Source organism: Mesorhizobium sp. CA14 (genome assembly GCF_020165195.1).
Lineage (GTDB): Bacteria > Pseudomonadota > Alphaproteobacteria > Rhizobiales > Rhizobiaceae > Mesorhizobium.
Window position 1 is genome coordinate 114,422 of the sequence record NZ_JAIUHR010000003.1, and the last position, 57,671, is coordinate 172,092.

General features: G+C 64.0%; 49 protein-coding genes (1 of these 49 cut by a window edge). 21 read left to right on the forward strand and 28 right to left on the reverse strand.

All coding sequences use genetic code 11. The features are described from left to right. Positions 1–105: 105 nt before the first annotated feature. Complete coding sequence (locus tag LB565_RS04855) at positions 106–543, forward strand: MarR family winged helix-turn-helix transcriptional regulator (protein ID WP_140641236.1); 438 nt, start codon at positions 106–108, stop codon at positions 541–543. Here LB565_RS04855 and LB565_RS04860 read toward each other — a convergent pair. Continuing rightward, the gene (locus LB565_RS04860; protein WP_224582039.1) at positions 534–1,268 is read right to left on the reverse strand and encodes a polysaccharide deacetylase family protein; all 735 of its coding nucleotides are present in this window, start codon (positions 1,266–1,268) and stop codon (positions 534–536) included. The genes LB565_RS04855 and LB565_RS04860 overlap by 10 nt on opposite strands. A 63-nt stretch (positions 1,269–1,331) precedes the next feature. Beyond that, positions 1,332–3,401, reverse strand: a complete 2,070-nt coding sequence (locus LB565_RS04865; protein ID WP_224582040.1) for a putative bifunctional diguanylate cyclase/phosphodiesterase — start codon at positions 3,399–3,401, stop codon at positions 1,332–1,334. A 292-nt stretch (positions 3,402–3,693) separates the two neighbouring features. On the opposite strand from LB565_RS04865, the gene LB565_RS04870 reads away from it, so the two are divergent. Both LB565_RS04870 and tdh read left to right on the forward strand, forming a co-directional pair. After that, a complete protein-coding gene (locus LB565_RS04870; RefSeq protein WP_224582041.1) occupies positions 3,694–4,881 on the forward strand; it encodes a glycine C-acetyltransferase in 1,188 nt (395 codons plus the stop codon). A 52-nt stretch (positions 4,882–4,933) separates the two neighbouring features. Continuing rightward, the gene (tdh, locus tag LB565_RS04875) at positions 4,934–5,968 is read left to right on the forward strand and encodes an L-threonine 3-dehydrogenase (RefSeq protein WP_224582042.1); all 1,035 of its coding nucleotides are present in this window, start codon (positions 4,934–4,936) and stop codon (positions 5,966–5,968) included. Between the two features lie 207 nt (positions 5,969–6,175). On the opposite strand, the gene LB565_RS04880 is transcribed toward tdh, so the two are convergent. Then, positions 6,176–6,619, reverse strand: coding sequence for a MarR family winged helix-turn-helix transcriptional regulator (locus tag LB565_RS04880; RefSeq protein ID WP_224582043.1), 444 nt, complete (start codon positions 6,617–6,619; stop codon positions 6,176–6,178). 131 nt (positions 6,620–6,750) lie between these two features. Between LB565_RS04880 and hmgA the strand changes: the two genes are divergently transcribed. Genes hmgA through LB565_RS04900 form a run of 4 tightly spaced genes read left to right on the forward strand, consistent with a single transcriptional unit; the run spans position 6,751 to position 10,530 of the window. Continuing rightward, on the forward strand, positions 6,751–8,064 hold the full coding sequence (hmgA, locus tag LB565_RS04885) for a homogentisate 1,2-dioxygenase (RefSeq protein ID WP_224582044.1): 1,314 nt from the start codon (positions 6,751–6,753) through the stop codon (positions 8,062–8,064). Between the two features lie 10 nt (positions 8,065–8,074). After that, positions 8,075–8,962 carry an MBL fold metallo-hydrolase gene (locus LB565_RS04890; protein WP_224582045.1) on the forward strand — a complete coding sequence of 296 codons (888 nt, stop codon included), beginning with the start codon at positions 8,075–8,077 and terminating at the stop codon, positions 8,960–8,962. Beyond that, positions 8,959–9,972: a fumarylacetoacetate hydrolase family protein gene (locus tag LB565_RS04895; RefSeq protein WP_224582046.1), complete on the forward strand. Its 1,014-nt coding sequence runs from the start codon at positions 8,959–8,961 to the stop codon at positions 9,970–9,972. The genes LB565_RS04890 and LB565_RS04895 overlap by 4 nt, the downstream gene beginning before the upstream one ends. Positions 9,973–9,987: 15 nt before the next feature. Continuing rightward, the gene (locus LB565_RS04900; RefSeq protein WP_224582047.1) at positions 9,988–10,530 is read left to right on the forward strand and encodes a DinB family protein; all 543 of its coding nucleotides are present in this window, start codon (positions 9,988–9,990) and stop codon (positions 10,528–10,530) included. Here the strand turns inward: LB565_RS04900 and LB565_RS29995 are convergent. Together LB565_RS29995 and hppD are read right to left on the reverse strand one after the other, a co-directional pair. Next, entirely contained in the window at positions 10,527–10,748 is a 222-nt protein-coding gene (locus tag LB565_RS29995) for a type II toxin-antitoxin system prevent-host-death family antitoxin (RefSeq protein ID WP_224582276.1), read from the reverse strand. The two genes, LB565_RS04900 and LB565_RS29995, sit on opposite strands and share 4 nt — an antisense overlap. A gap of 30 nt (positions 10,749–10,778) precedes the next feature. Beyond that, the gene (hppD, locus tag LB565_RS04910; RefSeq protein ID WP_224582048.1) at positions 10,779–11,894 is read right to left on the reverse strand and encodes a 4-hydroxyphenylpyruvate dioxygenase; all 1,116 of its coding nucleotides are present in this window, start codon (positions 11,892–11,894) and stop codon (positions 10,779–10,781) included. Positions 11,895–12,032: 138 nt separating this feature from the next. On the opposite strand from hppD, the gene LB565_RS04915 reads away from it, so the two are divergent. Further along, on the forward strand, positions 12,033–12,500 hold the full coding sequence (locus LB565_RS04915) for an Lrp/AsnC family transcriptional regulator (RefSeq protein ID WP_224582049.1): 468 nt from the start codon (positions 12,033–12,035) through the stop codon (positions 12,498–12,500). 69 nt (positions 12,501–12,569) lie between these two features. On the opposite strand, the gene LB565_RS04920 is transcribed toward LB565_RS04915, so the two are convergent. The 4 genes from LB565_RS04920 to aztA all read right to left on the reverse strand — a co-directional run bounded on the left by LB565_RS04920 (position 12,570) and on the right by aztA (position 15,725). After that, the gene (locus LB565_RS04920) at positions 12,570–12,908 is read right to left on the reverse strand and encodes a TIGR01244 family sulfur transferase (RefSeq protein ID WP_224582050.1); all 339 of its coding nucleotides are present in this window, start codon (positions 12,906–12,908) and stop codon (positions 12,570–12,572) included. 147 nt (positions 12,909–13,055) lie between these two features. After that, complete coding sequence (gene aztC / locus LB565_RS04925; RefSeq protein WP_224582051.1) at positions 13,056–13,997, reverse strand: zinc ABC transporter substrate-binding protein AztC; 942 nt, start codon at positions 13,995–13,997, stop codon at positions 13,056–13,058. Positions 13,998–14,028: 31 nt separating this feature from the next. Next, entirely contained in the window at positions 14,029–14,901 is an 873-nt protein-coding gene (gene aztB, locus LB565_RS04930) for a zinc ABC transporter permease AztB (protein ID WP_224582277.1), read from the reverse strand. Beyond that, a complete protein-coding gene (gene aztA / locus LB565_RS04935; protein ID WP_224582052.1) occupies positions 14,901–15,725 on the reverse strand; it encodes a zinc ABC transporter ATP-binding protein AztA in 825 nt (274 codons plus the stop codon). Before aztA ends, aztB begins: the two co-directional genes overlap by 1 nt. A 221-nt stretch (positions 15,726–15,946) precedes the next feature. On the opposite strand from aztA, the gene LB565_RS04940 reads away from it, so the two are divergent. Continuing rightward, positions 15,947–16,291 carry a RidA family protein gene (locus LB565_RS04940; protein ID WP_140697768.1) on the forward strand — a complete coding sequence of 115 codons (345 nt, stop codon included), beginning with the start codon at positions 15,947–15,949 and terminating at the stop codon, positions 16,289–16,291. Between the two features lie 139 nt (positions 16,292–16,430). On the opposite strand, the gene hutC is transcribed toward LB565_RS04940, so the two are convergent. Beyond that, entirely contained in the window at positions 16,431–17,177 is a 747-nt protein-coding gene (hutC, locus tag LB565_RS04945; protein ID WP_224582053.1) for a histidine utilization repressor, read from the reverse strand. Positions 17,178–17,190: 13 nt separating this feature from the next. Beyond that, positions 17,191–18,546 carry a formimidoylglutamate deiminase gene (locus tag LB565_RS04950; RefSeq protein WP_224582054.1) on the reverse strand — a complete coding sequence of 452 codons (1,356 nt, stop codon included), beginning with the start codon at positions 18,544–18,546 and terminating at the stop codon, positions 17,191–17,193. A gap of 97 nt (positions 18,547–18,643) precedes the next feature. On the opposite strand from LB565_RS04950, the gene hutI reads away from it, so the two are divergent. From hutI to LB565_RS04990, 8 genes are all read left to right on the forward strand, one after another. Then, on the forward strand, positions 18,644–19,873 hold the full coding sequence (gene hutI / locus LB565_RS04955; RefSeq protein WP_224582055.1) for an imidazolonepropionase: 1,230 nt from the start codon (positions 18,644–18,646) through the stop codon (positions 19,871–19,873). Continuing rightward, on the forward strand, positions 19,870–21,405 hold the full coding sequence (hutH, locus tag LB565_RS04960) for a histidine ammonia-lyase (protein WP_224582056.1): 1,536 nt from the start codon (positions 19,870–19,872) through the stop codon (positions 21,403–21,405). The genes hutI and hutH overlap by 4 nt, the downstream gene beginning before the upstream one ends. A 220-nt stretch (positions 21,406–21,625) precedes the next feature. Next, positions 21,626–22,441, forward strand: coding sequence for an N-formylglutamate deformylase (hutG, locus tag LB565_RS04965; protein ID WP_224582057.1), 816 nt, complete (start codon positions 21,626–21,628; stop codon positions 22,439–22,441). A gap of 31 nt (positions 22,442–22,472) precedes the next feature. Beyond that, a complete protein-coding gene (gene hutU, locus LB565_RS04970; protein ID WP_224582058.1) occupies positions 22,473–24,146 on the forward strand; it encodes a urocanate hydratase in 1,674 nt (557 codons plus the stop codon). 115 nt (positions 24,147–24,261) lie between these two features. Continuing rightward, positions 24,262–24,849, forward strand: a complete 588-nt coding sequence (locus tag LB565_RS04975; protein WP_224582059.1) for a HutD family protein — start codon at positions 24,262–24,264, stop codon at positions 24,847–24,849. 270 nt (positions 24,850–25,119) lie between these two features. Further along, on the forward strand, positions 25,120–33,699 hold the full coding sequence (locus LB565_RS04980) for a GH36-type glycosyl hydrolase domain-containing protein (protein ID WP_224582060.1): 8,580 nt from the start codon (positions 25,120–25,122) through the stop codon (positions 33,697–33,699). A gap of 375 nt (positions 33,700–34,074) precedes the next feature. Next, the gene (locus LB565_RS04985; protein ID WP_224582061.1) at positions 34,075–35,844 is read left to right on the forward strand and encodes a glucan ABC transporter ATP-binding protein/ permease; all 1,770 of its coding nucleotides are present in this window, start codon (positions 34,075–34,077) and stop codon (positions 35,842–35,844) included. A gap of 70 nt (positions 35,845–35,914) precedes the next feature. Further along, entirely contained in the window at positions 35,915–36,673 is a 759-nt protein-coding gene (locus tag LB565_RS04990; protein WP_224582062.1) for a heme ABC transporter permease, read from the forward strand. A gap of 237 nt (positions 36,674–36,910) precedes the next feature. Here the strand turns inward: LB565_RS04990 and LB565_RS04995 are convergent, their stop codons facing one another. Further along, complete coding sequence (locus LB565_RS04995; RefSeq protein WP_224582063.1) at positions 36,911–37,969, reverse strand: D-TA family PLP-dependent enzyme; 1,059 nt, start codon at positions 37,967–37,969, stop codon at positions 36,911–36,913. A gap of 204 nt (positions 37,970–38,173) precedes the next feature. Here LB565_RS04995 and LB565_RS05000 point away from each other — a divergent pair, with 204 nt between their 5' ends. After that, positions 38,174–38,860, forward strand: coding sequence for a D-lyxose/D-mannose family sugar isomerase (locus tag LB565_RS05000; protein ID WP_224582064.1), 687 nt, complete (start codon positions 38,174–38,176; stop codon positions 38,858–38,860). A gap of 14 nt (positions 38,861–38,874) precedes the next feature. Here the strand turns inward: LB565_RS05000 and LB565_RS05005 are convergent, their stop codons facing one another. From LB565_RS05005 to LB565_RS05030, 6 genes are read right to left on the reverse strand one after another with little or no spacing between them, the layout of a single operon-like run. After that, a complete protein-coding gene (locus tag LB565_RS05005) occupies positions 38,875–39,753 on the reverse strand; it encodes an RDD family protein (RefSeq protein WP_224582065.1) in 879 nt (292 codons plus the stop codon). Further along, positions 39,740–40,756 carry a stage II sporulation protein M gene (locus LB565_RS05010; RefSeq protein ID WP_224582066.1) on the reverse strand — a complete coding sequence of 339 codons (1,017 nt, stop codon included), beginning with the start codon at positions 40,754–40,756 and terminating at the stop codon, positions 39,740–39,742. The genes LB565_RS05005 and LB565_RS05010 overlap by 14 nt, the downstream gene beginning before the upstream one ends. Then, positions 40,753–42,057: a DUF58 domain-containing protein gene (locus LB565_RS05015; protein WP_224582067.1), complete on the reverse strand. Its 1,305-nt coding sequence runs from the start codon at positions 42,055–42,057 to the stop codon at positions 40,753–40,755. The genes LB565_RS05010 and LB565_RS05015 overlap by 4 nt, the downstream gene beginning before the upstream one ends. Continuing rightward, positions 42,054–43,010: an AAA family ATPase gene (locus LB565_RS05020; RefSeq protein ID WP_224582068.1), complete on the reverse strand. Its 957-nt coding sequence runs from the start codon at positions 43,008–43,010 to the stop codon at positions 42,054–42,056. Before LB565_RS05020 ends, LB565_RS05015 begins: the two co-directional genes overlap by 4 nt. Continuing rightward, the gene (locus LB565_RS05025; protein WP_224582069.1) at positions 42,997–44,211 is read right to left on the reverse strand and encodes a DUF4350 domain-containing protein; all 1,215 of its coding nucleotides are present in this window, start codon (positions 44,209–44,211) and stop codon (positions 42,997–42,999) included. The genes LB565_RS05020 and LB565_RS05025 overlap by 14 nt, the downstream gene beginning before the upstream one ends. After that, positions 44,208–44,834, reverse strand: coding sequence for a DUF4129 domain-containing protein (locus LB565_RS05030; protein WP_224582070.1), 627 nt, complete (start codon positions 44,832–44,834; stop codon positions 44,208–44,210). The genes LB565_RS05025 and LB565_RS05030 overlap by 4 nt, the downstream gene beginning before the upstream one ends. Positions 44,835–44,977: 143 nt before the next feature. Here LB565_RS05030 and LB565_RS05035 point away from each other — a divergent pair, with 143 nt between their 5' ends. Beyond that, entirely contained in the window at positions 44,978–45,841 is an 864-nt protein-coding gene (locus LB565_RS05035; RefSeq protein WP_224582071.1) for a hypothetical protein, read from the forward strand. Between the two features lie 171 nt (positions 45,842–46,012). Here LB565_RS05035 and LB565_RS05040 read toward each other — a convergent pair whose 3' ends face one another. The 6 genes from LB565_RS05040 to LB565_RS05065 form a co-directional block, all read right to left on the reverse strand. Further along, on the reverse strand, positions 46,013–47,653 hold the full coding sequence (locus LB565_RS05040; RefSeq protein WP_224582072.1) for an ABC transporter substrate-binding protein: 1,641 nt from the start codon (positions 47,651–47,653) through the stop codon (positions 46,013–46,015). A 366-nt stretch (positions 47,654–48,019) separates the two neighbouring features. Next, positions 48,020–48,988, reverse strand: coding sequence for an alpha/beta hydrolase (locus tag LB565_RS05045; protein WP_224582073.1), 969 nt, complete (start codon positions 48,986–48,988; stop codon positions 48,020–48,022). Between the two features lie 5 nt (positions 48,989–48,993). Next, a complete protein-coding gene (locus LB565_RS05050) occupies positions 48,994–49,671 on the reverse strand; it encodes an isochorismatase family protein (RefSeq protein WP_224582074.1) in 678 nt (225 codons plus the stop codon). Between the two features lie 27 nt (positions 49,672–49,698). Next, on the reverse strand, positions 49,699–50,997 hold the full coding sequence (locus LB565_RS05055) for a M24 family metallopeptidase (RefSeq protein WP_224582075.1): 1,299 nt from the start codon (positions 50,995–50,997) through the stop codon (positions 49,699–49,701). A 155-nt stretch (positions 50,998–51,152) separates the two neighbouring features. Continuing rightward, on the reverse strand, positions 51,153–52,130 hold the full coding sequence (locus tag LB565_RS05060) for a GlxA family transcriptional regulator (RefSeq protein WP_224582076.1): 978 nt from the start codon (positions 52,128–52,130) through the stop codon (positions 51,153–51,155). After that, the gene (locus LB565_RS05065; RefSeq protein WP_224582077.1) at positions 52,127–52,555 is read right to left on the reverse strand and encodes an NUDIX hydrolase; all 429 of its coding nucleotides are present in this window, start codon (positions 52,553–52,555) and stop codon (positions 52,127–52,129) included. The genes LB565_RS05060 and LB565_RS05065 overlap by 4 nt, the downstream gene beginning before the upstream one ends. 90 nt (positions 52,556–52,645) lie before the next feature. On the opposite strand from LB565_RS05065, the gene LB565_RS05070 reads away from it, so the two are divergent. Further along, complete coding sequence (locus LB565_RS05070; protein WP_224582078.1) at positions 52,646–53,155, forward strand: GAF domain-containing protein; 510 nt, start codon at positions 52,646–52,648, stop codon at positions 53,153–53,155. A 23-nt stretch (positions 53,156–53,178) separates the two neighbouring features. Here LB565_RS05070 and LB565_RS05075 read toward each other — a convergent pair whose 3' ends face one another. Continuing rightward, entirely contained in the window at positions 53,179–54,198 is a 1,020-nt protein-coding gene (locus LB565_RS05075; RefSeq protein WP_263488384.1) for a YeiH family protein, read from the reverse strand. 1,046 nt (positions 54,199–55,244) lie between these two features. Further along, entirely contained in the window at positions 55,245–55,571 is a 327-nt protein-coding gene (locus LB565_RS05080) for a hypothetical protein (protein ID WP_224582080.1), read from the reverse strand. A gap of 161 nt (positions 55,572–55,732) precedes the next feature. On the opposite strand from LB565_RS05080, the gene LB565_RS05085 reads away from it, so the two are divergent. Next, positions 55,733–55,906 (forward strand): hypothetical protein, encoded by a 174-nt coding sequence (locus LB565_RS05085; RefSeq protein ID WP_181164972.1) that lies wholly within the window; start codon positions 55,733–55,735, stop codon positions 55,904–55,906. Between the two features lie 131 nt (positions 55,907–56,037). Here the strand turns inward: LB565_RS05085 and LB565_RS05090 are convergent, their stop codons facing one another. Beyond that, positions 56,038–56,271, reverse strand: a complete 234-nt coding sequence (locus LB565_RS05090; protein WP_140633997.1) for a hypothetical protein — start codon at positions 56,269–56,271, stop codon at positions 56,038–56,040. 808 nt (positions 56,272–57,079) lie between these two features. Beyond that, on the reverse strand, positions 57,080–57,671 hold the 3' portion of the coding sequence (locus LB565_RS05095) for a LysR substrate-binding domain-containing protein (RefSeq protein WP_224582081.1). It continues 296 nt past the right edge of the window; the window shows 592 of its 888 coding nt (coding positions 297–888); the start codon falls outside the window, past its right edge; the stop codon is at positions 57,080–57,082.

The window sequence follows — 57,671 nt, forward strand, 5'->3', positions numbered from 1 at the left end:
CAGCATGTCGACGCCATCAATAAGACAAAGTTAGATATCTAATGGTTAGATGTCAATCATGAAGCCAGGTTTCATGTTCCAATCGCTTTGCTCTACTGTCAGGTCATGACACCGTTTGACCGCCCGCCCGTCGGCATGAATCTCGCCCGCACCTCGAAAGTGGTGGCGCAGGCTTTCGATGCCGCCATGGTCGAGGCCGGCGGCACGCTGCCGGTCTGGGTGACCCTGCTCTCGGTCAAGTCCAAGGAACTGGCGAACCAACGCGAGCTTGCCGGGATGATCGGCATCCAGGGCGCGACGCTTACCCATCACCTCAACGGCATGGAGGCGCAAGGCTTGCTGACACGCCGCCGCGATCCGGAAAACCGCAGGGTCCACCAGGTGGCGCTGACCGAGGCCGGCGAAGCGCTGTTCGAAAAATTGCGCCTCGCGGCGGTCGCCTTCGACAAGCGTCTGCGGGCTGGTATCCCCGATGACAAGCTCGCCGAATTCACGGAGGTGCTTGCGGCACTTAGGCGGAACGCCGAGCCGCCTCAGTCGTAACCCGCTATCGCGCCGAAGGCGTAGTGGCGCAGCCTGAGCGCCGCGATCAACGCCGTCAGTTTCGCTTTGCCGTCGAAGGCGTCCTGGAACATTTCGTCATGCATGAGCAGAATCAGCTTGTTCGGCTTGGCGAAATGGCCGTAGCCGAACAGATGGTCGATCTCGCTGACCAGATGATCGACGCTCTGCACCGGCTTGCCGCTGTCTTCATGCACCCATTCGTGGTCCCACCCATAGAGCCAGAAACCGGAGGCCGCGACGAATTCGTAGTCCGGATCCTCGCGGCCGGCCTCGGCCAATCCGAGTGAATTGTCGTCCTTCGAGTAATTGGGCAGCCGGAACACGTCGCGCCCCGGCAGCCGCGCGCGCACGGCCGGCTTCAGGCCAAGCACGGCATTGGCCCTCAGCATATCGGCGACCACGCCTTCTGTGTCGCCGTAGAAATGCCGGTAGTGATTGTAGGCATGGCTGTAGCTGTGGTTGCCGATGGTCACCAGCGGCATCGATTTCGCGCGCTGCAACAGCGCCCGGTTGATGGCGTTGGCCTCGGCATGCATGCCGACCATGAACAGCGTCGCCGGCACCTGTTCGGCCTGCAGCACGTCGAGAATGTTGCTGGTGCCGTTCAGCGGACCGTCGTCGAAAGTGAGATAAATGGTGCGATCGGCGGCCATAACCGGCGACACAACCAACAACAGCAGCGGCAGGATAAGACGAAGCGGCATCCGCGAGATCCGGTTGCGATCACATAGGCCGCCATGCCCATACGGGCATGTCAGGTTTGTCCGCTATGCCAAGTTGCCCTGCAGTACTTTCAGCTTAGCCTTCTTCGGGCTGCGCGCCGTCAACCATTCGCGTGCCTTGTCCTGCGGCATCGGGAAGGCGATGGAATAGCCCTGCACCTGGTCGCAGCCGATCGCCATCAGCGAGTCGAGCTCCGCCTCGGTTTCGGCGCCCTCGGCTACGATCGAGATGCCGAGCCCGCGGGCAAGCTCGGTGATGGCGCGCACGATCTTGGAGTTGTCGCCATTCTCGTTGATGTTCTGGACGAAGCGGCGGTCGATCTTCAGCCGGTCGATCTCGTTCGGGTTGACGTGGCTGAGCGAGGCATAGCCGGTGCCGAAATCGTCGAGCTCGAGATGCACGCCCGCGGCGCGGATGTGGCGCAGCTTCGCGGCGATCCCGGTCTTCTCGTCATCGAGGATGACGGATTCGACGATCTCCAGCGCCAGCTTCTGAGGCGGCAGTCCGGCGCGCTCCAGCGTGCCGAACAGGAAGCTGTCGAAATCGGGCTCGCGCAGTTCCGTGCCCGAGACGTTGACGGCGATGCGCCCGAAATCGATGCCGGCGCGGTCCCATTCGGCGGCTTCCTCGATCGCCTTGGCGATGACGATGCGGCCGACATCCGGCATGAAGCCGCATTTTTCGGCGACGGGGATGAATTCGCCGGGCGAGATCATGCCGCGCGTCGCATGCTTCCAGCGCACCAGCGCCTCGATGCCGCTGATCTTGCCGCTGGTCAGCGACACTTGCGGCTGGAAATAGACCTCGAAGCTCTTGTTGGCGATCGCCGTGCGGATGTCCTGTTCGAGCTGCTTGCGGTAATCGAGCTCGCGCCGCAGTTCCTCGGAGAAGAAGGAGAAATTGCCGCCGCCGAGCTTCTTGGCCGAATAGAGCGCCAGGTCGGCATGGACGAGCAGGTCCTGCGCGTTGTCGGCGTCGACCGGATAGACCGCGATGCCGGCGCTGGCGCCGGGCATGATGGTCGTGCCCTGGAAGGTGATAGGCTCGTTGATCTCGTCGAGGATGCGCTTGGCCAGCGCATGGATGTCCTCGGTCGTGCCGGCGCCGTTGAGGATCATGACGAACTCGTCGCCGCCGAGCCGCGCGCACAGATCCGAGGCGCGGCAGGAATCGCGCATGCGCTGGGCGGTCACCACCAGCACGTAGTCGCCTGCCGCATGCCCCAGAGTATCGTTGATCTGCTTGAAACGGTCGAGATCGAGCTGGATCACTGCCAGGCGCTCGCGGCGGCGGTGCGCTCCCTTGATCAGCGTGTCGAAATGGTCGGTGAGGAAGGTGCGGTTGTGCAGCCCCGTCAGACCGTCATGCACAGCTATGAAAGCCATCGAGTTGCGCGCGTCGACCAGCTCGCGCGTCTTGCGCAGGATGGCGTTGGACATCGGCCGGAAGATGAACAGCGCTACCAGCACGATGACGCCGAGCGTGGCGAAAAACAGCGTGCGGTGCAAGTCGAGGATGTTGCTGGATTTTTCGTCGGCGAAGGCGCTGATGCGCTGGCCGAGGGCGGCATAGCCGGACATAGTGGCGTTGGCGACGGAAGCGTCGAGGCCGACGCGGTCGCCGCCGCCCTTATACCCATCGGTTTGCATCCCGAGCTGCGACGCGAAGGACGAGACCAGCCTGTCGCCATTGGCAACGAGGCCGACCGAGAAGTAGTCGAGGTGGAAAGGCTTGCTGAACAGCACATATTCAATCGACTTAGGGTCGTTGCGCGCCGGCGAGAGCGGATCGGCGCCGGTCTCCCTGAGCAGCCGATCGTAATTGGTCTCGAACTCGCCCGTCGCCTGCTTGAGCGCAGTGACCAGCGCCGGCTGCTTGTCGCGCGAGGCAGCGCCCGTGGCGCTGGCCAGGAAGACGATGCGCTGCGACAACGCCTTCTGGGTCGAGACGATGTCGAGCAGCGCCTCATTGTGCTGCTGCTGCGCCATCAACTGCTGCAGAAGGATGAAGGAGGCGATCACCATGGCGGCAATGATCGTCAGCGCCAGCCAGTAGCCGGTCTTGATGAGCAGGATCAGCTTGCGCGAAACACTCTGCACGGGCTGCTGCGACATAACTTGCTGACCCTCCGGTCGACCGATTTCCTGCCAAGGATTTCGTGGCGGGAAAACGATTACCTTGAGAGGGTTAACAGGCCGGCAAGGGTGATCGCGGTGGCGCGGCAAAACTCGCAAGATGGTTATCACGTCCTTTCCCGCACACCCCATTTTTGATCGCATCACCATCGTACCGTCGCAAAGGATTGCGCTCGAGCTTTCGCGACGCCACCGAAGCGGTCGCTTTTGCGATGGATTTTTTGCAGCCATAGCGCGACAGTTCCGGCCTCGAACCGAACAGGGCCGGACCATGAGCAAAGCATTCCTTTCCCACATCGACAGCGAGCTCCAGGGCTTGAAATCGGCCGGGCTCTACAAGTCCGAGCGGGTCATTTCCTCCATGCAGTCCGCCGAGATCGAGGTCGGCGGCGAGAGGGTGCTGAATTTCTGCGCCAACAACTATCTTGGTCTCGCCGACAGCCCGGATCTGCGCGACGCGGCAAAGCACGCGCTCGACCGCTACGGCTACGGCATGGCCTCGGTGCGCTTCATCTGCGGCACGCAGGAGGAGCACAAGGAACTCGAGGCGACGATCTCCTCCTTCCTCGGCATGGAGGACACCATCCTCTATTCTTCCTGCTTCGACGCCAATGGCGGCCTGTTCGAGACGCTGCTTGGCGAGCAGGACGCCATCATCTCCGATGCGCTCAACCACGCCTCGATCATCGATGGCGTCAGGCTTTCCAAGGCCAAGCGTTTCCGCTACGCCAACAACGACATGGCCGATCTCGAAGCCCGCCTGAAGGAGGCGAAGGACTGCCGCTTCCGGCTGATTGCCACCGACGGCGTGTTCTCGATGGACGGCATCATCGCCAATCTCAAGGGCGTCTGCGACCTTGCCGAGAAATACGATGCCATGGTCATGGTCGACGACAGCCATGCGGTCGGCTTCGTCGGCAGGAACGGCCGCGGCTCGGCCGAGCATTGCGGCGTCGAGGGCAGGGTGGACATCATCACCGGCACGCTCGGCAAGGCGCTGGGCGGTGCCTCCGGCGGCTACACATCGGGCAAGAGAGAGGTCGTTGACTGGCTGCGCCAACGCTCGCGGCCCTATCTGTTCTCCAACACGCTGATGCCGGCGATCGCCGGCGCCTCGATCAAGGTATTCGACCTGATCCGTCATGGCGACGCGCTGCGCGAGCGCCTATATGCCAATGCGGACCGGTTCCGCTCCAAGATGGGCAAGCTGGGCTTCACGCTGGCCGGCGCCGATCATCCGATCATCCCGGTGATGCTGGGCGACGCGGCGCTGGCGCAGGAGATGGCGCAGCGCATGCTGAAGCGCGGCATTTATGTCATAGGCTTCTCCTTCCCGGTGGTGCCGAAGGGCCAGGCTCGCATCCGCTCGCAGATGTCTGCCGGCCATTCCAGCGCCGATGTCGACAGGGCGGTCGCGGCTTTCGGCGCGATCGGCAAGGAACTGGGCGTGATTTCCTGACCGGCCGATATCGAAAAGCGATTCCGGATCAAGAGATTCGAAGGACAAAAGAATGTCGAACATGATGAAGGCGCTGGTGAAGGCCAAGGCCGAGCCTGGCATCTGGATGGAACAGGTGCCGGTGCCGGAGATCGGTCCCAACGACGTGCTGATCGAGGTCAAGAAGACCGCGATCTGCGGCACCGACGTCCATATCTACAATTGGGACCAGTGGGCGCAGAAGACGGTGCCCGTGCCGATGGTGACAGGCCATGAATTCGTCGGCACCGTTGCGGATTTCGGCGCGGCCGTCACCGAGTACAAGGTCGGCCAGCGCGTCTCGGGTGAGGGTCACATCGTCTGCGGCCACTGCCGCAACTGCCGCGCGGGCAGGGGGCATCTCTGCCGCAACACACTCGGCGTCGGCGTCAATCGCCCCGGCGCCTTCGGCGAGTATGTGGCCATCCCGCAGCACAATGTCGTGCCGATCCCCGACGACGTGCCCGACGAGATCGCAGCCATCTTCGATCCATTGGGCAATGCCGTGCACACGGCCTTGTCCTTTGATCTCGTCGGCGAGGACGTGCTGGTCACCGGCGCCGGCCCGATCGGCATCATGGGCGCGCTCGTGGCGCAATGCGTCGGCGCGCGAAAGGTCGTCATCACCGATATCAACCCGGTGCGGTTGGATCTGGCGCGAAAACTCGGTGTCCAGCATGTCGTCGACGCCTCGAAGGAAAAGCTGCGCGACGTCATGCCGTCGATCGGCATGACCGAAGGTTTCGACGTCGGGTTGGAGATGTCGGGCGCCGCCCCCGCCTTCCGCGACATGATCGACACCATGAACAATGGCGGCAAGATCGCCATCCTCGGCATCGCGCCGACCGGCTTCGAGATCGACTGGAACAAGGTCATCTTCAAGATGCTGCATCTGAAGGGCATCTATGGTCGCGAGATGTTCGAGACCTGGTACAAGATGATCGCCCTGGTGCAAGGCCCGCTGGATGTCTCGGGGCTGATCACGCACCGGATCGGGATCGACGATTTCCAGGTGGGGTTCGACGCGATGAGGAGCGGCAGTTCGGGCAAGGTGGTGATGAACTGGTGAGGCCTCTGGAGAGATGTCGAGTTCCTTCGCCCCCCTCTCTGTCCTGCCGGACATCTCCCCCTCAAGGGGGGAGATCAGCCGTCACGCCGGCCCTCGCCAATAACCAGCGTCGCAGAAAAGGCGCCGTCGCTGAAGCTGCTAATCTCCCCCCAAGAGGGGGAGATGTCCGGCAGGACAGAGGGGGGCGCTGGCCCGCCAGCCTCTCATCTACTTTCTCTCCAAAGCCCCTTCCAGCGCTGCCACTCCCCTGACGATCGCCACGCGCTCCTCGTCGCTCAGCCTCGCCAGCAGCTCCCCCTCAAACGCCTTCGCCAGCGGCACCATCTCGCGATAAGTCGCGAGCCCCGTCTTGGTCAGCGCCAGATGCTCGACACGCCGATCATTCTCATCCGGCGTGCGTGTCAGCCAGCGTCGCCGTTCCAACTCCGCCACTGCCCGCGACACCTTCGTCTTGTGCATGGCCGATTGTTCGCCGAGTTCCGTCGCCGTCATCGTTCCGCGTTCACCCAGCCCGGAGAGCGTGCGCCATTCCGGCCGCGTTAGGCCGTGGCGTTCCTTGTAGATGCGCGAGAACTCGCGGCTGACGGTGTCGGCAAGCCGGTAGAGCCGGTAGGGCAGGAACCTTTCCAGCTCGAGAATATCCGGTTCCATGAAGCGCTCCCGGTATGCATCGTGGCCGTTGATAGTTACATTTTCGATGGTTACAAATGAAACCAGTTTGGTCAACATCGCCGGCAGGCCGCGTCTCGGGACGCCTGCAAGCCGGGATCAGGGAGGATCGGATGGGCTTTTCCTACATGCCGGGCTTCGGCAACGATTTCGAAACCGAGACGCTGCCTGGTTCGCTGCCGCAGGGCCGCAACTCGCCGCAGCGGCCGGCCTACGGCCTCTATGCCGAGCAGCTTTCGGGCTCGCCCTTCACCGCGCCGCGCGGTACCAACGAGCGCTCCTGGCTCTACCGCATCCGTCCGAGCGTAAAGCACACCGGCCGCTTCAAGGGCGCCAGCTACCCTTGGTGGAAGACAGGCCCCAATATCGGTGACCACGAGCTGGCGCTCGGCCAATACCGCTGGAACCCGACGCCGATGCCGACCGAGCCGACCGATTTCATTTCCGGCATGCGTACTTTCACCACGGCCGGCGATGCGGTCGGCCAGTCCGGCATGGCCGCGCATGTCTATGTCGCCAACCGATCGATGGTGGACGACCATTTCTTCAACGCCGACGGCGAATTGCTGGTCGTGCCGCAGGTGGGCGCGCTGCGCTTCGTCACCGAAATGGGCGTGATCGAGCTTCGCCCCGGCGAGATTGCGGTGCTGCCGCGCGGCCTGGTCTTCAAGGTCGAGCTCGCCGACAAGGAGGCGCGCGGCTATGTCTGCGAGAATTACGGCGCCAAGTTCACCATGCCCGACCGCGGCCCGATCGGCGCCAATTGCCTGGCCAATCCGCGCGACTTCAAGACACCCTGCGCCTGGTTCGAGGAGAAAGAGACGCCCTGCCGCCTGATCGTCAAATGGTGCGGCACCTTCCATGTCACCGAACTCGGTCATTCACCGCTCGATGTCGTCGCCTGGCACGGCAACTACGCGCCTTACAAATATGATCTGGCGACGTTTTCCCCGGTCGGCGCCATCTTGTTCGACCACCCGGACCCGTCGATCTTTACCGTGCTGACGGCGCCGAGCGGCGAGGAGGGCACGGCCAATGTCGATTTCGTCATCTTCCCGCCGCGCTGGCTGGTGGCAGAAAACACGTTTCGGCCGCCTTGGTACCACCGCAACATCATGAGCGAGTTCATGGGGCTGATCCATGGCCAGTACGACGCCAAGGAAGAGGGTTTTGTTCCTGGCGGCATCAGCCTGCACAATCAGATGCTGGCGCATGGACCGGACGCGTCCGGCTTCGAGAAGGCGACGCGCGCCGACCTGAAGCCGGTCAAGCTCGACAACACCCTGGCCTTCATGTTCGAGACGCGCTTTCCGCAGATGCTGACCCGCTACGCCGCCGAGCTCGGCACCTTGCAGGAGAACTATATCGACTGCTGGGCCGACCTGAAGAAGCGCTTCAACGGGACCCCGGAAGGCGATTGGTCTTGAGGCACGCCCGATGAATGACCGGCTGGTGCTTCTGGGCTCCAAGGGCGGCCCGGCGTTGCGGCCGGGCGGTCCATGGCCGACCTCCTCACTGCTGGAACTCGGTGGACGAACCATTGTTGTCGATTGCGGGCTTGGCGTCACGCGCGGCCTGGTCGATGCCGGCATAAGCCTGAAGGCGCTCGACCTCATCTTCATCACGCATCTCCATTCTGACCATGTGCTGGAACTCGGGCCGCTGATCCACACCGCCTGGACCGCTGGTCTGGCGACGCCGGTAACCATTTACGGCCCGCCCGGCACCAACCACTGCTGGCAGCATTTCTGCCAGGCGATGGAGTTCGACATCGAGATCCGCATTGCCGACGAAGGCAGGCCGGATATTCGCGACTTCGTCTCGGTCGAGGAGTTCCGCGAAGGGCTGGTCCTGCAGGACGGCGGCCTGACGGTGACGGCGTTGCGTGTCGACCATCCGCCTGTGACCGACTGTTTCGCGCTGCGTTTCGAGCAGGGCGGCAAGAGCGTGGTGTTTTCCGCCGACACCGCCTTCTTTCCGCCACTGGCTGAGTTTGCCAAAGCTGCCGACATCCTTGTCCATGAGGCCATGCTGGAGGAAGGCGTGGAGCGACTGGTCGCCAGGACTGGCAACGGCGCGCGGCTGCGCGAGCATCTCCTAGCCAGCCACAGCTTTGCCGGGGAAGCAGGCCGCATCGCCAGCGATGCCGGGGCGAAGCGGCTTGTGCTCAACCATCTCATTCCAGCCGACGATCCGGCGATCGGCGAAGCCGACTGGATCGACGCCGTCAGGAAAACTTGGTCCGGCGACTTGACGATTGCCCGCGACGGCCTTGTTGTACCGCTAAGCGGCGAACACGCCGCGTCAGGAGAGGAAACCGCATGAAGCTTGCCACACTGAAGAACGGGACGCGCGACGGGAAGCTGGTCGTGGTCTCGCGTGATCTGACGCGGTTCACGGATGCCTCCTTCCTGGTGCCGACGCTGCAGGCCGCGCTCGACGACTGGCGGCGCATCGCGCCGCATCTGGCGGCCATGGCGGAATCGCTGGAGGCCAACGCGGTGCCTTCGGCGCGCTTTCATGAGCACGACGCGCATTCGCCGCTGCCGCGCGCCTATCAATGGGCGGACGGCTCGGCCTATGTGAACCATGTCGAGCTGGTGCGGAAGGCACGCGGCGCCGAGATGCCGGCGAGCTTCTGGTCCGATCCGCTGATCTACCAGGGCGGCTCGGACTCCTTCATTGCGCCGCGCGACCCGATCCGCATGGCGGACGAAACCTTCGGCATCGACATGGAGGCCGAGGTCGCGGTCGTCGTCGACGATGTGCCGATGGGCGCCAGTCTGGAACAAGCGAAGGAGGCAATCCGCCTCGTCATGCTGGTCAACGACGTCACACTGCGCGCCGTCACCGGGCCGGAACTGGCAAAAGGGTTTGGCTTCTTCCAATCGAAACCCTCTTCGGCCTTCTCGCCGGTCGCGGTCACGCCCGACGAACTGGGCGATGCTTGGGACGGCGGCAAGGTCAATCTCGCGCTGTTGGTCGACGTCAACGGCAAGCCGTTTGGCCGCGCCAATGCCGGCCTCGACATGACCTTCGATTTCCCGGCGCTGATCGTGCATGCCGCCAAGACGCGACCGCTCGCCGCCGGCACCATCATTGGCTCGGGCACCGTCTCCAACAAGCTCGATGGCGGGCCGGGCAAGCCCGTCTCGGCGGGCGGCGCCGGGTATTCCTGCATCGCCGAGCTGCGTATGATCGAGACCATCGAGTCAGGCGAGCCGAAGACGCCTTTCCTGCGTTTCGGCGACACGGTGCGCATCGAGATGAAGGACAGAACCGGCCATTCGATCTTCGGCGCCATCGAGCAGAAGGTCGAGAAATACGAGAGGTGAGGGGGCGTTGAGGCGGTGACCATGCTGGAGCATCTGCGCCGCATGGCGCGCAACAATCTCTGGTCGAACGACCGGCTCTACCGCGCGGTGCTTGCGCTTCAGCCCGGCGAGTTCGAGGCCGGCCGCACCAGCTTTTTTCCGTCGATCAGGGAGACTCTCAACCACATCCTCGCGGTCGACCTTCTCTATCTCGACTTCCTGACGGATGGAGGCCGTGGTGCCGCAGCGTACGATGACTACGTGCCGTTCGACGATGCGGCGAGCCTGGCTGAGGCACAAGCCGATTTCGACCGCCGGCTGACTGCCTTTTGCGATGGACTCTCCGAAGCCGATCTCGACCGCCGCGTCATCACCGACCGGCGCGAGTACGGCATGATTCCCGAGCGCATCGGCGATATCCTCGCCCATCTTTTCCTGCATGATACCCACCATCGTGGCCAGGTGCACGCCATGCTTTCCGGCACCTCCGTTCCGCCACCGCAACTGGATGAGTTCCTGCTCGACTACGACCTGAAGCTCAGAAAGGATGAAGTCGAGCGGCTGGGGCTGCAGCCTTAAGCACTCGACCTATCCAACTCGGTTGAAACCGCACCGTCGCCGGGCGAAATGCCGTGCTTCGCCGGAGGCGGCAAAAGACGCGCTACAGCTTTCCCGCGCCGGGTGATCACGATCTCCTCGCCAGCGTTGGCGCGCCTGACAGTTCCGACAGTTTGGCCCCGGCTTCGGTTATAGAGACGTTCACGGCTCCACCCCTTGGGACCGGGGCTTAGATCAATGCCGGTCGAGCCGCAAACGAGCTTTCGGCCCTATGCCGCCTTGCCGTCGAGCTTGATCACGCCGCGCTTGATCTGATCCTGCTCGATCGATTCGAAGAGCGCGCGGAAATTGCCTTCGCCAAAACCTTCGTCGCCCTTGCGCTGGATGAACTCGAAGAAGATTGGTCCGATCACCGTCTTCGAAAAAATCTGCAGCAGGATCTTGGTCATGCCGCCGTCGACCACGCCTTCGCCGTCGATGAGGATGCCGTGCTTCTTCATGCGCTCGATCGGCTCGTCATGGCCGTGCACGCGCTCATGCGACATCTCGTAATAGGTGTCGGGCGGGCCGGGCATGAATTTCAGCCCGTTGGCGACGAGCTTGTCGGTCGCCTCGTAAATGGCGTCGGTGCCGACCGCGATGTGCTGGATGCCCTCGCCATTATACTTCTTGAGGTATTCGGCGATCTGGCTGGTCTCGTCCTTGGACTCGTTCAGTGGAATGCGGATCTTGCCACAGGGCGAGGTGATGGCGCGGCTGACAAGGCCGGTGATCTTGCCGTCGATGTCGAAGAAATGGATCTGCTTGAAGCCGAACAGATCGCGGTAGAAATCCCACCATTTGTCCATGTTGCCGCGATAGACATTGTGGGTGAGATGGTCGAGATAGTAGAAGCCGACGCCCTCGGGCTTGGGGTCGCGCTCGCCCAGCCATTCGAACTCGGCGTCATAGGCCGAGCCCTTCTCGCCATAGGCTTCGATGAAATACAGCAGCGAGCCGCCGATGCCGACGATGGCCGGCACGTCGAGCGCCTTGTCGGTGCCCTCATAGGGCGTGGCACCCTTTGAGACGGCATGGTCGAAGGCATGTTGGGCATCGACCACCCGCCATGCCATCGAGGCAGCGCAGGGGCCGTGCTTTTCGACGAACTTCATCGCATGCGAGCCGGGCTCGGCATTGACGACATAATTGATGTCGCCCTGGCGCCAGACGGTGATGTCCTTGCTGCGATGCTTGGCCACCGCGACATAGCCCATGCGGGTGAACAAATCGGCGAGCTTTTCGGGCTCTGAATGCGCGAACTCGACGAATTCGAAGCCGTCGGTGCCGGCGGGGTTTTGCTTGCTGATCCTGGCGGGCGGGGCGTCGTGCGGGAAGGGGCCCATGGCAGTCCTCCGAAAGCTGTTGCGGCCAAGCTTGGCCATCTTTCGCCATAATAGCGCGGAGCAGCCGCACGGTGCTTGCATTCAACCGCCTGAAATGGTCATGATGTGCGCAAATTGTGCAGGAATGGAGGATTGCTCGTGGATGATACGCGTCTCGATCAATTTGACCGCAAGATAATGGCGCTTCTGCAGGATGATGCACGCTATACCAACAATGACCTTTCGGAGCGCGTGAACCTCTCGCCCTCGCAATGCTCGCGCCGCCGCCAGCGGCTGGAGGATGATGGCTACATCAAAGGATACCGCGCCGTGCTCGACCGCGATCGTCTGGGCTTTTCGCTGGTCAACGTCATCTCGGTGACTTTAGCCACCCACAACCGCGACAATGCCCGCCGCTTCGGCGAGCTGGTGGCCCGCCTGCCCGAAGTGCAGGAGGCGCACGCGCTGACCGGCGAGATGGATTACATCCTGAAGGTGGTGACACCCGACCTCAAGTCACTGTCCGAGTTCGTCAACGGCGTGCTCCTGCCGCACGAATCCGTGCAGCATGTGAAGACCGCGATCGTGCTGGAGACGCTCAAGGAAACCGCCGCGCTGCCGATCTAATTTACGATGAAGGGACGGAGGGGGCGCGGAGAATCGCCGGCCTGCCAGACTGACTGGCTTTCTAATCCGTCACCCCCGCTGCTGCTGGATCAGCCCATAAAGATTGGTGCAGCGCGCGCCTGAGCGGCAATAGGCGAAGACCGGGCCTTCCAACTCATCCAGCGCGGCGGCCTGATCCTCGACATTGTCCAGGGTGATCTGGCCGCTGATGACCGGGATGTAGCGGAAGCCGAGGCCGGCCGCCTCGGCCGCGGCCTGAACGCTCCCGGCCGAAGGCTGGCCGGGCTGTTCGTCGTCCGGCCGGTTGCAGATCACGCTTTTGAAGCCGGCGTCCTTGATGGCGGCGATATCCTCAGGTTGGATCTGGCCGGAGACCGAATAGTCGTCGCTGATCTGGCGGTATTCCATGGTGTCGTCCTCGCGATCTCTTTGACGGCAGTCTTGCCACTCCGGGAGAGGGGCGGCAATCCGCATTGAAGGAATTCCCTGCCAAATAGCGACGGCCGATCGAAAAATCCAACCGGGCCGATCCTGGTCCGGTTGGATGTTGGCCGCTCAGCTGCCGAGGATCGCGCCTTTGATCTGCGTGATGTTGTTGTGCATCATGTCGATATAGGTCGAGGCGGGGCCATCGGGCTGAGACAGCGCGTCCGAATAGAGCGTGCCGCCAACCTTGATGCCGGTCTCGCCGGCGATCTGCTCGATCAGCCGCGGATTGGTGATGTTTTCCACGAAGATCGCCGCCGCCTTGTCCTGCTTCACTTGGCTAACCAGCTTGGCGACATCGGCCGCCGACGGTTCGGAATCGGTCGAGATGCCCTGCGGCGCGAGGAAGGTCAGGCCGTATTCGTGCTCGAAATAGCCGAAGGCGTCATGCGAGGTGATGACGACGCGCTTGGCTTCGGGGATCGACTGGATCGCCGCCTTCACTTCGCCCTCCAGCGCATCGAGCTTGGTTGTGTAGGCGGCGGCGTTGGCCTTGTAGCTGTCGCAGCCCTCGCTGTCGGCCGTGCAGAACGCCTCGGCGATGTTCTTCACATAGATCTTGGCGTTGGCGATCGACTGGAAGGCGTGCGGATCGGTGACGGTCTTGCCGCCGCCTGTGCCAGCGCCTTCGGCGGCATCCGCTTCGGCGAATTCCGGCTTGAAGTCGATCGGCGTCACACCTTTGGTCAGCGTCACGATCGCAGCCTTGGTGGCGCTGGCATCGACCAGGCGCTGCAGGAAACCTTCGAAATGCAGGCCGTTGACCAGCACCACATCGGCTTTGGCCATCGCCACCGCGTCCGCCGGGCTCGGTTCATAGACATGCGCGTCGCCGTCCGGTCCGACAATGGTGGTGATGTTGACCCGGTCGCCGCCGACATTTTTCGCAAAGTCGGCAATGACGGTGAAGCTCGCCACCACTTTCAACGGCGCCGCGAACGCGGAGGAGGTTGCCAAAGCGCTTAATGTTATAACGCTCAACGCCAGCACGGCACGGATGGATTTCAGCATTAGGTCGGTCTCCTTGCTTTGGGAATTGGGATCAGGCGGTGCGGTGGCGGTGATGCACGATGCGTGCGCGCAGCACGCCGCGCGTGCCGAACAGGATCGAGCAGAAATAGACGACGCCGGCCGAAAGGATGATTGCCGGGCCGGAGGGCAGCGAGGCGTGGTAGGACAGAAGCAGTCCGGCAATGCAGGAGGCAAAGCCGATAAGCACGGCGAGCGCGCACATCGGTTCGACGCGCACCGTCCAGAAGCGGGCGGCGGCGGCAGGCAGCATCATCAGCCCGACCGAGAGCAGCGTGCCCAGCGCCTGGAAACCGCCGACCAGGTTGAGCACGACAAGGCCTAAGAAGATGAAATGCACCGGGCTGCCCATGCGGCTCACCGAGCGCAGGAACAGCGGGTCGAGGCACTCGGCGACAAGCGCGCGCCAGAAGATGGCGAGACAGGCGAGCGTCACTATCACGATGCCGCCGATCAGGATCAGCGCCTCATTGTTGAGCGCCAGCACCGTGCCGAACAGCACATGCATGAGATCGACGCTGGAGCCGCGGATCGACACCATCAGCACGCCGACGGCAAGCGAGATGAGATAGAAGGCCGCCATCGACGCGTCCTCGCGCTGGATGGTGAAGCGAGAGACGGCGCCAGCGCCGAGCGCGACGATGATGCCGGCGATCAGCCCGCCGACGGTCATAGGCAGGATTTCGAGCCCATAGAGCAGGAAGCCGGCGGCGGCGCCCGGCAGGATGGCATGCGCCATCGCGTCGCCGGACAGGCTCATGCGCCTGAGCATCAGGAAGACGCCGACCGGGCAGGCGCCGAGCGACAGCATCAGCGAGCCGAACAGCGCCCGTTGCATGAAGGCGAAATCGGCAAAGGGCGCGATGAACAGGCCGTAGAGATCCATCACGCCGCCCTCGGTCCGGAGCCATGCTGACGGTCATGGTGGTGATCATGCGCGTGATCGGGGTGCGCGTGATCATGGCCATGGTCGTGATCGTCCGGCTCGCACCACGGCGCGTTTTCTTCCCACGCCTCGTGGAAGCGCCTTGCCTTGAGCAGATTTTCCGGCCGCAGCGTTTCCTTGGTGTCGCCCCAGGCGACGGGCTGGCGGGCAAGCAGCAGCGTCTCCGGGAAATTCTGCCGCACCAGGTCGAGGTCGTGAATCACGACCATGATCGTGCGCTCCTCGCCATGCCAGCGATTTATCAACTGGATGAGATCGCCCACCGTCTTGGAGTCGACCGCGTTGAACGGCTCGTCGAGCAGGATGAGGTCGGCGTCCTGCAACAGCACGCGGGCAAACAGCGTGCGCTGCAATTGTCCACCGGACAGCGTGTCGATCGGCCGCTTCTCGAAGCCGCCGAGCCCGACCGCCATCAGCGCCTTGCTGACGGATTCTCGGTCCTCTTTGGTGTAGCGCCCGAGCATGCCGCGCTTTGGCCATAGGCCGAGCGAGACCAGATCGACGACGCGCGCCGGAAAGGAGCGGTCGAGCTCCGACTGCTGGGGCAGATAGGCCGTGCGGACGCCCGGCATGCGGACCACCGCGCCTTCCATAGGCTTCAGAACGCCGACAATGCCCTTCATCAGCGTCGACTTGCCCGAGCCGTTGGCGCCCACCACGGCGGTCAGCGAGCCTTTGCGGACGATGCCGTTGAGATGATGGATCGCCGGATGGCTGCCGTAGCCAAGCGTCAGGTCGCGGAAGGTCAGGCAGGCATTGGTCATCAGACAGTCGGTCCGCGAAATCGAGTGGGTCGTCGATATGTGATGTTATTACATTAGTCAATATGGCGATCCGGCGGAATTGTGTCATGCCGGTCAACTCGCCGTGTAGGCGGATGGGCAGAGATCAGACATTTGGCTCAATTGGTTTCGTGGCCGCCGGCCTTGCTCCAGGCCGGCACGGACTCTAAAGAGCAGCGACTCCCACAACGAAGGAACCTCCAATGAGCATTCGTCGCATCGATGTCGGCCCGCGCATGAGCCAGATCGTCATCCACGGCAACACCGTCTATCTGGCCGGCCAGGTCGGCGAGCCCGGCGGCAACGTCGCTTCGCAGACCCGCGACATCCTTAAGACCATCGACGAATTGCTGGCCAAGGCCGGCACCGACAAGACCAAGATCGTCCAGGCGATCATCTGGCTGGCCGACATGGGCACCTTCGCCGAAATGAATTCGGAATGGGACAAGTGGGTGCCGCAAGGCCACACCCCGGCGCGCGCCACCGGCGAAGCCAAGCTCGCCGCTCCGGAATATCTGGTCGAGATTATTGTCACGGCGGCAATCTGAGGCGGCACTCCCCCCTCATCCGGCCGCTTCGCGGCCACCTTCTCCCCGGTGGGGAGAAGAGATTTGCGCCGGCGCTGACCGTTTCCTCTCCCCTTGGGGAGAGGTCAGCCGAGCAGAGCGGAGGCTGGGTGAGGGGGAGTCACCCCTGCGAAGGCGTGAATCGCGCCACCAGCGTATGGCTCTCCGCCGGATAGACAAACCGTACATGGGTCACCGGATACTCGGCGCTCCAGGTGCGGCGTTCGACCACCAGGCAGGGCGCGCCCGCGTCGATGTCGAGCGCATCGGCGATTGCTTCGTCCGCGGCCATGGCGCGGATGCGGTGCTCGGCCTCGCTCCACGGCACGCGGCCGATCAGCCAAGGGCCCGGCGCGATCTCGAGAAATTCCTCCTCGGCAGCCTCGGCAACTGCTGAAAGATTGATCAGGCGCTGCTCTAGCGCGAACGGCCGTTCGCCGGCAAAATGCAGGCCCTCCAGCGCGAGCACCGGACCTGATTGGGAAAGCCCGAGCAGCGCGCGGTCCTCGGCGCCGCTGCGCCGTTTGAGGCGCTCGAGCCGCTCATAGCGATAGGGCAGGCCGAGCGCCTCGACCTCGATCCTGATGTCGTGCAGCTCCAGCACCGCCGCCTGCGACTGCGGCTGGCGCACGAAACTGCCGGAGCGGCGGCGGCGTTCGATCAGTCCGGCCTTGGCGAGCTGCGACAGCGCCTTGTTCACCGTCATGCGCGAGCAATTATATTGAGCCGTCAACTCGTGCTCGAAGGGGATGCGATGTCCAGGCACCCAGGCGCCCGACAGGATCTTTTCGCGGATATCCGACAGAATGCGTTGATGCAGCGAGAGGATCTCGCCGCCTTCGATGTCATCTATCTCGACAAGGCTCATCGGATGTTCCTGTTTAGCCCTGCGACAATGCGGTCATGACTTCGCGGAACCGCTTGGCAACCGCCTCGCGCTTGGCATGTCTGCCGCCGCTGACCTGCTTCTTGCCATGCACCCACACGCAATCGACCTTGCTGCCATTGGCAAAAATCCAGGCGTCGAGGACCGCGTCGCCCGCCTTGCCGGCAAGCGAAGGATGGCCGCCGTCGAGCGAGACGAGATCGGCAGGGCCGCCGGCGGCAATCCGCGACTGGCCGGCGCCGAGCGCCTGGCTGCCGCCGTCGAACGAGGCGTCGAACAGGGCGCGCCCCGTCGAGCCGCCGGCGCGGGCCAGCACGTTGCGCGCACGGTGGGCGAGGCGCTGCGAATATTCGAGCTGCCTCAGCTCGTCCGGCAGGCCGATCAGCACATTGGAATCGGAACCGACGCCGAAGCGTCCGCCATGCTCGATGAAGAGTGGGGCCGCGAAAGTGCCGTCGCCGAGATTGGCTTCGGTGATCGGACAGAGCCCGGCAACCGCGCCGCTCTTCGCCATCGCGACCGTCTCGGCCTCGGTCATATGCGTGGCGTGGATCAGGCACCAGCGTTTGTCCACGGACGCCTGGCTAAGCAGGAACTCCACCGGACGCTTGCCCGACCAGGCGACGCAGTCCTCGACCTCCTTCATCTGTTCGGCGACATGGATATGGATCGGTCCGTCCGGCGCCATCGCGGCGACCGCATTGAGTTCGTCCGGCGTTGCGGCGCGCAGGCTGTGCGGCGCGACGCCGACGACGGCCTGTTCCAGTGTGCGAACGCCCTCTTGGGCTTTCTCAAGCAGACGTCCGAAGCGCTCGACATCATTGATGAATCGCCGCTGGCCTTCGTTGGGAGCGGCGCCCCCGAAGGCGGAATGGGCATAGAAGACCGGCAGCAGTGTCAGGCCGATGCCCGCGTCTGCGGCGGCAGCCGCGATCCGCTCGGCCATTTCGGCGATATTGGCGTAAGGCTGTCCGTCGCGATCATGGTGGAGGTAGTGGAACTCTCCGACGCGCGAAAAGCCGGCCTCCAGCATTTCGACATAGAGCTGTGATGCGACTGCCTCGACCTGGTCCGGCGTCATCGACAGCGCGAAGCGGTACATCACCTCGCGCCAGCTCCAGAAACTGTCGGCCGAAGGGCCGCGCAATTCGGCCAAACCCGCCATGCCGCGCTGGAAGGCGTGGCTGTGCAAATTGGGCATGCCCGGCAGGACGATGACATGGCGTTCGTCGCCGGACCGAGCGGCAGCGCCGGTCTCGACCTTCGAGATGCGGCCATCCTCGAAGGCGATGCTGACATTGCTTTGCCAGCCCTCCGGCAGAAGCGCCTGTTCCGCAAAGATCGCCGTCACGTCCATCTCCGAATCTGAATGCCCATGCGACATTATCGCTTGCGTCGCGTCCCAATATGTATATACATAATCGCCATCCAAGCAAATGGAAAAGATGATGGGTGGAGCAAACGGGAAGAGCGGTCATCGGGTCTGGCGCAATGCGCGCCTGGCGACCATGGCCGAGGGCTCGGCCGGTCTCGGTATCGTCGAAAAAGGCGCGATCGCCGCGTGCGACGGGCTTATTCTCTATGCCGGCGCCGAGGCCGACATGCCGGCTTCGGTCGGGCAGGGCGCCGAGACGGCCGATTGCTCTGGACGCTGGATCACGCCAGGCCTGATCGACTGCCATACCCATCTTGTCTATGCCGGCAACCGCGCCAACGAGTTCGAGATGCGTCTGGCCGGCGCCACTTATGAAGAAGTGGCGCGCGCCGGCGGCGGCATCGTTTCCTCAGTCAAGTCGCTGCGCGCCGCAAGCGAGGACGAGCTTGTCGCTGAGACGCTGCCGCGGCTCGACGCGCTGATCGCCGAAGGCGTCACCACGGTCGAGATCAAGTCCGGCTACGGCCTCGATGCCGAGAATGAGAAAAAGTCGCTGCGCGCCGCCCGCCGTCTGGCCAGCGAACGCCCCGTCACGGTCCGCACGACATGCCTTGCCGCGCACGCGCTGCCGCCGGAAGCCAAGGCCGACAAGGACGCCTTCATCGATCTCGTCGCCGGCACGATCTTGCCGCAAGTCGCCGCCGAAAAACTCGCCGACGCAGTCGACGGCTTTTGCGAGGGCATCGCCTTCTCGCCGGGGCAAATGGCGCGCGTGTTCGACAAGGCGACGGCGCTCGGCCTGCCCGTAAAACTCCACGCCGACCAGCTTTCCAACCTGCATGGTGCGGAGCTTGCCGCCCGCTATGGCGCCTTGTCGGCCGACCATCTCGAATATACGGACGAGGAGGGAGCCGCCGCGATAGCCAAGGCCGGCACCGTGGCGACCATCCTGCCCGGCGCCTACTACTTCATCCGCGAGACGAAGAAGCCGCCGGTCGATCTCTTCCGCCGCCACGGCGTGAAGATGGCTGTCGCCACCGACTCCAATCCCGGCACTTCGCCGCTCACCTCACTGCTGCTCACCATGAACATGGCCGCGACGCTGTTTGGCATGACTGTCGACGAATGCCTCGCCGGCATCACCCGCGAAGCCGCGCGCGCGCTGGGCTTGCTCGAACAAACCGGCACGCTGGAAGCCGGCAAATCGGCCGATCTCGCCATCTGGGACATCGAGCGCCCGGCCGAACTCGTCTACCGCATGGGCTTCAACCCGCTCCATGCCCGCATCTGGAGAGGACAATGACCGAACTTACCCTGACGCCCGGCAACGCCACGCTTGCCGACTGGCGCGCCATCTATCGCGGCGCCGTGCCGAAGCTCGACGATGCCTGCCGGCCGAAGATCAAGGCCAGCGCCGAGGCGGTCGCCCGCATCCTCGCCAAGGGCGAGCCGGTCTATGGCATCAACACCGGCTTCGGTAAGCTCGCCAGTGTCCGCATCCCGGCAAACGACCTCGAAACGCTCCAGCGCAACATCGTGCTCTCGCATGCCGCCGGCGTCGGCGAGCCGATGCCGGTCGCCGTGGTGCGGCTGATGATGGCGCTGAAGCTCGCCAGCCTTGCTCAGGGCGCTTCCGGCGTGCGCGCCGAGACCATCGACCTGCTGCAAGGGATGCTCGCCAACGACGTCATTCCGGTTGTGCCGGCGCAAGGCTCGGTCGGCGCTTCCGGCGACCTCGCGCCGCTTTCGCATATGACCGCCGTCATGATCGGCGTTGGCGAATGCTTTACCCCGCATGGCCGGTTCCCGGCCAAGGTCGCCTTCGTCTCGCATGGGCTGGAGCCGGTGACATTAGGCGCCAAGGAGGGTCTCGCGCTGCTCAACGGCACGCAATTCTCGACCGCCTTCGCGCTGGCCGGCCTGTTCGAGGCCGAGGTGCTTTACCAGTCGGCTCTGGTCGCCGGCGCCTTGTCGACCGACGCCGCCAAGGGCTCCGACGCCCCCTTCGACCCGCGCATCCATCTGTTGCGCAAGCATCGCGGCCAGATCGAGACGGCGGACGCGCTGCGCAACCTGATGGCCGGCAGCGCCATTCGTGAATCGCACCGTGTCGGCGACGAGCGCGTGCAGGATCCATACTGCCTGCGCTGCCAGCCGCAGGTGATGGGCGCCGCCCTCGACGTGCTGCGCAAGGCCGCCGATACGCTCGAGACCGAAGCCAACGGTGTCACCGACAATCCGCTGATTTTCGCCGAGGACGACACCGCGCTTTCAGGCGGCAATTTCCACGCCGAGCCGGTGGCCTTCGCCGCGGACATGATCGCGCTTGCGGTTTGCGAGATCGGCTCGCTGTCGGAGCGTCGCATCGCCATGCTGGTGGACCCGGCGCTGTCCGGCATGCCGGCCTTCCTGACGCCGAAGCCCGGTCTGAACTCCGGTTTCATGATCCCGCAGGTGACGGCAGCGGCGCTCGTTTCCGAAAACAAGCAGAAGGCCTATCCGGCGAGCGTCGATTCCATTCCGACCTCGGCCAACCAGGAAGATCATGTCTCGATGGCGGCGCACGGCGCGCGCCGGCTGCTCGGCATGATCGAGAATGCGACCGCCGTCATCGGCATCGAATTGCTGGCCGCCGCGCAAGGCTGCGATTTTCACGCGCCGCTTGCGTCCAGCGAAGCACTGGAGGCGGTGCGCAGGCTGGTGCGAGCCGAAGTCCCGCATCTCGACAATGACCGCCATTTCCATCCCGACATGGAAAAGGCGATCGCCATGGTCCGCAGCGGCGCCGCGGTGAAGGCGGCGGGCGGCGTGAAGCTGCCGGGCATCGCGTCGTGAGGCTTCACGCTATGAGAGATCGAGTTCCTTCGCGCCCCCCTCTGGCCTGCCGGCCATCTCCCCCTCTAGGGGGGAGATCAGCAGCGTCTTTGGCGCCGCTCTTCCTTCAATGCAGGCGATTGGCGAAGGCCGGCGCGATAGCCAATCTCCCCCCAAGAGGGGGAGATGCCCGGCAGGGCAGAGGGGGGTGCCGTAGAGCTCCAGCTTGCGGAGGTCTCACATGAACCCGTCCTGGCTCACCGTCACCCAGGGCACAGCGCCGCTGCTGGTCTCGATCCCGCACACCGGCATCGACCTTGCCGGCCTCGACAGCCGCCTGGTCTCGACTTGGCTGGGGCAGCGCGATTGCGACTGGTGGATCGACAAGCTCTATAATTTCGCCGCCGACCTCGGCGCCACGGTCATCCACACCGCCATCTCGCGCACCGTTATCGACGTCAATCGCGACCCGTCTGGCGTCTCGCTCTATCCCGGGCAGGCGACGACAACCCTTTGCCCGACGGAAACTTTTGACGGCGACCCGCTATACCGCATCGGCGAGGAGCCGACGCCGGCTGAGATCGACCAGCGCCGCGAGACTTATTTCGAGCCTTATCACGCCGCCCTGCAGGCCGAGATCGACCGGCTGCGCGGCATGCATGACAAGATCGTGCTCTACGATTGCCATTCGATCCGTTCGGTGCTGCCGCGCCTGTTCGAAGGCACGCTGCCGGTCTTCAATCTTGGCACCAATGACGGCAAGAGCACGGATCCCTTGCTGCAGGAGAAAGTGGCCGCCATCCTCGCCGCGACCGGCGAGAGCTGGGTGGTCAACGGCCGCTTCCAGGGCGGCTGGATCACCCGCAGCTTCGGTCAGCCTCAAAACGGCGTCCACGCTCTCCAGATGGAGCTCTCCAACCGCGGCTACATGCGCGAGCCGGCCGCGAAGGGCTCGCCGGAAAATTGGCCGGTGCCTTACGATGCCACCTATGCGGCGCCGATCCGCGCCACGCTGAAAACAATCCTCGAAACCGCCATCGACTGGGCTGGGCGCTGACCCGCGCCGCCCGCCTTGCCTGAAAGGGACAATGATGACCGATCCTCGTCACAACATACGTGAAGTGCGCGCCCCGCGCGGCGACAAGCTCAACGCCCGTTACTGGACGACGGAAGCGCCGCTGCGCATGTTGATGAACAATCTCGACCCGGAGGTCGCCGAGAACCCGAACGAGCTCGTCGTCTATGGCGGCATCGGTAGGGCGGCGCGCACCTGGAACGATTTCGACCGCATCGTCGCTTCGCTGAAGACGCTGGGCGAGGACGAGACGTTGCTGGTGCAGTCGGGCAAGCCGGTCGGCGTCTTCAAGACCCATCCCAACGCGCCGCGCGTGCTCATCGCCAACTCCAACATCGTGCCGCATTGGGCAACCTGGGAGAAGTTCAACGAGCTCGATAGGAAGGGCCTGATGATGTACGGCCAGATGACGGCCGGCTCCTGGATCTATATCGGCACACAGGGCATCGTGCAGGGCACCTACGAGACCTTCGTCGAGGCCGGCCGCCAGCACTATAACGGCGACCTCAAGGGCAAGTGGATCCTGACCGGTGGCCTCGGCGGCATGGGTGGCGCCCAGCCCTTGGCAGCCGTCATGGCCGGCGCTTCCTGCCTCGCGGTCGAGTGCAATCCGGACTCGATCGATTTTCGCCTGCGCACCCGCTATCTCGACGAGAAGGCCGAGACGCTCGACGAAGCGATGGAGATGATTAATCGCTGGACCAAGGCCGGCGAAGCAAAATCGGTCGGACTGCTCGGCAACGCCGCCGAGATCGTGCCGGAGATGTTCAGGCGCGGCATCCGCCCCGACATCCTCACCGACCAGACCTCGGCGCATGACCCGATCAACGGCTATCTGCCCAAGGGCTGGACGATGGCCGAGTGGCGCGAGAAGCGCATCTCGGATCAGAAAGCCGTCGAAAAGGCCGCCCGGGCCTCGATGCGCGAGCATGTCGAGGCGATGGTGGCATTCTGGAACGCCGGCGTGCCGACGCTCGACTACGGCAACAACATCCGCCAGGTCGCCAAGGACGAGGGTTTTGAGAACGCCTTCGCCTTCCCGGGCTTCGTGCCGGCTTATATCCGGCCGCTGTTTTGCCGCGGCATCGGTCCGTTCCGCTGGGCCGCGCTCTCGGGCGATCCGGAAGATATCTACAAGACCGACGCCAAGGTGCGCGAGCTCACCCCCGGCAACACCCATCTGCACAATTGGCTCGACATGGCGCGCAAGCGCATCTCCTTCCAGGGCCTGCCGGCGCGCATCTGCTGGGTTGGCCTCGGCGACCGCCACCGGCTCGGTCTTGCCTTCAACGAGATGGTCGCCAAGGGCGAGCTCAAGGCACCGGTCGTCATCGGCCGCGACCATCTCGATTCCGGCTCTGTCGCCTCGCCGAACCGCGAGACCGAAGCAATGAAGGATGGCTCCGACGCCATTTCCGACTGGCCGTTGCTCAACGCGCTGCTCAACACCGCGTCCGGCGCCACCTGGGTGTCGCTGCACCATGGCGGCGGCGTCGGGATGGGTTTTTCCCAGCATGCCGGCATGGTGATCGTCGCCGACGGCACGCCCGAGGCGGCAAAGCGCTTGGAGCGTGTGCTGTGGAACGACCCGGCGACCGGCGTCATGCGCCATGCCGATGCCGGCTACGATATCGCCATCCAGTGCGCCAAGGAGCACCAGCTGAACCTGCCGGGCATCCTGGGCTGAGCATGATGCCGAAAAGTGTGAAGCGGTTTTCGGGCAACATCATGCTCCTAACCAAAAAGACAGAGCCGGATGATTTCAGGTCGAATCGACTTGAAATCGTCCGGGTCTGAGCCAAATGCGCATCCTTCGTGCCGCCGATTACCGCGCCATGCCGTGGAAGAATGGCGGCGGCACGACCACCGAAATCACCGTTTCGCCCGACGGCGCCGGGCTCGACGATTTCGACTGGCGCATCTCCATGGCCCGCGTCGAGACCAGCGGGCCGTTCTCAAGCTTCGCAGGCATAGACCGGACATTGTCGGTGCTGGAAGGCGAGGGGATTGTCCTCGACGTCGCCGGCCGGCCGCCGGTGCGGCTGACAACGGCTTCGGCGCCGCTCGCCTTTCCGGGCGACATACCCACCGGAGCGGCGCTGATCGGCGGTCCAATCACCGATCTCAACGTCATGACCCGCCGTGGCCGCATGGCCCATGAGGTCGAGCGCCGGTCTTTCAGCGTCGAGATTCGGATCGCGCCGCGCGCCGACACTACGCTCGTTCTTGCCGTCGGCGCCGGTGCCACGCTCTTCACGGACGATGCGCCGAGCCTTGGACCGCTCGACACGCTGATCCTCGACCGCGACAGTCCGGAATTGCGGCTTCAGCCCACGGGCCAGGGCCTGCTTTTCGTGGTCGGGCTCCACCGCCTCCCCGCCAACCATTAACGGCTGTTGCCAAACATGATCGCGGCTCGGGCGAATTATCGACCGGCCCCTTGCATGTATCACGAAAAAGCCCGAATCCTTGCCCTGATCCAACCAGGGGCGGAGAGCGAGGGGCGTTCGCCCACGAGCTGTCGAAAGGGCACGCCCCGGTTGTGGTGCGCAAAACAAACTTTCGGCCGATCAGTGATGCAACCAATTGCAATTGAACCGGTTTTAGGGCCATTGCCGTGGCGGTGACGCCGCATTGCGCCCCCGCTTACGGAATTTTCGATGAACATTCAGACCAATCCCAACAAGATCGAACAGACAAGCGCCGGCTTCCCGGCGGCGACGGACGCGCCGATACGCTCCAATTTCCTGCCAGAGGACCGGCTGCGCGCCTTGGGCGTCGCGCTCGCCAAGGGCGAGGTCAAGGAATTGTTCGGCCTCGCTCCGTTCGAATTCCAGGCCCGCATCCGCGACAGCGCCAAGAAGATTCTCGAAGTCTACCGCTCGACCAATGCCGCGCAAGCCAAGGGCGAGACCATCACGCCGGCCGCGCAATGGCTGCTCGACAACAATTACCTGGTCGAGGAGACCATCTTCCAGGTCAAGCGCGACCTGCCGCGCCGCTTCTACCGGCAGCTGCCGACGCTCACTCTCGGCGACGGCACGGTGCTGCCACGCGCCTTCGTCGTCGCCTGGAGCTATGTCGAGCATTCCGACAGCTCTGTCTCAGCCAGCATGTTCAAGGCTATCGTCGAGGGCTTCCAGTCGGTCGAGCCGATGAAGATCGGCGAGCTCTGGGCGCTGCCGTCGCTGCTGCGCTTCGTGCTGATCGAGAATCTGCGCCGCATCGCCGTGCGCGTCGAGCGCACTAGGCAGATGCGCCAGACCGCCAACGAGGTCGCCGACCGGGTTCTGGCGACCGACGACAATGCCGACCGCACCAGGATTCTGTCCAACTACAGCGCGCATGCGCAGGACACCACTTTCGCCACCCAACTGCTCTACCGCCTGCGCGACGGGTCGCAGAACGCCGGCCGCGCGCTGGAATGGCTGGAAGGCGAGCTCGAAAAGACCGGCTCCGATGCCGAGGAGATCATCATCTCCGAGCATCAGACGCTGTCCTCGGGCAATGTCACCACCGGCAACATCATCCGCGGTCTGCGCCTCATCAACGACGTCGACTGGACGGTCTGGTTCGAGGGCGTCAGCCGCATCGACACGCTGCTGCGTGAAAAGACCGATTTCGCCAACCTCGATTTCTTCTCGCGCGACCAGTACCGCACTGCGATCGAACAGCTGGCGCGCCGCTCGCATCTCTCCGAGTACCGCGTCGCCGAAAAGGCGATCGAGCTTGCCGGCCACACGCCCGGCCTCACCGATGCGTCCGGCGTGCCGGAAACAGCGGACCCGGCCGTGCACACCGATGTCGGCTTCTTCCTGGTCGGCCCGCGCCGGCAGGAGCTGGAAAAGGCGATTGACTACCGGCCGCCCTTCTATGTGACCTTCAAGCGAGGCTTTGCCAGCGCCGGCTGGCTGGGCATTGTCGTGCCGGTCTTCCTGTTGACGGTGCTGCTGCTGGTGCTGTCGGGCAAAGCGCTCGTCAATCTCGGCCTGTCGGTGGAATCGATCACGCTGATGCTGGCGCTGTTCGCCGTGCCCGCCAGCGAGGGCGCGCTGGCCTTCTTCAACACCGTGGTAGCGCTGTTCCTCAAGCCGACCCGGCTTGTCGGCTACGACTACAACAAACACGGCATACCGGCCGAGTCGCGCACGATGGTCGTGGTTCCGTCACTGATCGGCTCGCGCGACGATGTCGAGGAAAACATCCGCAACATCGAGGTGCATCACCTCGCCAACACGGCCGAGGAAATCCATTTCGCGCTGTTGTCCGACTGGCCGGACTCCAAGACCGAGATCGACGCCGCCGATATCGAGATCCTGCAATATGCCCGCGACGAGATCGCCAGGCTCAATGCGCGCTATCCGTCGGAAGGCTCGCCGCGCTTCTACCTCCTGCACCGCCGCCGGCTCTACAACCAGGCGCAGGGCTGCTGGATGGGCTGGGAGCGCAAGCGCGGCAAGCTGCATGAGCTGAACCTTCTTTTGCGCGGCGACAGCGACACCACCTTCCTGCCGCTCGACGTGCCGCTGCCGGAAAAGGTCGTCTATGTGATGACGCTCGACGCCGACACGCGCACCACGCGCGATGCGGTTTCAAGTCTGGTCGGCAAGCTCGCCCATCCGCTCAACCGTCCGCATTTCGATCCGGTCAAGCACGTCGTCACAGCCGGCTACACCATCCTGCAGCCGCGCATCACGGCTTCGCTCACCAGCGGCGACGATGCCTCCTTCTTCCAGCGCGTCTTCTCGGCCAATCGCGGCCTCGACCCCTATGTGTTCGCCGTCTCCGATGTCTATCAGGACGTCTTCGGCGACGGGTCCTTCACCGGCAAGGGCCTTTACCACGTCGACGCCTTCGAGGCGGCGCTGAAGAACCGCATCGACGAAAACACCATCCTAAGCCACGATCTGCTCGAAGGCGCGCTTGCGCGCGCCGCGCTGGTCACCGATGTCGAGCTGGTCGAGGATTATCCGACCCGCTACTCGGTCGACGCCTCGCGCCACCATCGCTGGGCGCGCGGTGACTGGCAGCTGCTCGGCCATATCTTCGATCCGCGCTCCGGCGTGCCTGCGCTGTCGCGCTGGAAGATGGTCGACAATCTGCGCCGCTCGGTCACCCCGATCTTCTGGGTCATGGCCTGCGTCGCCGGCTGGACGCTGCTGCCCTTCACCCAGGCGGCGCAGTGGCAGGCTCTTATGATCCTCAGCCTGTTCATGGCGCCGACCTTCGACATCGTGAACGGCATCCTGCCGAAGAGCGGCGACCAGACCCCGCGTGGCCACTTCTCCGCTTTGGCCCGCGACACCGTGTTCGGCACAGCACTCGTGGCGCTGAAGGTGCTTCTGATGGCGCATCTCGCCTGGATGATGGGCGATGCCATCATCCGAACCATCTACCGGCTATTCGTCAGCCGGCAAAATCTTCTGGAATGGCGCACCGCCTCGCAAGCCGCCAAGGGCGGCAACGATCTCGGCGCCTATTACGGCATGATGTACGGCGCGGTGATCATCGGCGTCGTCGGCCTCGCGATTCCCGTGCTGGCCGATTCCACCGGCGCCTTCGTCGCCTTCTTCTTCGCCATCTTCTGGATCGCTTCGCCCGCCGTCGCCTGCTGGATCAGCCGCTCGGCCGAGACCGAGGACAGGCTGCGCATCTCGAGCGCCGACATCCACGCGTTGCGCACCTTCGCGCGCCGCACCTGGCACTATTTCGAGACCTTCGTGACGGCCGAGCAGCATCACCTGCCGCCGGACAATTTCCAGGAGAGCCCGGCGCCGGTGGTGGCACCGCGCACCTCGCCGACCAATATCGGCGTCTATCTGCTTTCGGTGGTGTCGGCGCGCGATTTCGGCTGGATCAGCCTGTCGGACGCCATCACCCGCATCGACGCCACGATGACGACGATCGAGAACATGCCGCGCGATCGCGGTCATCTCTACAACTGGTACGATACGACGACACTGAAGCCGCTCTATCCGCTCTACATCTCCGCGGTCGACAGCGGCAATCTCGCCGGACATCTGGTCGCGGTGGCGGCGTCCTGCGCCGAATGGGCGGAAGCGCCGTCCGTGCATCTGCAGGGCGATTTCGAAGGCATCATCGACACCGTCACCATTCTCGACGAAAGCCTGGACGAGCTGCCGGACGATCGCCGGCAGTTGCGGCCGCTGCGCCAGCGCCTGGCCGATCGCCTCGACGGCATGCGCCGCGCCGTTGCGACCATCAAGGCGCAGCCTGAGATGGCATCGATCCGCACCATCAACCTTGCCGTGCTCGCGGGTGAGATCCGCAAGCTCGCCACCGCCATCCACACCGAGGCGGCCTCGCCGAAAAGCGATGTCATCGCCGACTGGGCGGCCAGGCTGGAGGCGACCTGCGAGGCGCATGTGCACGATTCGCACAATGACGAGAGCGCCGTCGCGGCTCTGCGCGCCAAGCTGCTGGCTCTGCGCGAACGCTGCCGCCGCTATGCCTTCGAGATGGATTTCTCCTTCCTGATGCGCCAGGAGCGCAAGCTGCTCTCGATCGGCTACCGCGTCGAGGACCGCCAGCTCGACGAGAGCTGCTATGACCTTCTCGCCTCCGAGGCGCGGCTCACCAGCCTGTTCGCCATCGCCAAGGGCGACCTGCCGACCGAACATTGGTTCCGTCTGGGACGGCCGATCGTCGAGATCGGCTTCCAGGGCGCGCTGATGTCCTGGTCGGGCTCGATGTTCGAGTATCTGATGCCGCCGCTGGTGATGAAGGAGCCGCAGGGCTCGATCCTCAACCAGACCAGCAAGCTCATCATCAAGCGACAGATCCAGTATGCGCGTTCCAAGAACGTGCCGTGGGGCATTTCGGAAGCGGCCTACAATGCCCGCGACCGCGAACTCACCTATCAATACACCAATTTCGGCGTGCCCGGCCTCGGCCTGAAGCGCGGTCTTGGCCAGAACACCGTGATTGCGCCTTATGCGACGATCCTGGCCGCGCAGTTCAGCCCGCGCGAGGCGGTGCAGAACCTGCAGCGGCTGCGCTCGATCGGCGCGCTTGGCCGTCACGGCTTCTACGACGCCGTCGATTTCACCCCGCAGCGCGTGCCCGAAGGCGCCGACCACGCCGTGGTGCAGAACTACATGGCGCACCATTCCGGCATGTCGATCGCAGCGGTCGCCGACGCCATTTTCGAGGGCCGGCTGCGCGAGCGTTTCCACAGCGATCCGGTGATCGAGTCGGCCGAGCTTCTCTTGCAGGAGAAGGCGCCCCGCGACATTCCGACCGCGACCGTCAGGACGGAAGCCGACGAGCGCTCCAAGGACGCGGCCGAGACGGAGAGCCCGGACAGCCGCATCATCCTCGACCCGATCAAGGCGCTGCGGGCGACGAACGTCATGTCCAATGGCCGCTATTCGGTCATGGTCACCGCGACCGGCTCCGGCTACAGCCGCTTCGGCGAACTTGCCGTGACCCGCTGGCAGCCGGATCCGAGCGAGGATCGCCTCGGCTCCTACATCTTCCTGCGCGACACCGCGACCGGCGACTGGTGGTCGGCCACGGCCGAGCCGAAGCGCGCCGAGGGCGAGCGCGTGCAGACGCTGTTTGCCGACGACAAGGCGAGCTTCACCAAATCGGTCGGCTCGCTGCGTTCCGAGGTCGAATGCATCGTCATTTCCGAGGGCAATGGCGAAGGCCGCCGCATCACTCTCTATAATGACGGCGCCACCGATCGGCATATCGAGGTGACGTCCTTCGCCGAGCTGGTGCTTGGCAACGAGGTCTCGGACAACGCCCATCCGGCGTTTTCCAAGATGTTCGTCGAAACCGAGATCGCGCAGAACAACGGCGCGATCTTCGCCACGCGGCGCAAGCGCGACAACAACGACCCCGACCTCACCATGGTGCATTTCGTCACCGATCCGTCGGGCCCGTCGCGCGACGCCGAGGCCGAGACCGACCGGCGCGCCTTCATCGGCCGCGGCCGCACCATCGCCGACGCCATCGCCTTCGACCCCGGCGTCAGGCTTTCCGGCAGCCAGGGCTTTACGCTCGACCCAGTGGCGGCGCTGCGCCGCCAGGTGCGCGTGCCGGCCAACAAGAAGATCTCGCTGACCTTCTGGACCGCCGTCGGCGCCCATCGCGGCGAGCTCGACGAGGCGATCGCCCGGCTAGACCACCAGGAAAGCTTCGCCCGCCAGGCCATGCTTGCCTGGACGCGCAGCCAGGTGCAGACACGCCATATGGGGCTCAGCCTCACCGACGCGGCCAATGTGCAGAAGCTGGCGCGCTACCTGATCTATCCCGATCCGTTCCTGCGCCTGCCGGCCGAATCCATCGCCTCGGGCCTCGGCCGCCAGTCGAGCCTGTGGCCGACCAGCATCTCGGGCGATTTCCCGATCTTCCTCGTGCGCATCGGCGACGTCGCCGATCTCGAGATCGTCGCCCAGGCGCTGCGCTTCCAGGAATATATGCGGGCGCGGGGCATGATGATCGACTTCGTCGTCGTCAACGAGCAGGCCTCGTCCTATGTGCAGGACCTGCAGCGCGCCGTGGAGACGCTGTGCGAGAACAGCCGCCTGCGCGGCCGCGAGCTCGGGCCTCGCCAGCACATCTTCGCCGTCCGTCGCGACCTGATGGACGAGCCGACCTACAAGACCTTGCTGTCGGTCGCGCGTGTCGTTCTGCATACCCGCAACGGCACGATCTTCGACCAACTGGAACGCGCCGAAACGGCGGCCCTCCAGGCTCGCGATGCCTTGCTGCAGGCGGAGGGCGGCTCGCCGCGCGAACCTGTTCCGCCGCTGCCCTTGCCGGTGCCGGCAAGTCGGGATGGAGGCGACATCGCCGCCGATGGCAGCGGTCTGCGCCTGTGGAACGGTTTTGGCGGCTTCGACGGCGACGGCCGCCACTATGTGACGCGGCTGACCGGGCGGCGATCGACGCCGCAGCCCTGGATCAATGTCATCTCCAACGCCTCCTTCGGCTTCCACGTCTCGGCGGAAGGCGCCGGTTTCACCTGGAGCCGCAACAGCCGCGACTACCAGCTGACGCCGTGGTCGAACGACCCGGTGTCGAACCGGCCGGGCGAAGGCTTCTATGTTTTCGACCAGTTGAGCGGCAAGGCCTTCTCGCCGATGGCCGCGATGGTGCGCGATCCGTCGATGACCTATGAGACCTGGCACGGCCAGGGCTTTTCCACTTTCCGCTCCAAGCGCGGTTCGCTCTCGATGGACCTGACGCAGGTGGTCGATCCGACCGATCCGGTGAAGATCACGCGGCTGCGCATCCAGAATGCCGGCCCGGCGCCGGCGCGGCTGCGCATTTACGCCTATGTCGAATGGGTGCTGGGCGGCCATCGCTCGCGCACGGCGGCGACCATCGTGCCGTCGCGCGACGCCGCCACCGGCGCCATGCTGGCGCAGAACCCCTATGGTCTGGATTTCGGCGAGCGGGTTGCCTTCCTGGCGGCCAGCCATCCTGTCCATTCGGTGACCGCCGACCGCAGCGAGTTCATCGGCAGGCACGGCACGACCGAATACCCGCAGGCCGTGCTTGGCGGGCTTGCGCTTTCGGGCCGTATCGAGGCCGGCGACGACCCTTGCGCGGTTGTCGCCAGCGATATCGACATTCCGGCCGGCGGCGACGTCACGCTGCTCTGGCTGCTTGGCGACGCGGCCACGCCCGCCGAGGCAAGCGCGCTGGTGCAGACCCATCGCGGCAAGGATTTCGATCAGCGCCTGGCCGACAACGAAAAGACCTGGCGCGGCTTTCTCGACACCATCCAGGTCGAGACGCCGGACGAGGCGATGAACGCCATGGTCAACCACTGGCTGCCTTACCAGAGCCTGGCCTGCCGCATCCGCGCCCGCTCGGCCTTCTACCAGGCGAGCGGGGCCTTCGGCTTCCGCGATCAGTTGCAGGACACGCTGTCCCTTCTGGCGCACGATCCGAAGCTGGCGCGCGACCAGATCCTGAACGCGGCACGCCGGCAATTCCCGGAAGGCGACGTGCAGCATTGGTGGCTGCCACGCACCGATGCCGGAGTGCGCACCATGATCTCGGATGACGTCGTCTGGCTGGCGCATGCGACGGCCCGCTACATCGAGGTGACCGGAGATACCGGCATCCTCAAGGAGCAGTTGCCCTTCATCGACGGCCAGCAGCTCGGCGAGGGCGAGCATGACGCTTTCTTCACGCCGGAGATCACCAAGAACACCGCGCCGCTCTATGACCATTGCGCGCGGGCGCTCGATCTCGCGATCAAGCGCAGTAGCCCTGCCGGTTTGCCGCTGATCCTCGGCGGCGACTGGAACGACGGCATGAACCGTGTCGGTGAGGGCGGCAAGGGCGAAAGCGTGTGGCTGGGCTGGTTCCTGTTGAAGACGCTCACCGACTTTGCGCCTGTCGCCAAGGGGCAGGGCGACACCAAGCGGGCGCAGGCCTGGACCAAGCATGCGGAGGCGCTGAAGCGGGCCCTGGAAAGCACCGCCTGGGACGGCCAATGGTACCGGCGCGGCAGCTTCGACGACGGCACGCCGCTCGGCTCGCACAATTCGGACGAGTGCAGGATCGACTCGATCGCCCAGTCCTGGAGCGTGCTGTCGGGCGAGGGCGATCCTGCCCGTTCGACGACGGCCATGGAACAGGCGACCAATATACTGGTCGATGACGAGCTCAAGATCGTCAAGCTGTTCACGCCGCCCTTCTCGAAGAGCGAGAAGGATCCCGGCTATATCAAGAGCTATCCGCCGGGCGTGCGCGAGAATGGCGGCCAATACACCCACGCCGCGACCTGGTTCGTCATCGCGCTGGCTGAAATGGGCCGCACCGACGAGGCTTATCGCTGCTTCTCGATGTTGAACCCGGTCAACCACGCCTCGGACGAGGCGGCGGCCGAGCACTATCGCGTCGAACCCTATGTCGTGGCCGCCGATATCTATGCCGGCGAAGGCAAGGGCGGCCGCGGCGGCTGGACCTGGTACACGGGCTCGGCCGGCTGGCTTTACCGCGCCGCGGTGGAGGGCATTCTCGGTATCGAGCGGCGCGGCAAGGAGATCACGTTTAGGCCGAAGCTGCCCGGACACTGGGACGGCTACGCCGCGACGCTCAAGATGTTTGACGGCGAGATCAAGCTTCGCGTCATCCGCGACAAAAAGACCAAGTCGATCTCGCTAGAAGTCGATGGTTCGAAGAAAAAATCGGCCTCTTTCGAGCCGAAAGCCGGCGACAAGACCGAGGTCCTCGTCAGGATACCTGCGTAAAATCAAAGGTTTGGCTCGTCGGCCGCGCATCCTTCGGGGTGCGCGGCCGATCGCTGTTTTTTACTTGGCGCGGCTTTCGGGTCCGACCGCTCGCCTTCCTTTAGGGCTGGCTAAGCAAGCGGCTTGTGATTAAAAATGTGGCAGCGCGAGGCAGGTGCCATTATTTTGCCGCAAGCCTGACATTTCACCTTTTATCTCAAACCGTTAGGTGATCACGTCAGATTTCGTACCGTCGTCATCTTTTGTTCGCTAAATGGGAACGGAAGCGATAGACGACGCATTGTTTCGCGACACGTTAACCGATACGTGTCAGAAAATGGTGCGGTGCACAATTCGGGCATTGAGCACAGACAAGAGTTTGGCGGAGTAGCTGAAGTGTCACTTCTGCAGATCTACTTTAGAGCGCTGGGTTATCTGGCGTCCGACAAGAAGCGCGTTGCGCTGATTTGCGGCGCCAACGTCGCGCTCGCGGCGATCGCGATCCTCGAGCCCATCCTGCTGGGCCGGGTGATCGGTGCGATCTCCGAAAAGGGCGCGGTGTTTTCGACGCTCGCCGTCTGGGCCGCTCTCGGTGCCTTCAACGTCGTCGCCTTCGTGCTGGTGGCGCGCGGCGCCGATCGCTTCGCCCATGCCCGCCGCTCCGAAGTGCTGTGCCAGTCCTTCGAGCGCGTCATCACCATGCCGCTTGCTTGGCACCATCAGCGCGGCACATCCAATTCCCTCCACACGCTGCTGCGCGCGGTCGAGACCCTGTTCAGCCTGTGGCTCGAATTCATGCGCGTGCATCTCTCGACGGCCATCGCGCTGGTGCTGCTGGTTCCGACCGCGCTGTCCATGGACATCCGCATGTCCGTCGTGCTGCTTGGCCTGGGCGTGCTCTACGTTGGCATCGGCCGCGTCGTCATGCGCCGCACCAAGTCGGGGCAGACTGCCGTCGAACGCCACTACCACACCGTGTTTGCCCACGTGACCGACAGCGTCAGCAACGTTGCCGTGCTGCAGAGCTACAATCGCATCGGCCACGAGACCGCGACGCTGAAGCGTTATGTGAAGGATCTGCTCGACGCGCAGAACCCGGTGCTCGACTGGTGGGCGATCGCCAATGCGCTGAACCGCCTGTCGTCGACCATCTCGATGATGATCGTGCTCTCGATCGGCGCTTATCTCGTCACCCGTGGCCAGCTCCGCGTCGGCGACGTCGTCGCCTTCACCGGCTTTGCCGGAATGCTGATCGCCCGTCTCGACCAGATGTCGGCCTTCACCACCCAGATTTCCGAGGCTCGCGCCAAGCTCGAGGAGTTCTATCGCCTCGAGGATTCGGCTGCCGAGACCGCCGAGCCGGACGGATTGCGCGAGTTGACCAACGTCACCGGCCACGTTCGCTTCGAGGATGTCAGCTTCGAGTTCGCCAATTCGGGCCACGGCATCGAGGACGTCTCCTTCGAGGTCCAGGCCGGCCAGACGGTCGCCATCGTCGGCCCGACCGGCGCCGGCAAGACGACGCTGATCAATCTATTGCAGCGCGTCTTCACGCCGGCCAGCGGCCGCATCCTTATCGACGGCATCGACACCCGCACGGTGACCCGCAAGTCGCTGCGCCATTCGATCGCCACCGTCTTCCAGGACGCCGGCCTGCTCAACCGCTCGATCGAGGACAACATCCGCGTCGGCCGCGCCGATGCGAGCAATGACGAAGTCCACGCCGCCGCCAATGCCGCGGCCGCCCAGGATTTTATCCTGGCCAAGAGCGGCGGCTACGACACCGTCGTTGGCGAGCGCGGCGGCCAGCTCTCGGGCGGCGAGCGCCAGCGTATCGCCATCGCCCGCGCCGTGCTCAAGGATGCGCCGATCCTGGTGCTCGACGAGGCGACCAGCGCGCTCGACGTCGAAACCGAGGATCGCGTCAAGGAGGCAATCGACGAGCTGCGCCGCAACCGCACGACCTTCATCATCGCCCACCGCCTGACCACGGTTCGCGACGCCGACCTCGTCGTCTTCATGGACAACGGCAAGGTAGTCGAGATGGGCGGTTTCACCGAGCTGTCGCTGCGCAACGGTCGCTTCGCCGCCCTGCTGCGCGCCGGCGGCCTGCTCAACGACGAAGAGGTCCGCCGCCTCAGCCGCGCGGTGAACGAAGCAGCGTAAGTTCTCTCCTTCTCCGACAAGGGGAGAAGGGGAATTGCCCCGAACACATTGCAGGTCTATTTAAGTCGGCATGAGCGATACCACCTCACGCCTTGCCGGCTGGACCGATCTCGCCAACCCGACGCGCTTCGTCGGGCTGGCCGACAAGGTCGTTCCGTGGCTTGCTGCAGTCGCAGCGATCCTGCTTGGCGCGGGCCTCTATTTGAGCTTCACCGCACCGGAGGATTTCCAGCAAGGCATCACGGTGCGCATCATGTATATCCACGTGCCTTTCGCCTGGCTCGCTATGATGTGCTACACGATCATGGCGATCTCGGCGCTGGGCACGCTGGTCTGGCGTCATCCGCTGGCCGATGTCGCCCTGAAAGCGGCGGCGCCGATCGGCGCCACCTTCACCGCGCTGGCGCTGATCACCGGCTCCATCTGGGGTAAGCCGATGTGGGGCACCTGGTGGGTGTGGGACGCGCGGCTGACCTCGGTCTTCGTGCTTTTCCTGATGTATCTCGGCATTATTGCGCTGACCCGCGCGCTGGACGACGCCGGTCGCGCCGCCTGGGCCGCCGCCATCATCACGCTGGTCGGCTTCATCAACATCCCGATCATCAAGTTCTCGGTCGACTGGTGGAACACGCTGCACCAGCCGGCCTCGGTCTTCCGCCTCGGCGGCCCGACCATCGATCCTTCGATGCTGTGGCCGCTGGCCGTGATGGCACTCGGCTTCACCGTGCTGTTCTTCGCCCTGCACCTGATGGCGATGCGCACGGAGATTTTCAGGCGGCGCGTGACCGCGATGCGCAGAGTTGCCGCGCGGCAGGCGGAGCGCACTTAACCTTCTCCCCTTGTGGGGGTGAGAAGCGGTCCGCATTTGCGGACGAAAAGCCAATTGCTTGGCTTTTCGAGCTTTGAACGCCCTGAGCCTGCGAAGGGCCGGGCGGTGCCGCCGAAGGCGACGGATGAGGGGTGTTCCAGGGAAAGCCAGCGTCTCACTCCGCTGGAACACCCCTCATCCGTCTCGGCGCTAACACGCCGATCCACCTTCTCCCACAAGGGGAGAAGGAAAGGCCGCTCACCCCATCCGTCCCCTTGCCGCCACCGGCAGCGTTTCCAGCACCTTGTCACCGTCGACCAGATGCACCTGGTCGAACAAATTCGTCACCACGCAGCAATGATCGGGAACGACGCGCACGCGTTCACCGATGCGCAGCTTGGCGCCGTCCGAAAGCGTGACGGTGCCGTGCTCCTCGCTCAAGCCCGTGACGCGGGCGCCCGGCACGCCGAGCAGCTCGCCGAACTCCGGCAGGCCGAGCGTATCGGAAGACAGCGCCTTGCTGCCGCTGTCGAGAATGGCGCGTGTCGCCGTCGGATGGCTGACCACGGTTGCCAGCACGGTCAGCGCGCAGTCGTCCAGCGTGCCGACGCCTTTGGCGACCTGGTAGCGATCGAGATAGATGTAGGTGCCAGGCCGGTATTCGGTGACGACGCTGTCTTCGCCGGAGCGCCACATATCCGGCGTGCCGCCACTGGAGATGCGTTCGCATTCGAGCCCTGCCGCGGCAAGCGAGCCGCGTGCGGTCTTCAGCCAGGCGTCGGCCTCGGCGGCGCGCCCCGCCGCCGGATAGGTCATCAACCCGCCGAAGGCGAGGCCCGTGGCCTGGTCGATCACTTTCGCCAGCGTCAGCGCTTCGTCGGCGCTCTGCACGCCGCAGCGACCCATGCCAGTGTCGCACTCGACCAGCACCCGCAGTGGATAGCTAGAATCGGTGAAAGTGGCGGCAAGGCCCTCCAAAGTGTCACGGCTGTCCGCCGTCACCGATAGCGTCACGCGCCTATGCAGCGCCTTCAGCCGCTCCAGCTTGGCGCGACCAAGGATGTTGTAAGGGAGAAAAATGTCGGTCAGCCCGGCATCGGCCATCACTTCGGCCTCGCCGATCTTCTGACAGGTAATGCCGACGGCGCCTGCCGCCACCTGCTTCTTCGCCCAGTAAGGCAGCTTGTGCGTCTTGATATGCGGGCGGAGCTTCAGCCCGTGAGCGTCCGCATGGGCCTGCGCTTTTTTGATGTTCGCCTCGGCGCGGGCGGCATCGATGAGGATCGCCGGTGTGTCGAGGTCGTCTATGCTTGCCATGAGATCACCGTCCGAACATGCCTTCCGAGCGGCGATCCGCTGTGGGACAAAGACATTGCGTTAAAACAAATCAGCTGGGTTTATGGCCCCGAACGCGGCCCATGTCACGGGGCCAGACCCGTCGGTTTGCGTCGACAGAGGACCTGCATTGGGCTATTCGGAAGGAAAGGTTTCAGCAGGCGGCGGCCGGAAGGAAGAGAACCCATGAAGCGCTCCAAGATCAACGACATCATCCGCGAAGCCGACGCCTTCATCCGCTCCTTCGGCTATATCATGCCGCCCTTCGCCTATTGGTCGCCGGAAGAGATGAAGGCGCGCAAGGCCGACTCCCCGGCCATCTTCACCTCGCGCCTCGGCTGGGACATCACAGACTACGGCCAGGAGAAGTTCGACGAGCTCGGTCTGTTCCTGTTCACCGTGCGCAATGGTCGTTACGAGGACATGAAGCTCGGCATGGGCATGCTCTATGCCGAGAAGATCATGATATCGCGCAAGGACCAGCTCTCGCCGATGCACCGCCACAACATAAAGGCCGAGGACATCATCAACCGCGGCGGCGGCAAGCTGGTGCTGGAACTGTTCATGCACGACCGCGACGGCGGCATCGACCCGAAGGCCGAAGTATCGGTGCCGGTCGACGGCACCATGACTAGATTGCCGGCGGGCGGGCTGCTGAAGCTCGATCCGGGCCAGAGCGTCACACTGCTGCCCGGCGTCTGGCACGCCTTCTGGGCTGAGGGCAAGGACGTGCTGATCGGCGAGGTCTCGACGGTCAATGACGACCTCACCGACAATGTCTTCCGCGATCCGATCGGCCGCTTCTCCAACATCGACGAGGACGTCGCCCCGCTGCACCTGCTGGTGTCGGATTATGAGAAGTGGGTGGGGTAGCGAGGGACGCTTCGCTACCGCGCGTACTTGTCCGCCTTCCTATTCCCGAGCAGCAGCTTGCGCTCCAGATGCGCCCGAAGCTCGCCGTAATAGGCGGTGAGAAAGGCCTTTGAATCGACCGGCTCGACCCGGGCGCCGATCTTGCGGGCGATGGTCTCCGCCACCGCCTTCAGCGCGGAATAATCGTCGCGGCGCAACACTTCCTCAAGCTTCTGCAGTTCGGCGATGCCATAGGCGTCGAGCTGCGCGGGGCTGAATTGGAAGCGGGCCGCGACCGGGTCCTTGCGCTGCGAAAGGTCTTCGACCAGTGCCACTTTCGGCGCCTCGACCACCCAGGTGCCGGCGAGCAGGTCGCCGATCCTCAGCCGGTCGCGGTTGAACAGCGGAAACAGCGAGAACAGCAACGCCCAGACCAGACCGAAGATGGTCGTCAGCGTGTCGGCGACATCGGCGCTGGCGCGCGCAGCCAGGATCGACAGAGGCAGGAATACTTCGATCTCGCGCATCAGGTTGCGCGCGATGACCTGGTCGAGCGTAAGGCCGGCGCCGCTGCGCGACGCGACCCTGACGCCAACCATGCGCTTGCCCGGTGTGGCTGCCCGCCGTCCCGCCTCGAAGGCGATGAAATAGACGTTGCGCAGGAAGAAGATGAAGATGATCCAGACGATGAACAGCGGTTCGGCATCGTGTATGCCAAGCCCGGCAAGGCCGAACAGCGCGACGATACTTACCACGACCGCCGCCACAATAATGATCACCACATCGAGCAGGAAGCCCGAAGCCCGGGTGCCGGCGTCGGCCAGCTTGACCCTGAGGTTGACACCTTCCGGCGTCACCAGCGGACGGATCAGTGCTGCCGGGTTCTTGACCTTCGCTGTCCTAGCGGTCGCCATGACGCACCATCCGGAACAGGTAGAAATAGCAGATCCACAAGGCCAGCATGCCGCCGCCGATCGAATAGCGGGCGAGGTCGCTGGTGATCGTCTGCCGGCCGATGCCTTCCAACAGTCCGGCAAAAAGCAGCATCACCGTGACGCCGATCATGGCGGTTGCCGCGACGCGTCCGGCCCGTGCTGCGGCAGCCATGCGGGTCAGCTCGCCGGGAAAGGCGATGCTGGTGCCGATGCGCATGCCGGCAGCTCCCGCGATGGCGATGGCGAACAGCTCCGTCGTGCCGTGGATCGAAAGCCAGCCGCCGAGCTCGAACCCTAGGCCCTTGGCGGCATAGATCTGGAAAATGGCGCCGAGCATGCAGCCATTCATCAGGATGATCAGCACGCTCGGCACGGCGAAGGCAAAGCCCAGCGCGAAGGCCAGGATCGAGACCTGTGTGTTGTGGGTGAAGAGATAGGCGGCGAACCCAGACAGGAAATGGTCGCCGCCGCCATAAAGCACGCTGCGCAGCGTCTCGGCCGACGAGTCCGGGTTGCGCCCGCCCGCCAGGCTCGGCGCGATGATGGCGTCGTACCAGCGCTTGTCGGCGGCGACCAGCCAATAGCCGGCGATCGCGCCGATCACCGTCAACCCGACCGATGTCCACACCTCGCGCCAAAGGTCGCGGATCGCAGCCGGCCAATCGTGCAGGAAGAAGTCGCCGATGCGCGTTCTCAAGCTCCGCCGCGCGCCATAGAGATAAAAATAGCCGCGCAGGCAGAGCGCCTCGAGATAGGCGATCAGCGCGCTGTCGAGCGAGGTCGCGCGCGCCACCGAGAGCGAGGACAGCGCCGAGCGGTAGAGGAGCGGCAGCGACAGCAGCTCGTCTTCCGAAAGCGCGCGCGGCGCGCGTTTTTCGACGCGCGCAAGCAGCGCCTCGAAGGCTTTCCAGTCGGCCTCCCGCTCCTGGCGGAAGCTTGCCAGCGACTGGCGAACCGCGTCGGTGCCGGCAGACAGCGTCATAGAAGGTTCTCCTCCTTGAGCTGGATATAGCGCTCGACCAGCGCCGGACCGAGCCGCTGGTGGTCGGCCTCGATGACATGCGCGCCAAGCAGCCTGAGGCGCCCGATCACAACCTGCCGCTGCCGCAGGAGGTCGCCGGCGGTGACCGAGCGGGCGATATCCTCGGGCGCCGCCGGCGCCATGTCGGCCAGCGTTTCAAGCTCCACATCCTTCATCAGCATGAACAGCACCAGATGCCGCTCGGTCAGCCGGCCCACGGTGCGCAGCATCAATTCGGCGCTGATCGGATCGACGAAATCGGTGAAGACGATGACCAGCGAGCGCCGGTCGAGCTTCGCCGACAGCGTGGTCAGCGCCAGGGTGAAGTTGGTCTCTTCGGTCGAATAGTCGATCTCGGCGGCGCGCTTCTGGATCATGGTGAAGCTCGGCGAGCCGCGCACCGCCCCGCTGGAGACGCGCGGCCTGGCATCGAAGGAAAACAGGCTGACGAGATCGCCGCCTTTTAGCGCGATAAAGGCCGACAGAAGCGCCGCCGTCACGGCGCGGTCGACCTTCGGCACGCCGTCGACCGGCTCGCACATCAGTCGGCCGCTATCGATGGCCAGAACGATGTTGTTGTTCTCCTCGATCCGGAACTCGCGCGCCAGCAGCTTGCCGTGCCGGGCGCTGCGCTTCCAGTCGATCATGCGCCGGCCCATGCCGGGCTGGTAATCCTTCAGCGACTCGAACTCGCGGCCCTGGCCGGCACGCTTCTGCGCATGGCCATCGGCAAGGGCCGAGCGCTGCAAGAGCGTGATCGCCTCGTCGCGTGCGCTGTTGACATTGGGCAGCACCGCAACCTTGCGGTCGACCGGCAATATGACCTGGTTCCACATCAGACCGAACGGGCCCTGCCAGCGCAGCCACAGCCGGTCGAAGCTGGCGATGCCGCGGCGGATCGCCTCGAATTCGAGATCGAGCGTGCCGCCATTGACCGGCAGCGCGCCGCCGGTGCCCGCTACTGGCTGCAGCCGCTGGTCATGCCCGACACGCGCCTGCAGGCGCCGTAGCTTTGCCCCGACACCGGTCGCGATGTGCAGCGTGAAGCGCCCGCCGATACCCACCTGCGGCGGCGCCGTCAGTGTGGCGTTGAGCGAGGCGCGGCCTCTGCCCGCGGCAGCGTCCACCGCCAGGAAGGCGAGAAGCACGCAGATCCACAACAGGCCGAGATACCAGACATGCGGCAAAGCGAGCGCGATCAGGAAGCCGGGGATTGCCCCCGCCGCCGCTGCCCAGACCGCTCGCCCGCTCGGATAGATCAACGCGGCGCTTCCGTATGATCGACGAGGTCGGAAACGATCTGCTCAACCAGCCGCCCGTCGATCTGCGCGGCCGGCGAAAGCACGACGCGGTGGCGCAGTGCCGGCACGGCCAAAGCCTTGACGTCGTCCGGGATGACATAGTTGCGGCCGTCGAGCGCCGCCCTGGCGCGCGCGGCTCTCGCCAGCATGGCGCCCGCGCGCGGGCTGGCCCCGACCTCGAGGTCGGGGCTTTCGCGCGTGCCGCGCACAAGGGCTGCGATATAGCCGACGACATCGTCGACCAGCGTGACATCGCCGACCGTGGCCAGCGCTGCTTCCAACGTCTTGCGGTCGGTCTGCGCCCTGATGCCGTATTGCTGGATATCATGCGAGGCCGAGCCGCCGCCGTGATGGACGATGATGGCGCACTCTTCCCTGAGGTCCGGATAGCTCACCCGATGCTTGAACAGGAAGCGGTCGAGCTGCGCTTCAGGCAGCGGATAGACGCCTTGATGCTCGATCGGGTTCTGCGTCGCCACCACCATGAAATTCCGACCCAGCGGATGCGTGGTGCCGTCGAAGGTGACGGCGTGTTCCTGCATGGCCTCCAGCAGGGCGGCCTGCGTCTTCGGCGGCGTGCGGTTGATTTCGTCGGCGAGAAGCAAGTCGCAGAAGATCGGGCCGCGCGTCAGCGTGAACTGCCCGGTCTGGAAATTATAGATGTTGGCGCCGACGATATCGCCGGGCATCAGGTCGGGCGTGAATTGGATACGGCCATAGGCGACGCCGAGCGCCTGGGCGAAGCAGCGCGCCGTCATCGTCTTGGCCGTGCCAGGCGGGCCTTCGAGCAGGATGTGCCCCCCGGTAAACAGCGCCGTCAGCATCAGGTCGACCGTGTCGCGCTGTCCGGTAATCGCTTTCGCGACTTCTTCCCTGATCGCGCTCGCCAGGGCCTTCACTTCATCGACGTTCACCGAGCCTCCTTGCCGTCCAGTCATGCAGCTTCTCCGCTGCTTCATGCATTCCGGCCAAACTGTTGGAATCGTTAACTGCCTTGAACCGCGCGGTGAAGCCGTGCGCTTCGCCCCCGTCGCGGGAATCGAGCCAGCGGTCGAGCGCCTCGCCCTGCAGCCCATGCGGCGCGCCAAGCAGCGCGGCGGCGCGCTGGCGCATCAGCGTTGCATAGCGGTCGCCGAGCCCCTGCAGCCGTCCGGCGCGCTTCAACAGCATCGCCGTGGTGTCGACCAGCGCCCGCTTGCCGAAGGCGATGGCGCGCCCTTCCGCGCGCGGCGGACCGAAGCGGCCGAGCCCGTGCAGGAAGGCGAGCGCGGCCGCCACCAGCACCGACAACGTCAAAGCCAGGAAGGGCGGTTCGATCAGCAGCTTGGCGAGATCGTAGTTACCGCCGCTGCCGTGCAGCGTCAGGTCGAACATGACGGCGCCCTTGGCGGGCTCCAGCATGGCGATCAGGTCGAGCGCGGCGGCCGCCCTCTGCTCGTCCTTCAGCGCGAAGTTGTTGATGAAATCGGGGTCGGTGAGGATGTAGAAGGGTTCGTTGTCGAGTTCGGTCAGGATAGCCCTGCCGTCGCCCGCCGCGATCAGCGGATGCTCGTCCGCCACCCATTGCAGCTCTTCCGGCGCGGGTACCATGCGGCCGGCGATATTGATCTGCGAAAGCGTGCTCTTTGCCTCGCCGAGCTTCGCCTTGGCGATGCGGCCGAGCCAGTCGTTGACGACGTTGTTGGGGAGCCGCTCGATCTTGGTCTCCCAGCCGTCATGGGCGAACAAGGGAAAGGTCTGCCACTTCGGCAGGACGAAGAGCGTATCCTTGCCGGAGCGCAGCTTGATGAGGCGATCGAGCGCGGCCGGGTCGCTGCCCGGCGCGATGGTGACGACGAGCAGGAAAGTCGATGCCAGTGGGGACGCAAGGTCCTTCTTGCCACGTTCCATCGGCGGCGCCCGTCCGTTGGTCAGCTTCAGCCATTCGACAAGCCCAGCATAGCCGGTGCCGCCTTTCGAAAGCGGCGTGGCGCCGCCTTGGGGCTGGCGAAAATCCGGCGCGTAAGTGGACAGAAGAAAAAATCCGGCCGCCGCCAGCAGGCTGGCAAAAATGCCCCAGAACAGGGTTTTGCGGCTGAACGGCTCCGCGGCCGCCCCGGTCGGTTGCGCGCTCATGCCCAGGCGTCCCGGAAGGCGAAACGCTCATAGGCGCCGCGCGCCTGCCGCCAGCCTTCGACCCCGACGGGTCGGCGGGCAAACAAAGCTGCCTCGACAATGCGGGCGATTTCGCTGAAGGCGGCGCGCGGCCGGGTGGGGATGGAGCCCGCCGCGGCGATATCGCGCGCGGTGAGGGAGGGACGCAGGAAATCGGGCAGCCTGGTGGCGATGTCGGCGACGCTGCGGCGCAAGAGAAGATGCACCGCCTCGTCATACTCGCCGCGCGCGGCGAGCGCATCGGCCTCGGAGAGCAGGACCTGGGCCGCGCCCGCGTCCGGGCGCCACTCTTCCTTCGCTTCGGTCTCCGGACGCTTGCGCCGCCAGGGCAGGCGCCAGGCGATGCCTTTGGCTTCAAGGAGAAGCAGAAAAGCGATGATCGCGACGCCGATGATCACCGCGCCCCAGAACAGATAGATCATATAGGGACCGAGCTTTGCCAAGCCGTCCAGAAACGGCTTCAGCCATTCCGGCGGCTCGGGCTGCACATAGGTCGGCAGCCCGAACTGGATCGAATCGTCGGCCAGCAGTTGCTTGTGCAACTGCGCCAGCCGTCCGGCCTCTTCCGTCCCTGCGGCTGTCACCCGCTCGTTCCCCCCTGCAACCTGCGGTTCGGGCCGACACTGGCAATACGCCATGACAATTGCAAGCGGGCCCAACCGCAAGTATCAATGTTGGTGGTTTATACTTTTCGAGTTTTGCAGATCCATTAAGGGGGAAATGTAACATGGCATCGATTGCAAGCGGCAGGCTGGAAAAGTTCAGCATCGGCCGGGTGTTCAGCAACACGTTCTTGGTCATCGGTCGCAGCTTCGGCTCACTCGCGATGATCGTCGGCCTTTTCACGGCTTTGCCGGCATTGATCTACAACTCTTGGAACTTCAGTCGGATCGCCAGCCTCCGAGCAGACGGCGTTGCCGGCATGGAACAGGCAGCCCTGGCGAACTACGGAATCACTTCGATGATCGCCGCCCTGGTCATTTTCGTGCTGGCGTTCCTTGCCCAGGCGGCGCTGGTTCGGGCAACGGTCGAGGATCTGAACGGCAAGCGCCCGGCGGTCGGCGACTGCATACAGGTAGCGCTGCGCAGCTTCCTGCCCGCGTTCGGGATCGGTGTCGTGGTCTTTCTCGCCATGATGGTGGCCGGCTTCGCGACTGTCATCATCGCTTGGTTGATACCGATCATCGGATGGCTCGTCGGGCTCGCGATCATCGTCGCCGTGGCTATTTGGGTGCTTAGCATTTCTGTCGCGGTCCCTGTCGTGGTTCAAGAAAGGGAGGGCGTTTTCGGTTCGATATCGCGCAGTCGACAGCTGACCAAAGGTAGCCGCTGGGCAATTTTCGGCCTATTTCTGATCATCGGCTTGATAGCGATGGTTTTCCAGGGCGGCTTTTCTTTGCTGTTCGGGCTTGTGATTGCTGACCCCGGTGGCATCTCCTCCACCGGGGTCGCAGTCGGAGCGATCGGAAGCAGCCTGGTGTCGAGCATCTTCTCGACGGTGATCTCGGTGGCTATCGCGGTCACCTATGTCGAGCTGCGCCGTGTCAAGGAAGGCACCAGTGTCGACGAACTGGCGGAGATCTTCTCGTAGACCGTAAGGATCGGCTTCAAGGCTTGGGCAATCCTCTCGTAAGGAACGCCACGGCGTGCCCAGCCTCTCCGCCGAGCGCATGCCGCGTTCGGGCTGCGTCGACAATCGCTGACAAATGACAAACGGCCGACGCGACGGGAAGGTCGCGCCGGCCGCTCGGTCCTGGGAGGATCAGGAATCCAGCCAGACCTTCTCAAAGTGCTGCTCGAGCGCCTGGTGCTGTTCGCAGCCCTGCACGCCCTTGCGGTAGGTGCGATAGACCGAGCGCCAATAGGGCTGGATGATGATGCCGGCATCGCGCAGGTTCGTCTCGATCTTTGCCATGATTTCCTTGCGCTGGGCGGCGTCGGGCGTGGCAAGCGCCTTGTCGAGAAGCTCGTCGAACTCCTTGTTCGAATAGGCGCTTTCGTTCCAGGCGCCGCCCGATTTATAGGCTAAAGCCAGAACCTGCACGCCGAGCGGTCGGCCAAGCCATTCGGTGCAGGAATAGGGGAACTTGGCCCAGTCATTCCAGAACGTCGCGGCCGGCAGCACGGTGCGCTTGATCTTCAGGCCCGCCTCGCGGATTTGCGCCGCGATCGCGTCGGCGGTGCTTTTTTGCCATTCGACGTCGACCGAGATCAGCTCATATTCGTGGTCGGCCTTGCCGGATTCCGAAATCAGCTTCTTGGCCTGTTCGAGGTCGCGCTTGGCCGGACCGATATCGGCGAATTCCGGATGCATGGGGCCGACATGGTGATTGTCGGCGGGCTTGCCGCGACCGTCGAGGCCGAGCTTCAGCACGGCCGCATTGTCGACGGCGAACTGGGCAGCGCGGCGCACCTTGACGTCGTCATAGGGCGCGTTGGAGACGTTGAAGCGCGCGACGATCGTCGAGCCGGTGGCGATCTCTGAATTCTGCATGCCCATCTGCTCGGTCTGCGACACGGCATCCGACGTGGTCTCGTGGTCGGTGTCGATCTCGCCGGATTCGAAGGCCGACAGCGTGGCGTTGGGATCGGAGCCGTAGTCGACCCATTTGATGCCGTCGAGATAGAACTCGCCCTTCCACCAGGGCTTGTCCTTGCGCTTCACCTCGGCGCCCGTCTCGGCGTCCCAACTGACCAGCTCGCAAGGGCCCGTGGTGATGGCCAAAGCCTTCTTCGGATCCGCATCGCCCTCATAGGAGCGGTGCATGATCAGCGCCGGATAGTCGGCCATGCCGGCGATCAGCGAGATGTCGGGCTTCGGCAAATTGAGCTTGATGGTGTAGTCGTCAATCTTCTGGATGCCGCCGTCGACAGGTTTCTTGGTGTCGGCATTGACCAGCGCGCCCATGCGCGCCGCGACCGAATTGCCGGCGACCGAGGCATCGCACCAGCGGTTGAGGTTGTGGATTACGTCGTCGGCGTTGAAAACGTCGCCATTCGACCATGTGATGCCCTTACGCACGTTAAGCGTGATCGTCTTGGCGTCGTCGCTGGTTTCCCAGCTTTCCAGCAGCCAGGGCTCGAAGCTGAAGTCGGTTTTCCAGCGCACCAGATATTCGTTGCACTGGCGCGCGACATTCGACATCTCGACGCCGTCGAAGGTGCGCGGATCCTTGAAGCCCTTGACGTTCATCGCCACGCGGAGCACGCCGCCCTTTTTCGGCTCGGCGGCGCGGGCAGGCGAGGCAGCGATCCCGCCCAGCGCCATCGCTCCGGCGGCGCTGACACCAAAGCCGGCCATCAAAGCCAGATATTCCCGGCGGCTGATCGCGCCCTTCTTGAAATCGTCGGCGATCGGCTTGGCACGCGGGTGCAGTTTTCTGTCGGTCAGCATGAATTTCATCGTCGTTCCCTCTATTGTTGGCGCTCCGGGCCGCCATGCGGGGCGGATACGTCCGCCGGGAGCGCCGTTGCCTGCGAAGGAATGATAGGTCCGCTTTCCGCCGCGAAATGGTTGGGTTTCCGCAGTTCTTGTGCGCTGTTCCGCAGGGTGACCAAGGCTTGGGTTCCTCGCCCCCGCAAAGCGGGGGAGAGGTGTCCGCGAAGCGGACGGAGAGGGGGCCTTCGTAGGGCGCTCCCCTCTCCGTCTCGGCTTCGCCGAGCCACCTCTCCCCACTTTCGTGGGGCGAGGAACCTTGATCTTCCGGGGCCGCGATCCTTCACAGGCCCTCTGTCCTGCAGGATTTCGCTTAAGGCTCCAAGGGAGACATCAGCGCTTCGTCGCTGCGCCGAGCGCGTCAATATCGGCGACAATCCTCGCGAACGCCTCCGCCGCGCGCGGAACGGTCGGCTTTGCCCGCAGAAAGCTGTGCACCAGCCGCTTCTCCTCGCGCCACCACGCTTGTCCGCCGGCGCCGAGGATGCGGTCGCGATAGACTTCGCCATCGGAGGACAGCGGATCGCATTCGGCGGTGACGATGATCGTCGGCGGCAGGCCGGAGAAGTCGCTATCCCTGAGCGGCGAGAATTTCGGGTCGTCCAAAGCCTGTCCGGGCGCGGACCGGATACGGCGGTAGAACTCGATGTCACTGAGGCTGAGAAGCGGCGCTTCGGCATGCTCGACATATGAGCGCCCGGTCTCGTCGCCGCCCAGCTCCGGATAGATCAACATCTGGCCAACAGCGTGCCGTTCATGGCCCCGCGTCGCTTGCGCCACCGCGGCAGCGAGATTTCCGCCGGCACTTTCGCCGCAAAGCACGATCGGCAGCGTGCTCGCCGCGGCGACCCATTCGAACACGGCCAGCGCATCCTCGAAGGAGGCAGGGTGCACGTGTTCCGGCGCCAGCCGGTAGTCGGCCGAGACCACCTCGAAACCGGTGCCGGCGCAGATCTCGGAGCAGATGTCGTCGTGGCTGTCGAGGTCGCCAAGGACAAAACCGCCGCCATGGTAATAGACGACGGCGGCCGACGCCGTCTTGTCCGCCATGCGGTAGTATCGGATCGGAATCGCATGCGCGGTCGTCGATACGAGGCCGTCGCCGGTCGTCACGCCTTCCGGATGACCTTGGTGAAACGCGACGCACATCCGATCATAGACCGCCCGCTGCTCGGCAATCGGTGCTGCAACGATCTCCGGCGGGTACCAGCTGTTGATCTCGTCGATATAATCCCAGAGTTCCGGATCGAGCCGGGCTGCATATTTGCCTCGGCTTGCCGGATTGGTCGGGGCGCTGGCCACAGCCGTCAAAGCTCGGCGTAGAGCTGCGCCGCGTTCTCGAAGGTGAAGCGCAGCGGCACCGAGCCCTCGACCTGCCACACGTTCACGGTGTCTCCCGCCATCAGCCGGCAGGCGTCGAGCGTGTTGGTGACGGCACCGCCATAGAGACGGTTGGCGAGGTTGAGGATGCCGGTCTGGTGCATGGCGGCACTGGCGCTGCCGCAGGCATCCTTGACCAAAAGCACGCGAAAACCGCGCGCCACCGCGTCCTTCACCGTGGCGTCGATGCAGGCCTCGGTCCAGACCCCGGCGACGACCAGCCATTCGATGCCGGAAGCCTTGAGCTTGTCGCCAAAATCGTTCTTGCCGAAGGCGCTGGCTTCCTGCTTGACCAGCATGGCTTCGCCATTTTGCGGCGCCACTTCATCGCAGATCGCGGTCAGCGGATCGTCCTTGTCGGAAAAAGCCGATTTGCCGCTTTCGTCGACGGGGTGGAACGGCCGCGCCGCGGCGAGATCGACGATATAGGCCCAGTGATAGAGCGGCACGAAATTGCGCCGCGCCGCCTCCTGCAGGCGCCGCACATTGGCGAGGATGTCGGCAAAGCCCTCGACCAGATAGCGGTTGTCCTTGCGATGCTCCTCCTGGAGATCGATGAACACAGCGGCCACCGTGCCGCGCCGGATGGAAATGGGTGCTTTCATGCGGAATGTGCTGTCGATGCGTCGGCGCTAATTGTCAAGAAGCTGATCCTCATATGGGAAGCGCGAGAGCAGTTCGGTGCCGGTCTCGGTGATCAGGATCTCGTCCTCGAGCTTGACGCCCTCGCGACCGCCCTTCTCGCCGATATAGCTTTCCACGCTCACCACCATGCCGGGCACGATGATGCCGTCGCGGCCATAGGTCTCGTAGTCCATCGCGTGCGCGATGAAAGGCGTTTCGCCATGCATGCCGACACCGTGCATCACAGAGGTGTAGCGCTGGTCGACGAAGCGGTCGGGGATCTTCCAGGCCTTCTCGGCGATCTCGCGGAAGGCCATGCCGGGCTTCACGATGCCGATATTGTGCTGCACCTGGTCGTGCGCCATCCGATAGAGCGATTTCTGATAGGGTGTCGGCTTGCCCGGGCCGCAGCGGAAGGTGCGCGAGAAGTCGGAATAATAGCCGTAGCAGCCGATCGTATCGGTATCGAGCGCCAGCAGCTCGCCCGGCCTGATCTTGCGCCCGCTCGCCTCGTTGAACCATGGATTGGTGCGCTGTCCCGAGGTGAGCAGCCGGGTCTCGATGAACTCGCCACCTTGCCGGATCACCTCGCCATACATGATGGCGAAGAGCTCGTTCTCGGAAACGCCGGGCTTGATCGCCTCGCGCACCGCAGCCACCGCGGCCTCGGCGCCCGCCATCGATGCCAGCAGGCATTTCACTTCCTCCGGCGTCTTCACCGCGCGCACGGCGAGGATTTCGCCCTGGCAGTCCTTGACCTCGCAGCCGCGCTTTTCCAGCGCCAGCGCCTGCAGATGGCTGCAGCGATCTAGCCCGAGCTTCATCGAGCCGCCGCCATGCTTCTTCAGAAGCTCGGTGATCTCGTCGGCGAACGGCCCGGCGGTCTCGTCGTCGCGGCCCGACACCGACGACCAGACGAGCTTGGACGGCCGCGCCTCGTCGATCGTGTCGAGCACCATCGAGACATGGTAGCTCTGCGGATATTCGAACAGCACGATCGGCCCTTCGGTGGGCACGAAGAAATAGCGGGTCGAGTTGCGCAGGAAATAGCCGAACATGTTGCGCGAGCCGGTGGCGTAGCGCTGGTTGTAAGGATCGAACAAAACGACGCCGCCATAGCCGGCCTCGCGCATCCAGGCGCGCAGCTTGGCCAGCCGCCCCTTGCGCAGCGCGTCGGCATCAATGAAGGACGGCTCGGTGTCGGAAAGCCACATGCCGCCGGCGGGATCGGCCGCGGCCGGATGGCGCATGCGGTCCTTGAAATCTACATCCTCGGTGCTGTCGGGGTCGAATACGACGATGCTCATGCGCGCCTCCTGTTGCGGAGACCATGATCTATACGTCACACGAAGTGTGTGCGGATTCCCGCAGATGTCGTGCCGGACGCCGCAGGCGAAAGGGCAACGCCGTGATCCTTCGCGCTGTCCCGCCAGCGTTTCATGGCGCCAGCGCGCACAAATATCTAATGCCGCCGCATCGCCTTCGGCGCGTGCCCATGCTCCTCACGAAACGCCCTTGCAAAGCTCGACATCGAAGCAAAGCCGCAGGCCAGCGCCACATCCCTCACCATCAGCGTCGAATGCGCCAGCAGGTCGGCGGCGCGCTTCAGCCTGAGCCGCCGGTAATATCCATTGGGCGAGATATCCAGCTCGGCGCGGAAACTGCGCTCGAGCTTGTCGGGCGAGACGCCGAGCCGTTCCGCCAGCTCCGCCATGCCGAGCCTTTCCTCGACCGCATCTTCCATGATCGCGATGGCCGACAGCACCAGCTCGTTCTGGACGCCGGTGCGCAGCCTGAGCGGCATCAGCTTGCGGTCGACGCTCGACCGCAACGGCGAGTGCACGAACCATTCGGCGACACCCGCCGCGATCTCGGCGCCATAGTCCTGCGTGATGATTTCCAGCATCATGTCGAGGCTGCCGACGCCGCCGGCCGAGGTGAAGCGCTTGCGGTCGATGACGAAGAGATCGCGCCGCAGCTCGATATCCGGAAAGGCCTCGGTGAAGGCTGCCTGGCTGGTCCAGTGCAAGGTGCAGGCATGGCCGTCGAGGAGGCCGGCGCGAGCAAGGAAGAATGCGGCGTCGGCGACAGCGCCGATATGCGCGCCGCCTCGCAGGCTTTTGCGGATCCAGCCCATCGCCTCGTCCGCCACGATATGATCGGCATCGCCGCCCGAGCAGACGACGATGCGGTCGACCTTCGGCGCGTCGGTGGCCGAGAAGCCGGGTTGGATGACGACGCCGTTCGATGCTTCAACCGTACCCGCATCGGCGCCGACGATTACCCAGCGGTAGCAGTCCCGCTTCGCAAGAATGTTGACGGCGCGTAAGGGTTCGATGACGGAAGAAAACGCCATCATCGGAAAGCCGGGGAAAACCAGCACCGCAAAGGTGAGGGGCGCTACGCCCGCCGCCGTTTTTTCCTGGCCGCGTGAACTCATGGCCGGCGACCGTAGCGCGGCAGCACGATACTGGCGGTAAGCGGCGCGAGTTCCATGCCGCTCGCCAGCTCCGGGTTCAGCCACATCATCTCCTCGATCTCGGCCGCAGGGACCGGCTCGCCGGTGATGGAGAGTTCGAACAGCTCGGCCTCGACGCAGGCGTCCGGCTCATTGGCGGCGGGCGCAGAAAACGAGCCGAGATGCGAAGCAGCGCCCGGATCGACGACGATGCCCAGCTCCTCGCGCAATTCGCGCGCAAGGGCGGCGGCCGGCAATTCACCCGGCTCGATCTTGCCGCCCGCCTGCATGAACGTGCTGGTGCCGCGCTTGCGCACCAGAAGCAGCCTGCCGCCATCGTCGCGGATGACAGCGGCGGCGATGCGGATCGTCCTCGCCCTCGGTATTCTGGAATGGCTGGAGGTCACGATAGGCTGTTTCCCGGCGGCGGTTTTGGTGGCAGAGAGAGGTGAACTGTAGCTGGCCGCGCGGCTGGCTTGCAACGGAGAGATCAAGCGATGTTCGCGGCAACGGCAATCGACACAAGCAATAAGCCCGCCTTCTACAAGGAGTTGGCGGTGCAATTGAAGGCGCTGCTGGAGGGCGAGGGCGATTCCGTCGCCAATGCCGCCAACACCGCGGCGCTGATCTATCAGATGGTGCCCGACCTCAACTGGGCCGGCTTCTATTTCCTCGCTTCCGATGACGAGCTGGTGCTCGGACCTTTCCAGGGCAAGCCCGCCTGCGCTCGCATCGCCGTCGGCAAGGGCGTCTGCGGCAAGGCCATCGAGCTCGACATGTCGATGCTGGTCAAGGACGTTAACGAATTTCCCGGCCACATCGCCTGCGATGCCGATTCGCGCTCGGAGCTGGTCGTGCTTCTGCGCGATGCCGAAGGCGCGTTCGGCGTGCTCGATCTCGACAGTCCGCTGCCCGGCCGCTTCGACAAGGAAGATCAGGCGGGCATCGAGAAACTCGCCGCGATCTATGTCGCGGCCTGTGAGTTCGAGGACGATGACGAGGACTGAGGTGAGGCCGGTCTCGGCCTGCCTCAGACGAGCTTCACCAGTGTCAGGCTGAAGATCGCGATGAAAAGGAAGGCCGAGAAAGCCAGCACCAGAGGCCGAAGACCGCGCGAGCGCAGCTGGGAAATATCGGCCTGAAGGCCCATGGCGGCGAGCCCCATGGTCAGCATCACCTGCGCGGCCAAAGCGATTGCGGTATGGATCTGGGCCGGGACCGCAACCAGGCTGTTCAGCGCCACGACTGCGACAAAGGCGACGACGAACCAGGGCATGGGCGGCTTGGCGCCGGAAGCATCGGTGCTGCCGCGGCGTGCCATGACGCCGAGCGCGATCACGATCGGCGCCAGCATGGCGACGCGCGTCAGCTTGGCGACGGTCGCCGTCTCGCCGGCAAGCGTGCCGTTCTGAAAGCCTGCGCCGATCACTTGCGCCACCTCATGGATCGAGGCGCCGGCCCACAGACCGAAGGTGTGTTGGTCGAGGCCGAAGACCGGCGCCAGCAGCGGAAAGCCGAGCATGGCGATGGTGCCGAACAGCGTGATCGCGGCGACGGCATAAGTGACGTCCTCGTCGCGTGCATCGGTGACGATGTTGGTGGCGACGATCGCCGAGGCGCCGCAGATCGAGGTGCCGGCGGCGATCAGCTGCGCCAGCTTGGCATCGACGCCGATCAGCCGGCCGAGCGTGATCGTGAAGAGGAAGGTGGCGCCGAGCGTGGCGGCGACAATGCCGATGCCGCCGAGGCCGATGCCCGCCACCTGGCCAAGCGTGAGCTGGAAGCCCAGCAGCACGATGGCGAAGCGCAACAGGCGCTTTTGCGAAAAGGCGATGCCGGTCTTGGCATGGGCGGGCGCGCCGAGCACATTGGAATAGATCATGCCGGCGACGACAGCCAGGATCATCGGGCTGAACAGCGCGAGGCCGGAGAGGCTGCGCGCCGAATAGGCAACGCTGGTGATCATCGTCACCAGGACCAATCCCGGCACAACGCCGGCCGAAGCCGAAGCGAGGGCGGGGCCCTCGCGTCCGGCATTGGCCGGGTTCAGGCTGTTTGGAAGATCGTTCGCGGTGACAGGCAGGAAAGACAATTCAATTCTCCAGACGCGCTCGACGCCGAAATGCCATTCCAGAACCAATCTTTCCAATGAATTATTCAGGTTATGATGATCGATTTTTCCGAACGATCACTGCCAACCGACAGGGGCTCAACAACCCGCGCTTGCGGAGACATCGCCTGGTCAGGATGAGATGACACGTATCTATTAGGCTTGGCTGATGCGATTGGGGCTCGCTGACTGCCTGTGTTTCTCGAACAATCGGAGCTTTGCCGGATATCCAAGCCGTATCGACGTTTGGCAGCCCCCGCATTTCAATGTAGCCACGGACTTGAACCAGGAGCCTTTCCGGATAATCGGATGCCGGCATCTTGGACATTCGAATCTGAGATCTGTGTCATTCAGGTTTTGAGGAATCGACATTTTGCCACACGCTCCCTATGCACCCAACGATAGCACGTTAAAGTAGCAATGTTTCAGTCCTGCGACCGCCAGACTACCGCGTTGTAACGAGAGTGATTCCTGGCAACGGAACTGCGATCAGGGCCAAGCGTCGTGCTCGACCGACCGAGCATTTGGTTGCAAGGCGACCTTTCTGCGAAACACACCAGAAAGGATATTTGGTAAGGGTTAATTCAACCCGGCCGAGTATGGTGAGAGTGGCGGCTCCAGCTGGGTGCGGGGGGTGCGTTGGGCCAGAGCCGCCTGCACGGTCATTGTGTGGCAGTAGACCGCGCTGTGTCAGAATAGGACAGCGCGGTCTACAATTAGTTAACGCTAATGAAATGCTGCGGCTACCCTAAGGGCCGCCGACTTACCGGTGATTCCATTGCGGAGATGGCCCTGCCGGCGCGCAAGCTGGGCGTGGTCACCAGCGAGGTCCACCAACCCGTCGGACGTCGAGAAGGCCGTTCTTTCCGAACTTCGAGCAATTGACCTAGCAACCCGAGGGCATAGGTCTTCCGATAGGGTGCGGTGAAGCGCGAAAAAGCCCCGCCGGCGAGATGCCTGCGGGGCTTTTCTCAGCGGATAGTCGATTAACGACGTTCGCTTCCGCGGCCATCATGGTGGCCGCCGTTGTTGGCGCCCAGGCACATGGCATAGTAATCATCATGGTTGCTGCAGGAATTGATGGCCGCCTGCTGAGCATAAGCCGAACCAGCAAAGCCGGCGACAGCAACAAGGGCGAGAATTGCATTGCGAACAATCTTGGACATTTCGATTTTTCCTCTGTTTAAATTCCGGTCGAGCCGGTCGATGGCGGTTTTCCTGCAGTTTGGTTTCGGTTTGATGGCGCTTGAGCGCAAATTTGTTTCGAAACGGCAACGGCAGTAGCCAAGCCGGCCGGACGCATCGCAAGCCATGGCGGCTCGTTTGCACACAAATGTTTCAAAGGCTGTTCTTCTCGTTACGAGCCCTGCGCTTGTGTGCAATGCGGCGGAAACGATCGTCGGTCATCTAAGGCGTCATCATGAAGGCGGCGGGATTGCCCCGTTACAGCCATGGCGAATTGAGGATAAACTTTATGTCGATCCTGAAGACGTTGAACCGCATGGGCGCGGCCTTGAAATATGCGCAGGATGCCCGCAACCCAACGCGGATGCGCAACGGCATGCCGTCCGACAATCAGCTGGATATTTGCTGGCCGGTGATGCCGACAACCAAGCATCTGTCCTCGAACATTTGGGGCGGGATCTGAAATAGCGATCGCTCGGAAGCCCAATCGTCGATCTGCGCATGGCAATCGTCACCTCGCGAGCCGCAGGCAACGCGCCGTAGCCGCGCTTCTCGGCACCTCCCGAGCTCGCCGCGAGGGTGTCGACGAGCGATTTACCCGCGCCCTGCCTCGATGATACCGACCATCGCCCGGGTAAATTCGACCATGCTGTTTGCGGTGATGGCGGCATTGTCGGGAGATTGACCGATGTGCTCGGCCGCTCCGCAACAGGACCGGCGGATGCTGTCGTAATATGGATCTCTCTCATCGTCCGGCAGTGCCGCCAAATTCAGGGCGCGACGGTGGATCATGCGCAGTAGCTGCGCCAATGCTGTTTCGACACTCATGCGTTTTGCTCCGCATCGGTCGAGCGTCTCGGCACACCGAGTGCCGGATCGTCGATCGGGAGAAGTCCCGATTCGAACAGGCTGCACCGTAGCTGTTAATATATCGTTGATTGCTAATATATCTGGCCATCGATCCGGCATTGGCCAAGCAGGAATGTTGGCGGTGGCTGCAACTATCGTGTGACTTCTGTCACGGTTCTGTGCTGCAGCGTTCGGTATGGGTTTGTGGACGAGGGGCCTGTTGGCACGGCCTGCTCGGCCAGGAGGGATGATGCCCCTGTCAAACGATCTGCACGACAAGAACCTGATGTTTCAATGTCAGCGCTGCTCCAGGACGATCGTCAGGAAGGGCTCCTGGATCAAGAGCATCAAAACCTTCAGATGCGAAGGGTGCCGATCCGAGGTGCGGATGACATATGGGCACAAGCTGGCGATCTTCGAACGGCACCGGCACTTGGCCGTGAAAGGCTCAAAGTAAGCGGTTGAAGGCCGCCTATGCGCCGGAACGCGGATGGGCGTCGGCACGCATTCCCAATCAGCAACCGATGCGAAGAAACTGGCTGGGGTTCCTGGAAGCTTTTCGAACTTTCTGGGTCGCGCCTCAACCCGAATTGCGGGTGCTTATGGACAAGGTGGGGGACTAGATTCGGTTTTTGGATAGTTTGGGAGGCATCGACTTTCCGGGACATAAGCCTTCCTGATAGCGCGTCAGCACGAACCCTGATACGCGCCCCAAACGGGACATCCCCCGAGGGTGATGCCGACCCTCGTTTTCCTTTGCTGCACATTGGAGCAGCTGATCGTGTTTTTAGGAAAAGTGCTCCTCCAGATAGACGCGGAACTCCCGCTCGAACTGCTCTTGGAGGAGGGACAACATATGAGTGCGGCTGCGCGTTAGATAGACATGGCAGGGCACGTAGGGACGGAACGGCTTGATGGCGAGCGTTCCGCGCCAGCGTTCCGCAGAGAACTTGTCGACGATGGAGACGCCAAGCCCCTCGGCCACGAGAGCGCAGGCGGCGTCGCTGTAATGAGCCTCGAAACGAGTCTCGACGCGAACCCCCGCTTTGTCGAGGCTGCGGTCAACCGCCTGACGCGATCCGTCCTCGCGCCCCAGCGCGATGAAGCTTTCGTCGCGTATGTCAGAAGCCTCGATCGTCTCCTTCTCGCTCAACGGATGTTCCGCCGGCAGGATGCAGACCGAAGCGGTCTCGAAAATGAGGTCGCAGGTCGTCGCCGGATCGATTACCGGCATAGTCATCAGGCCAATGTCGAGCTGCTTGCTTGCTGCGAGTTCGGAGATCCGTACTGAAGCCTCCGGCTCCAGCGCTAGCCGCAGCTTCGGATGGCGGCGGGCGAAGGCACCGATAAAGCGGGGTAGCACGTAGCTGGACAGCGCG

Bases quoted from the DNA above. Each gene is read 5' to 3' on its own strand.
- LB565_RS04860 (WP_224582039.1), bottom strand. From the start codon at position 1,268: ATGCCGCTTCGTCTTATCCTGCCGCTGCTGTTGTTGGTTGTGTCGCCG.
- LB565_RS04990 (WP_224582062.1), top strand. From the start codon at position 35,915: ATGAGCGATACCACCTCACGCCTTGCCGGCTGGACCGATCTCGCCAAC.
- LB565_RS05090 (WP_140633997.1), bottom strand. From the start codon at position 56,271: ATGAGTGTCGAAACAGCATTGGCGCAGCTACTGCGCATGATCCACCGT.
- LB565_RS05000 (WP_224582064.1), top strand. From the start codon at position 38,174: ATGAAGCGCTCCAAGATCAACGACATCATCCGCGAAGCCGACGCCTTC.
- LB565_RS05035 (WP_224582071.1), top strand. From the start codon at position 44,978: ATGGCATCGATTGCAAGCGGCAGGCTGGAAAAGTTCAGCATCGGCCGG.
- LB565_RS04940 (WP_140697768.1), top strand. From the start codon at position 15,947: ATGAGCATTCGTCGCATCGATGTCGGCCCGCGCATGAGCCAGATCGTC.
- hppD (WP_224582048.1), bottom strand. From the start codon at position 11,894: ATGGGCCCCTTCCCGCACGACGCCCCGCCCGCCAGGATCAGCAAGCAA.
- hutG (WP_224582057.1), top strand. From the start codon at position 21,626: ATGAACCCGTCCTGGCTCACCGTCACCCAGGGCACAGCGCCGCTGCTG.
- LB565_RS05040 (WP_224582072.1), bottom strand. From the start codon at position 47,653: ATGAAATTCATGCTGACCGACAGAAAACTGCACCCGCGTGCCAAGCCG.
- LB565_RS05080 (WP_224582080.1), bottom strand. From the start codon at position 55,571: ATGGCTTGCGATGCGTCCGGCCGGCTTGGCTACTGCCGTTGCCGTTTC.
- LB565_RS05005 (WP_224582065.1), bottom strand. From the start codon at position 39,753: ATGGCGACCGCTAGGACAGCGAAGGTCAAGAACCCGGCAGCACTGATC.
- LB565_RS04855 (WP_140641236.1), top strand. From the start codon at position 106: ATGACACCGTTTGACCGCCCGCCCGTCGGCATGAATCTCGCCCGCACC.
- tdh (WP_224582042.1), top strand. From the start codon at position 4,934: ATGTCGAACATGATGAAGGCGCTGGTGAAGGCCAAGGCCGAGCCTGGC.
- LB565_RS04895 (WP_224582046.1), top strand. From the start codon at position 8,959: ATGAAGCTTGCCACACTGAAGAACGGGACGCGCGACGGGAAGCTGGTC.
- LB565_RS04890 (WP_224582045.1), top strand. From the start codon at position 8,075: ATGAATGACCGGCTGGTGCTTCTGGGCTCCAAGGGCGGCCCGGCGTTG.
- LB565_RS05050 (WP_224582074.1), bottom strand. From the start codon at position 49,671: ATGAAAGCACCCATTTCCATCCGGCGCGGCACGGTGGCCGCTGTGTTC.
- LB565_RS05060 (WP_224582076.1), bottom strand. From the start codon at position 52,130: ATGAGTTCACGCGGCCAGGAAAAAACGGCGGCGGGCGTAGCGCCCCTC.
- hutC (WP_224582053.1), bottom strand. From the start codon at position 17,177: ATGAGCCTTGTCGAGATAGATGACATCGAAGGCGGCGAGATCCTCTCG.
- LB565_RS04920 (WP_224582050.1), bottom strand. From the start codon at position 12,908: ATGGAATACCGCCAGATCAGCGACGACTATTCGGTCTCCGGCCAGATC.
- hutH (WP_224582056.1), top strand. From the start codon at position 19,870: ATGACCGAACTTACCCTGACGCCCGGCAACGCCACGCTTGCCGACTGG.
- LB565_RS04980 (WP_224582060.1), top strand. From the start codon at position 25,120: ATGAACATTCAGACCAATCCCAACAAGATCGAACAGACAAGCGCCGGC.
- aztB (WP_224582277.1), bottom strand. From the start codon at position 14,901: ATGGATCTCTACGGCCTGTTCATCGCGCCCTTTGCCGATTTCGCCTTC.
- hutI (WP_224582055.1), top strand. From the start codon at position 18,644: ATGGGTGGAGCAAACGGGAAGAGCGGTCATCGGGTCTGGCGCAATGCG.
- LB565_RS05010 (WP_224582066.1), bottom strand. From the start codon at position 40,756: ATGACGCTGTCTGCCGGCACCGACGCGGTTCGCCAGTCGCTGGCAAGC.
- LB565_RS04975 (WP_224582059.1), top strand. From the start codon at position 24,262: ATGCGCATCCTTCGTGCCGCCGATTACCGCGCCATGCCGTGGAAGAAT.
- LB565_RS05025 (WP_224582069.1), bottom strand. From the start codon at position 44,211: ATGAGCGCGCAACCGACCGGGGCGGCCGCGGAGCCGTTCAGCCGCAAA.
- LB565_RS05070 (WP_224582078.1), top strand. From the start codon at position 52,646: ATGTTCGCGGCAACGGCAATCGACACAAGCAATAAGCCCGCCTTCTAC.
- LB565_RS05055 (WP_224582075.1), bottom strand. From the start codon at position 50,997: ATGAGCATCGTCGTATTCGACCCCGACAGCACCGAGGATGTAGATTTC.
- LB565_RS04870 (WP_224582041.1), top strand. From the start codon at position 3,694: ATGAGCAAAGCATTCCTTTCCCACATCGACAGCGAGCTCCAGGGCTTG.
- hutU (WP_224582058.1), top strand. From the start codon at position 22,473: ATGATGACCGATCCTCGTCACAACATACGTGAAGTGCGCGCCCCGCGC.
- LB565_RS04880 (WP_224582043.1), bottom strand. From the start codon at position 6,619: ATGGAACCGGATATTCTCGAGCTGGAAAGGTTCCTGCCCTACCGGCTC.
- LB565_RS04995 (WP_224582063.1), bottom strand. From the start codon at position 37,969: ATGGCAAGCATAGACGACCTCGACACACCGGCGATCCTCATCGATGCC.
- LB565_RS05085 (WP_181164972.1), top strand. From the start codon at position 55,733: ATGTCGATCCTGAAGACGTTGAACCGCATGGGCGCGGCCTTGAAATAT.
- aztC (WP_224582051.1), bottom strand. From the start codon at position 13,997: ATGCTGAAATCCATCCGTGCCGTGCTGGCGTTGAGCGTTATAACATTA.
- aztA (WP_224582052.1), bottom strand. From the start codon at position 15,725: ATGACCAATGCCTGCCTGACCTTCCGCGACCTGACGCTTGGCTACGGC.
- LB565_RS04865 (WP_224582040.1), bottom strand. From the start codon at position 3,401: ATGTCGCAGCAGCCCGTGCAGAGTGTTTCGCGCAAGCTGATCCTGCTC.
- hmgA (WP_224582044.1), top strand. From the start codon at position 6,751: ATGGGCTTTTCCTACATGCCGGGCTTCGGCAACGATTTCGAAACCGAG.